Source organism: Enterococcus sp. BWB1-3 (assembly GCF_016745275.1).
GTDB lineage: Bacteria > Bacillota > Bacilli > Lactobacillales > Enterococcaceae > Enterococcus_L.
The window spans coordinates 57,672-106,707 of the sequence record NZ_JADOEP010000014.1; the positions used below are offsets into that span (position 1 = coordinate 57,672).

General features: G+C 38.2%; 43 protein-coding genes and 1 riboswitch (1 of these 44 running past the window's edge). Of the genes, 38 read left to right on the plus strand and 5 right to left on the minus strand.

Annotated features, from left to right (window positions below; translation table 11 throughout):
* The 17 genes from IW492_RS10775 to IW492_RS10855 all read left to right on the plus strand — a co-directional run.
* On the plus strand, positions 1-105 hold the 3' end of the coding sequence (locus IW492_RS10775; RefSeq protein ID WP_202067634.1) for a DUF998 domain-containing protein. 558 nt of this gene lie to the left of the window's left edge; 105 of the gene's 663 nt are visible here — the last part of the coding sequence; the start codon falls outside the window, past its left edge; its stop codon occupies positions 103-105.
* Between the two features lie 240 nt (positions 106-345).
* Positions 346-621 carry a hypothetical protein gene (locus IW492_RS10780; protein WP_202067635.1) on the plus strand — a complete coding sequence of 92 codons (276 nt, stop codon included), beginning with the start codon at positions 346-348 and terminating at the stop codon, positions 619-621.
* Between the two features lie 360 nt (positions 622-981).
* Positions 982-1,551 carry a glycerol-3-phosphate responsive antiterminator gene (locus tag IW492_RS10785; RefSeq protein WP_202067636.1) on the plus strand — a complete coding sequence of 190 codons (570 nt, stop codon included), beginning with the start codon at positions 982-984 and terminating at the stop codon, positions 1,549-1,551.
* Between the two features lie 292 nt (positions 1,552-1,843).
* Positions 1,844-3,301 carry an NAD(P)/FAD-dependent oxidoreductase gene (locus tag IW492_RS10790; RefSeq protein ID WP_202067637.1) on the plus strand — a complete coding sequence of 486 codons (1,458 nt, stop codon included), beginning with the start codon at positions 1,844-1,846 and terminating at the stop codon, positions 3,299-3,301.
* Positions 3,294-4,562 (plus strand): NAD(P)/FAD-dependent oxidoreductase, encoded by a 1,269-nt coding sequence (locus IW492_RS10795; RefSeq protein ID WP_202067638.1) that lies wholly within the window; start codon positions 3,294-3,296, stop codon positions 4,560-4,562. Before IW492_RS10790 ends, IW492_RS10795 begins: the two co-directional genes overlap by 8 nt.
* Positions 4,559-4,906: a DUF1667 domain-containing protein gene (locus IW492_RS10800; protein ID WP_229442360.1), complete on the plus strand. Its 348-nt coding sequence runs from the start codon at positions 4,559-4,561 to the stop codon at positions 4,904-4,906. The genes IW492_RS10795 and IW492_RS10800 overlap by 4 nt, the downstream gene beginning before the upstream one ends.
* Positions 4,907-5,041: 135 nt before the next feature.
* Positions 5,042-5,210: riboswitch (M-box (ykoK) riboswitch) on the plus strand.
* A 311-nt stretch (positions 5,211-5,521) separates the two neighbouring features.
* Complete coding sequence (locus tag IW492_RS10805; protein WP_202067639.1) at positions 5,522-6,235, plus strand: GntR family transcriptional regulator; 714 nt, start codon at positions 5,522-5,524, stop codon at positions 6,233-6,235.
* Positions 6,236-6,325: 90 nt separating this feature from the next.
* Entirely contained in the window at positions 6,326-6,826 is a 501-nt protein-coding gene (locus IW492_RS10810; protein WP_202067640.1) for a PTS system mannose/fructose/N-acetylgalactosamine-transporter subunit IIB, read from the plus strand.
* Between the two features lies 1 nt (position 6,827).
* Positions 6,828-7,643: a PTS mannose/fructose/sorbose/N-acetylgalactosamine transporter subunit IIC gene (locus IW492_RS10815; RefSeq protein ID WP_202067641.1), complete on the plus strand. Its 816-nt coding sequence runs from the start codon at positions 6,828-6,830 to the stop codon at positions 7,641-7,643.
* A gap of 2 nt (positions 7,644-7,645) precedes the next feature.
* Positions 7,646-8,464 carry a PTS system mannose/fructose/sorbose family transporter subunit IID gene (locus IW492_RS10820; protein ID WP_202067642.1) on the plus strand — a complete coding sequence of 273 codons (819 nt, stop codon included), beginning with the start codon at positions 7,646-7,648 and terminating at the stop codon, positions 8,462-8,464.
* A gap of 17 nt (positions 8,465-8,481) precedes the next feature.
* Positions 8,482-8,901, plus strand: a complete 420-nt coding sequence (locus tag IW492_RS10825; RefSeq protein ID WP_202067643.1) for a PTS sugar transporter subunit IIA — start codon at positions 8,482-8,484, stop codon at positions 8,899-8,901.
* The gene (locus IW492_RS10830) at positions 8,891-9,667 is read left to right on the plus strand and encodes a glucose-6-phosphate isomerase family protein (protein ID WP_202067644.1); all 777 of its coding nucleotides are present in this window, start codon (positions 8,891-8,893) and stop codon (positions 9,665-9,667) included. Before IW492_RS10825 ends, IW492_RS10830 begins: the two co-directional genes overlap by 11 nt.
* A gap of 14 nt (positions 9,668-9,681) precedes the next feature.
* Positions 9,682-10,236: a glucose-6-phosphate isomerase family protein gene (locus IW492_RS10835; protein ID WP_202067645.1), complete on the plus strand. Its 555-nt coding sequence runs from the start codon at positions 9,682-9,684 to the stop codon at positions 10,234-10,236.
* Entirely contained in the window at positions 10,196-11,938 is a 1,743-nt protein-coding gene (locus IW492_RS10840; protein WP_202067646.1) for a class I mannose-6-phosphate isomerase, read from the plus strand. The genes IW492_RS10835 and IW492_RS10840 overlap by 41 nt, the downstream gene beginning before the upstream one ends.
* A gap of 523 nt (positions 11,939-12,461) precedes the next feature.
* Entirely contained in the window at positions 12,462-15,143 is a 2,682-nt protein-coding gene (locus IW492_RS10845) for a hypothetical protein (protein WP_202067647.1), read from the plus strand.
* A 95-nt stretch (positions 15,144-15,238) separates the two neighbouring features.
* Complete coding sequence (locus IW492_RS10850) at positions 15,239-15,682, plus strand: hypothetical protein (RefSeq protein ID WP_229442368.1); 444 nt, start codon at positions 15,239-15,241, stop codon at positions 15,680-15,682.
* A 67-nt stretch (positions 15,683-15,749) separates the two neighbouring features.
* Entirely contained in the window at positions 15,750-16,400 is a 651-nt protein-coding gene (locus IW492_RS10855; protein ID WP_202067648.1) for a hypothetical protein, read from the plus strand.
* Here IW492_RS10855 and IW492_RS10860 read toward each other — a convergent pair.
* Positions 16,340-16,876, minus strand: coding sequence for a hypothetical protein (locus tag IW492_RS10860; RefSeq protein WP_202067649.1), 537 nt, complete (start codon positions 16,874-16,876; stop codon positions 16,340-16,342). The two genes, IW492_RS10855 and IW492_RS10860, sit on opposite strands and share 61 nt — an antisense overlap.
* A 398-nt stretch (positions 16,877-17,274) precedes the next feature.
* Between IW492_RS10860 and IW492_RS10865 the strand changes: the two genes are divergently transcribed.
* The 3 genes from IW492_RS10865 to IW492_RS10875 all read left to right on the plus strand — a co-directional run bounded on the left by IW492_RS10865 (position 17,275) and on the right by IW492_RS10875 (position 21,095).
* The gene (locus IW492_RS10865) at positions 17,275-18,792 is read left to right on the plus strand and encodes a flavocytochrome c (protein ID WP_202067673.1); all 1,518 of its coding nucleotides are present in this window, start codon (positions 17,275-17,277) and stop codon (positions 18,790-18,792) included.
* Between the two features lie 317 nt (positions 18,793-19,109).
* On the plus strand, positions 19,110-19,967 hold the full coding sequence (locus tag IW492_RS10870; RefSeq protein ID WP_202067650.1) for an AraC family transcriptional regulator: 858 nt from the start codon (positions 19,110-19,112) through the stop codon (positions 19,965-19,967).
* Between the two features lie 768 nt (positions 19,968-20,735).
* Positions 20,736-21,095, plus strand: a complete 360-nt coding sequence (locus IW492_RS10875) for a hypothetical protein (protein WP_202067651.1) — start codon at positions 20,736-20,738, stop codon at positions 21,093-21,095.
* A gap of 207 nt (positions 21,096-21,302) precedes the next feature.
* On the opposite strand, the gene IW492_RS10880 is transcribed toward IW492_RS10875, so the two are convergent.
* Positions 21,303-22,886: an ABC transporter gene (locus IW492_RS10880; protein ID WP_202067652.1), complete on the minus strand. Its 1,584-nt coding sequence runs from the start codon at positions 22,884-22,886 to the stop codon at positions 21,303-21,305.
* Positions 22,879-23,640 (minus strand): ABC transporter ATP-binding protein, encoded by a 762-nt coding sequence (locus tag IW492_RS10885; protein ID WP_202067653.1) that lies wholly within the window; start codon positions 23,638-23,640, stop codon positions 22,879-22,881. The genes IW492_RS10880 and IW492_RS10885 overlap by 8 nt, the downstream gene beginning before the upstream one ends.
* 206 nt (positions 23,641-23,846) lie before the next feature.
* Between IW492_RS10885 and IW492_RS10890 the strand changes: the two genes are divergently transcribed.
* The 6 genes from IW492_RS10890 (at position 23,847) to IW492_RS18675 (ending at position 28,009) form a co-directional block, all read left to right on the plus strand.
* The gene (locus IW492_RS10890) at positions 23,847-23,996 is read left to right on the plus strand and encodes a hypothetical protein (protein ID WP_202067654.1); all 150 of its coding nucleotides are present in this window, start codon (positions 23,847-23,849) and stop codon (positions 23,994-23,996) included.
* A 480-nt stretch (positions 23,997-24,476) separates the two neighbouring features.
* Positions 24,477-24,611, plus strand: coding sequence for a hypothetical protein (locus IW492_RS18400; protein WP_269160932.1), 135 nt, complete (start codon positions 24,477-24,479; stop codon positions 24,609-24,611).
* Positions 24,611-24,778 (plus strand): hypothetical protein, encoded by a 168-nt coding sequence (locus IW492_RS10895; protein ID WP_202067655.1) that lies wholly within the window; start codon positions 24,611-24,613, stop codon positions 24,776-24,778. Before IW492_RS18400 ends, IW492_RS10895 begins: the two co-directional genes overlap by 1 nt.
* Before the next feature lie 367 nt (positions 24,779-25,145).
* Positions 25,146-26,117: a sensor histidine kinase gene (locus IW492_RS10900; RefSeq protein ID WP_202067656.1), complete on the plus strand. Its 972-nt coding sequence runs from the start codon at positions 25,146-25,148 to the stop codon at positions 26,115-26,117.
* A 234-nt stretch (positions 26,118-26,351) separates the two neighbouring features.
* Positions 26,352-26,864, plus strand: coding sequence for a PTS transporter subunit EIIC (locus IW492_RS18670; protein ID WP_442896329.1), 513 nt, complete (start codon positions 26,352-26,354; stop codon positions 26,862-26,864).
* Positions 26,865-27,028: 164 nt separating this feature from the next.
* On the plus strand, positions 27,029-28,009 hold the full coding sequence (locus IW492_RS18675; RefSeq protein ID WP_442896330.1) for a PTS lactose transporter subunit IIBC: 981 nt from the start codon (positions 27,029-27,031) through the stop codon (positions 28,007-28,009).
* A gap of 69 nt (positions 28,010-28,078) precedes the next feature.
* On the opposite strand, the gene IW492_RS10910 is transcribed toward IW492_RS18675, so the two are convergent.
* Positions 28,079-29,101 (minus strand): LacI family DNA-binding transcriptional regulator, encoded by a 1,023-nt coding sequence (locus tag IW492_RS10910; protein ID WP_202067657.1) that lies wholly within the window; start codon positions 29,099-29,101, stop codon positions 28,079-28,081.
* A gap of 666 nt (positions 29,102-29,767) precedes the next feature.
* Here IW492_RS10910 and glgB point away from each other — a divergent pair.
* From glgB to IW492_RS10945, 7 genes are all read left to right on the plus strand, one after another.
* Positions 29,768-31,687, plus strand: a complete 1,920-nt coding sequence (gene glgB / locus IW492_RS10915; protein ID WP_202067658.1) for a 1,4-alpha-glucan branching protein GlgB — start codon at positions 29,768-29,770, stop codon at positions 31,685-31,687.
* A gap of 231 nt (positions 31,688-31,918) precedes the next feature.
* A complete protein-coding gene (locus tag IW492_RS10920; RefSeq protein WP_202067659.1) occupies positions 31,919-33,061 on the plus strand; it encodes a glucose-1-phosphate adenylyltransferase in 1,143 nt (380 codons plus the stop codon).
* Positions 33,051-34,208, plus strand: coding sequence for a glucose-1-phosphate adenylyltransferase subunit GlgD (glgD, locus tag IW492_RS10925; RefSeq protein ID WP_202067660.1), 1,158 nt, complete (start codon positions 33,051-33,053; stop codon positions 34,206-34,208). Before IW492_RS10920 ends, glgD begins: the two co-directional genes overlap by 11 nt.
* Positions 34,209-35,642, plus strand: a complete 1,434-nt coding sequence (gene glgA, locus IW492_RS10930; protein ID WP_202067661.1) for a glycogen synthase GlgA — start codon at positions 34,209-34,211, stop codon at positions 35,640-35,642.
* 164 nt (positions 35,643-35,806) lie between these two features.
* Positions 35,807-38,221, plus strand: coding sequence for a glycogen/starch/alpha-glucan phosphorylase (locus IW492_RS10935; protein WP_202067674.1), 2,415 nt, complete (start codon positions 35,807-35,809; stop codon positions 38,219-38,221).
* Between the two features lie 11 nt (positions 38,222-38,232).
* On the plus strand, positions 38,233-40,065 hold the full coding sequence (locus IW492_RS10940) for a glycoside hydrolase family 13 protein (protein WP_202067662.1): 1,833 nt from the start codon (positions 38,233-38,235) through the stop codon (positions 40,063-40,065).
* Positions 40,066-40,421: 356 nt separating this feature from the next.
* Positions 40,422-40,685 carry a hypothetical protein gene (locus tag IW492_RS10945; RefSeq protein ID WP_202067663.1) on the plus strand — a complete coding sequence of 88 codons (264 nt, stop codon included), beginning with the start codon at positions 40,422-40,424 and terminating at the stop codon, positions 40,683-40,685.
* 149 nt (positions 40,686-40,834) lie between these two features.
* Here IW492_RS10945 and IW492_RS10950 read toward each other — a convergent pair whose 3' ends face one another.
* Positions 40,835-41,245, minus strand: coding sequence for a hypothetical protein (locus IW492_RS10950; protein ID WP_202067664.1), 411 nt, complete (start codon positions 41,243-41,245; stop codon positions 40,835-40,837).
* 221 nt (positions 41,246-41,466) lie between these two features.
* On the opposite strand from IW492_RS10950, the gene IW492_RS10955 reads away from it, so the two are divergent.
* The 5 genes from IW492_RS10955 to IW492_RS10975 all read left to right on the plus strand — a co-directional run.
* The gene (locus IW492_RS10955; RefSeq protein ID WP_202067665.1) at positions 41,467-41,928 is read left to right on the plus strand and encodes a phage tail protein; all 462 of its coding nucleotides are present in this window, start codon (positions 41,467-41,469) and stop codon (positions 41,926-41,928) included.
* Positions 41,929-42,411: 483 nt separating this feature from the next.
* On the plus strand, positions 42,412-42,645 hold the full coding sequence (locus tag IW492_RS10960; RefSeq protein WP_202067666.1) for a hypothetical protein: 234 nt from the start codon (positions 42,412-42,414) through the stop codon (positions 42,643-42,645).
* A gap of 1,439 nt (positions 42,646-44,084) precedes the next feature.
* Positions 44,085-45,197, plus strand: coding sequence for a tyrosine-type recombinase/integrase (locus tag IW492_RS10965; RefSeq protein WP_202067667.1), 1,113 nt, complete (start codon positions 44,085-44,087; stop codon positions 45,195-45,197).
* A gap of 220 nt (positions 45,198-45,417) precedes the next feature.
* Positions 45,418-46,131: a winged helix-turn-helix domain-containing protein gene (locus tag IW492_RS10970; RefSeq protein WP_202067668.1), complete on the plus strand. Its 714-nt coding sequence runs from the start codon at positions 45,418-45,420 to the stop codon at positions 46,129-46,131.
* Positions 46,132-46,438: 307 nt separating this feature from the next.
* The coding region (locus IW492_RS10975) for a pectate lyase-like adhesive domain-containing protein (protein ID WP_330927891.1) at positions 46,439-49,036 on the plus strand (2,598 nt) is incomplete at its 3' end.

Sequence of the window (49,036 nt, forward strand, 5' to 3'; positions counted from 1 at the left end):
GGACTCTGTCAGCATGTTAGTTTTTTCTTTAATTATTTACCTATAGTTGTTTTTTCCTTTATGCAAATTAGACAGTCTAGAAGACCTTCAGGCAAATTTTCTTAAGTGGTAGGTCAGTTACAGTCTTAGGGGTAAAACCTATTTTAACAGTTGGAGAGCTCATCACCTAAAATCATTTATTTTGAAATTAAAAAAGGGGAATCAATATTCCGTATGTGATAGTTGCAACATCCTATTTTTTAGTCAGATAAAAAAATTTTTGAAAAACAGTTGTTGTCTATCCAACAATTGATTATAATTTTTATATAAGCAGATAGAAATAAAAACTGAAGGGGGTAGAAATACATGGGTAAGAAATATATGAATTACGTTGGAGAAATTTTAACAGATGCTGAATATCACGGATTGGGAAAACCTGAAAATTTTCTTGAAGTACGTATGGATAAGGAGCTGCCTTTTCGCCTTTATTGCAGAACTCATGAAAAGGACTGGGTAGAAGTAACAGAAGAGGAACGCCTGGATTTAATAAAAGATCTGAAAAACAAGAAATCAATGTATTCAAAGAGTGATTATCGCTATTATATGCTGGATTTCCATCTTGCAAGTTTGGGAGAACGATAGATCTATTTGTAAGCGTTTAAAAAATGAGAGTTTAAAGAATAAATGAAATAAAGGTATGAAGTTCGTTTGATAAATTTCATGCCTTTTTGGATTCTGAATTTCTCCTCTTTTATCTTCTGCAGTGTTCTTTGGAATGTGAGTGTTTTCAGCTATTCCTGGATTTGTAGTGTCAAATTTCCCATTTGCCAAAAGTCTTGAAAGGGTTCAAGAGGATTTCTGAAGCCTTTTCTTTATCGGTTTGTCTGTACATACTGTTTGCCTGTCTTCCAGCATGATAAAATAAAAAAGACTGAGAGGAATCGGCAGCTATCCACAGCTGAAATTCTCAGCACTCATTTAATAGATAAGGAGTTTCTCTAAATGAATGTCTGTGACTTATATAAAAAACTGGAGCTTTCCCCTGTGATTGCTGCGGTAAAAAATGAAGAAGAGCTGGCTGCGGCATTGATATCAGAGGTTGAGGTTGTTTTTATTCTGCAGTCCCATCTGATGCAGCTTAGTGAAATATCGGAAAGAATTAAGAAGAGTAAGAAAATTGCATTTTTGCATGCTGACTTGGTTAAGGGGCTGTCTTCGGATGAAGCAGCCATTGACTATGTAAAAAAATGCACAGTATTTGATGGAATTATTTCAACAAAATCAGTGATTGTCCGCTATGCCAAAAAACATCAGCTGCTGGCTATTCAACGTTTTTTTCTGTTGGACTCTTCGGCTCTGGAAAATATGGAAAGACAGCTTGCACATATTGATGCAGATATGGTTGAACTGCTGCCCAATGTTTCTCCGAAGATCATTAAAGAAATTGTGAAATCGTCAAAAAAACCATTAATTGTAGGCGGCCTGATTCGGGATAAGGAAGATATTATGGGTGCTTTGGGAGCAGGAAGCCTTGCTGTTTCAACGACAAATGTGCCGACTTGGTCTGTCTAGTTTGAATTCACTCGCTTTTTACTAAAAAACCTATTATATCAGTAGTTACAGAAGCTGTTTTCTAAACAAAGGAAATACTGTTGGTTTAATTATTTTTTGTATTAGCTTTAAAAATTTTGGGTAAATTCAAAAAACTGTCTAGTTATTGTCCAAGCTCTATATAGGTGGTATAATATAAACAATTAAATACTTGCTGGAGAAAAGAGAGTATAGCAACAGACACCAAAAAAAGTGGTGTTTGTTTCTGTATTCTCTTTTTTGTGCTTGAGAGATATAGACAGGGGGAAAAAAGATGTACGATGTGGTGATTATCGGTTGTGGGATTGTGGGTGCTGCAACAGCCTATGAATTAAGTAAGTATCGGCTGAAAGTTTTAATTCTGGAAGCGGAAAATGATGTGAGTATGGGAGCAACTAAGGCTAATAGTGCTATCCTGCATGCCGGTTTTGATCCGGAACCGGGAACTCTGATGGCAAAATTGAACGTGGAAGGTGCTGTACGAGCCAAAGAGCTTTGCCAAAAGCTTTCAGTTCATTATCATCAGATTGGTTCTCTGGTGGCAGCATTTTCTAAAGAAGAGTTAGCGGTTATTCAGGAGCTTTATGCGCGTGGTCTTAAAAATGGGGTTTCAGAGCTGCAGATGGTGGATAAGGAAGAGCTTCTGGAAATGGAACCTGGGTTATCTCACCGCGCCCTCGGGGCACTTTATGCGCCGACTGCTGCAGTCGTGAATCCATGGGAGCTTTGTCTTGCTCTTACTGAAACTGCAGTAGTTAATGGCGTGGAACTTTCGCTTAATAATAAAGTGAAGGAGATCAGCAGGAGAGAGTCCGGTTACCAAATCACAGCAGAAAAAGGAATTTATCAGACTAAATATGTTTTTAATGCAGCGGGTGTTTATTCAGATGCTGTTCATAATATGGTGGCAGAGCCTGATTTTGAGATCGTACCCAGCCGGGGGGAGTATTATTTACTGGATAAATCTGAAGGTTCAGTTGTTTCTCACATTATCTTTCAATGTCCTTCCAATGTAGGAAAAGGGGTGTTGGTCAGCCCAACTGTACATGGAAACTTGATTGTCGGACCAAATGCTGAAGAAGTTTCAAAAACAGAGCTGGGAAGCGGTATGGATACAGGAAATACAGTCAAAGGATTGAGACAGGTATCTGAACTGGCAAAAAAAACGGTCCCTGACCTTAATTTAAGACAGTCTATTCGTAATTTTTCAGGGATTCGTGCAAACAGTACAAAAAAGGACTTTATTATTCAAGAAGCTGCTCCTGGTTTTATCGATTTAGCGGGTATTAAATCTCCCGGACTGACCTCTGCTCCGGCAATTGCACTCTATGGAATTAGGTTACTGGAACAATCAATAGGACGTACGTTTCAATTGAAAGCCCAATCTACGGATACCCGGGAGAAAATTGTTTTTCAGGAGCTGACAATTGAGGAGAAAAACAAGCTGATCCAGAAAGATTCCAGCTATGGACGAGTGATCTGCCGCTGTGAAATGATTACAGAAGGAGAAATAAGAGCTGCAGTGCATTCAGCAGTTGTTCCTGCATCGGTGGATGGCATCAAGCGAAGATGCAATGCCGGAATGGGCCGCTGTCAGGGCGGTTTTTGTGGTCCAAGAGTTGTTGAGATTTTAGCAGATGAGCTGGGAAAGTCTCCGCTGGAAATCTTGCAGGATCACACGAGCAGTTATGTTTTAACAGAAGCAACCAAGGGAGGTCTGGAACATGTATGAGTTAATCATTATCGGCGGAGGACCAGCTGGATTGGCAGCAGCAATGGCTGCTTACGAAAAAGGGATCAGGGATATCTTAATCATTGAAAGAGACAGTGAACTGGGCGGGATTCTTAATCAGTGTATTCACAATGGTTTTGGTCTTCATTATTTTAAAGAGGAATTAACCGGGCCGGAATATGCGGGACGTTTTATTGAGATGCTGAAAGAAACAAGTATAAAGGTTTACTTGGACACGATGGTTCTGGAAGTAACCAAAGAAAAAACGATTCACATTGTTAATAAGAGAAAGGGCTATCAAATTTTACAGGGAAAAGCACTAATTTTTGCAATGGGTTGTCGGGAGCGGACAAGGGGAGCCATCGGAATTCCGGGGAGTCGACCAGCGGGTGTTTATACAGCGGGAGCTGCTCAACGATATGTCAATATGGAAGGTTATATTGTAGGGAAAAAAGTAATTATTTTGGGATCGGGAGATATTGGATTGATTATGGCTCGAAGAATGGTACTGGAAGGTGCGGAAGCATTGGCATGTATTGAAGTGATGCCTTATTCGGGCGGTCTAACAAGAAATATTGTGCAATGCTTGGACGATTTTGATATTCCCTTATTTCTTTCGCATACAATTACAGAGATTCGAGGGAAAAGCCGAGTAGAGGAAGTCGTCGTTTCAGAAGTAGATGAGAAGCGACAGCCGATTGCCGGGACAGAACAGATTTTTGCCTGTGATACGATTTTATTGTCTGTAGGATTGATTCCTGAAAATGAACTTAGCCGCAGTGCAGGAATTGTATTGGATAATCGAACAAACGGTGCACTTGTTTATGAAAATATGGAAACGTCGATTCCTGGAATTTTTGCCTGCGGAAACGTTGTCCACGTACATGATTTAGTAGATTTTGTAACGGCTGAGAGCATGAGAGCCGGAGCGGCGGCAGCAGAATTTATTTTGTCTCAGCACTTGATGGATGAGCTGACTGCAGATTACTTAACCATAAAAAATGGGGAGCATGTGACCTATGTGGTTCCTCAAAAAATTCGTGAAGACAAGGTTGATAAGAAGGTTGAGCTGTTTTTCCGAGTAAATAAAGTGTATGGCGACAGCCAAATCGTAGTAAAATCGCAAGGAGAAACACTGGTAAAACAGCGAAAGAGCTATATTGTCCCCGGCGAGATGGAGAAAATTAAATTATCCCGGAAAGCTATTGATAAAATCCAGAACGGTGAAATAGAAATTTGTGTGGAGGAGGTCGGCAGATGATGAAAGAGTTTATCTGTATTATGTGTCCCAAGGGCTGCCATTTAATGGTGGATACAGCAAATGAATATCAGGTTAGCGGTCACAGCTGCAGTAAAGGTGTGAAGTATGGCAAAGCAGAAGCGACTAATCCAATACGTGTAGTCACTTCTACTGTAATTGTTGAGGGTGGAAGACACCGCCGCTGTCCTGTAAAAACTACGGATGGGATTCCTAAAGAATATGTAATGGAGGCGATGAAGGTGATCAATGAAGTTCGATTGAACGCACCAGTGAATATCGGTGATATTGCAATAAAAAATCTGTTGAATACAGGGGTAGATGTGGTGGCTACAGGGAACATGTAGATAATAAAAAGAAAATTTTTTAATGGGGAAAGCTCAGCATTATCAAGGATTTTGGATATCTTGGAGAGAAGTTTTGAGGTACAGGATTACAGTCGATAAGGAAAAAATGCTCTGTTAAATTGTACGGGAAAATAAAGTATGATTTGTCAGGTGAAGCTCCTATACAAACACAGACTGATGTCCCAAATATCAAGAGACTCCAATGGGGAGAACAGGCATGGTTGAATATAAGTCTTTTCATAAGGCAGCTAAGCTGTTGTTCTTTAGGTTGTATAGTGCTAAAACTCAATGAATAGGTCAAATTCTCTTTCTTATCAGTTTTGTAGGATGCAATTTAGTATGACCTATCGCTGAGTTTGAAGCGGAAGCTCATTTGTTAGGGTACTCGGCAGAATAGATTTTTACTGACAGAGGTTGCTTTAAACAGTCTATGTTACTTCGCTGGACAACTCCAAGTACTCTATTTTCGAAAAAATTACAGTCAGTATAAGGTTGCGGTATGCTTTTATAAAATTTGAAATAAGCAATAATTTAGTTCTTATTAAAAAAACGCTTGCATGAAATTTATTCATGTGCTATTGTTATGACAAAGAGATGTAGAAAGATGGTGGAGGAATGAATGATAATAGATTGCCGCTGTACATTCAAATTGCCAGTGATTTAAAGTTTAAAATTAATTCTGGTGAGTGGAAAGTCGAAGATCAGATCCCGACAGAATATGAGCTTTGTACAATCTATGACGTCAGCCGCATCACGATTAGAAAAGCGATTGATCAGTTGGTCAATGAGGGGTTGCTGTATCGAAAACGTGCAGTAGGCACCTTTGTTCAGGCGAAGGAGCTGGAGGTCAAAGAAACTGTAGTCAAAAGCTTCACACAGGAGATGAATAATCTAGGCAGAAAAGTGCATACATTGGAAGCGAAAGTTAACATGGTGAAAGCGACAGCAAAAATTGCGAATTTTTTGAATATTAATGAAGGTGATCCAGTGCTGAATTTACAGCGGATATTTGGTACTGAAGAACTGGCCTTCGCATTTTTTGACACATATTTTACGTATGAAACATTCTTTTCAACAAGCAGTGAAGATTATTACGGCTCATTTTATGAATATTTAAAAACTTTTGATATCATAGTAGATTCAGTTAAGGAATATGTTGAGGCAGTCAATCCTAGTGAGTACTTAGTGGAAGTGCTCAAAATAGATACAAACACACCAATTTTAAAAAGGGTTAGAATTACACAGCAACTTGGGAAGCAATTTCACGAGTATTCAGAATGTTTTTATATTGGCAGTGAATACCGTTACTATGTCAACGACTTTACTTAAAATAGGTAAAAAATATATTTCTATATTTAGAAATATATTTTTATTACATCTTATTGTAATTACATTATATCAATTGGGAGGAAGGAAAAAATGGCAATTTCATTTATTAGGATCGATGACCGGATTATTCACGGTCAAGTAGTTACTCGTTGGATGAGTGAAAGAAAGTGTGACGGTGTTGTAGCAGTTGATGATCCGTCAGCAACAAATCCTGTATTGGCTAAAATGCTGAAATCGGCAGTTCCGCTGCCCCTAAAAGGGTTTGTGATGACCGAAGAGGAAATTATTCAAAAATGGTCGAAAATCGTTAAAAGTAAACGTCAGTATTTTTTGATCGCCCGTTCGCCAGCAACACTTGTCCGAATTTTTGAAAGCGGTGTTAACTTTATTTCGGAGATAAAAGAATTGAATGTGGGACCAATGAGTGTCCGTGAAGGTGCCAAGAAATATGGTAAAAATTTAAGTATAATTCCAGAAGAAGAAGAAGCGTTCGATGTACTGCAGCAAAATGGCATGACAATTTCATTTCAATTAGTTCCTGATTCAAAAAGAAGGACATGGGATGAACTGAAAGCTGAAGGAGGAGAGTAGTGTGGATATAACATTATTGATACAGGCAATCGCTATTTCTGTGATTTGTTATCTGGGTGCATTATCAACTCCTTGGTTATTAGGATTGACCGGAGGCTGGTATACGATTACCCGACCTTTAGTTTCAGGGATGATTGTTGGCCTGATTTTAGGTGATATGAAACAAGGAATCATGATGGGTGTTGCAATTCAAACAGTCTATATTGCAATGGTAACGCCAGGAGGGCAAATGCCTGCAGATCTAAATTTTGTTGCTTTTCCGGCAATTGCATTGGCAATGCTTTCTAATACCAGCACAGAAGTTGCTGTAACACTGGCGACAACTATTGGAATTCTTGGAACAATTGTTTTTAATATGTATCAGGTTATCAATTCATTTTGGAACCATCGTGCAGTTGCAGCAATTCGTGAAGGAGATTACAAAAAATTCCGAATGAATGCAATTTTTGGACCTCAGTTAGTCAATTTTATTTCAAGATTTGTTCCCTCTTTTTTAGTGCTCTATTTTGGTTCAGGATTTGCGAAAACAATGCTGGATTCTATGCCTCAATATTTAATTGATGTTATGAGTTATTTAGGCGGTGTTCTGCCGGCAATCGGGATTGCTATGTTGTTGACAGCAGTGGTTAAAGAAAATTCGTTGTTCTTATTCTTTTTATTAGGTTTTGTCTGCATTGTATTCTTAGAGTTGAATATGATTGCATTGACAATCGTTGCAGCTGTGATTGCATATCTTTATTTCAACGGATTGAATAAAAACAGCTCTGTCAGCTCAGCAGGTGTAGTTATTGATGAAGAAGATGAGGAGGAGTTTTAGCAATGACCGAAAAAATCTTAGATAAAAAAACATTGACAAAATCCTATCATAGATGGATGATGTACAATTTGGTTGCTATGAGTTTTGAATTTTTAGAAGCAATGGGCTTTGCACTTTCGATGGAGCCGGTAGCTGACAAACTTTACAAGGATGAACCCGAGAAGAAAAAAGAAATGTTGGAACGTCACACCGCTTTTTATAATACAGAACCTCAAGTCGGTGCATTAATCAATGGAATCGCAGTTGGACTTGAAGAACAAAAAGCAATGGGGAATGCTGGTATCACAGGTGAGCTGATTAACAGCTTAAAAATTGGCTTGATGGGTCCTCTAGCTGGAATTGGAGATTCGATGGTGCCTGGAATGCTGATTCCCATTTTATTATCAATCGGAATGGGGCTTTCCGCTAATGGTAGTAGTTTAGGTGTTTTTTTCTACGTCATTTCATTTAATAGTATTGTTTATTTTGGTTCACGCTATTTATTTTTTAAGGGGTATGAGCTTGGAGCAGAGTCAATAGATGTTTTTACTGGCGAAAAAGCACAACAAATAACAAAAGCAATTACAGTATTAGGAATGACAGTGATCGGCGGTGTAGCAGCCTCGTATGTAAATCTTGAAATACCAGCAAAATTTGCTTTGACGGGAGCGGAAATTGATATACAAGCAATATTAGATGGGATTTTTCCTAAATTAGCACCATTGGCAGTGATTTTTACTTCGTGGTATTTAATGGCTAAAAGAAAAGTTTCCCCAGTTAAGCTGATTTTTATCTATTTCATTGTCGCATTTGCTGCAGTTGGTCTGGCATATTTACTTTAATAAAGGAGCGGATAGAGATGAAAAATCGAATTGTACTTGTAAGTCACTTTGGTCTTGCTTCCGGTATGAAGAAAGCATCGGAATTTATTGTCGGTGAACAGCCAGAGCTTTATGCAGTAGAATTAGATGAGGAAGGTATCGAAGCTTTTAAGAAAAAGCTATCATTTTTACATGACCATGCTTTTGACGGACAGACTATCATTGTCAGTGATATCCCATCAGGTTCACCGGGAGCCGCTGCGTATAGTTTGCTGAACGAAATTAATAATGTTCATTTAATCAGCGGGATGAATCTGCCGCTGATTCTTGAGTTAGTTCTGTCTGGGGGAATAAAACCAATTGCTGAGCTAATTTCGGACGCAGTCCATTCTGCACGGGAAACGATTCAAGATTATACCATTGTTCCCGAAAAAGGAGAGGGTGAGGATGAGTTTTAATTCTGGATTAAATATTTGGTTGAATGAAGCAGAATTAAAGCTGGAATTTGGTGAAGGTCTATTTTATCCTGAACGAGCAGAGAAGCGCCATTTAAATGACATTCGCAGCAGTTTATTGAATAAACATGCTGAGGGACCGGAAGTATTATACACAATCGCAATGGATGTAGGGAAAGAAGGTCATTATAAAGACTTAAAGAAACGAAATCTGCTTTATGGTATCGTTGCCTATAATGACGGGTTAATTGGAAATGAGCTGGTTCGCAGCCAAGGACATATTCATGCCGTTTCTCCCTCATGTCAGTCATCTACACCGGAAGTATACGAAATTTTACAGGGTCAGGCATATATTTATATGCAGGAATTTGTAGGTGAAGTTCCTGGACATTGTATTGCTATTGCAGCAAAACAAGGAGATATCGTGATTGTTCCACCAAACTGGGCACATTATACAGTTAATGCCAGCATAGATGAAAAAATGCTTTTTGGAGCCTGGTGTATTCGTGATTATGCGTTTGAGTATAAAGAAATAAGAGAAAAACAAGGTCTGGCCTTTTATCCGGTGATGGAAAATAATCAAGTTAAATGGTTGAAAAACAACCATTACAGAGAAGCAAAATTGATAGAAAAAACAACAAGGCTATATCCTGAATTTGGTTTATCAAAAGAAAATATATATGTTCAGTATGAAAAACAACCATCACTTTTTGAGTTTGTTACAAAACCACTAAATTATCGACATTTATGGGAGAATTTTCAGCTATAAAAAGGAGTGAGGAAATGATTTGTTTTAATAAAGAGCAGGTTTGTTTAACTGGAAAAGACGTGATACGTAAACAAACAAAGCTTAAAAATTATGCAAATTATTATCAAATGGTTTCTGAATCGGAAGATTTTGAGAAAGTCATTTATGAAGTGGAATACCATGATAATGGTCTAATAGAAGGTGTAAATGGCGGTTTATTTTTTGGAATTTCACATATAATGTCGGGAAAAATTGGTAATGAATATCATATGACTAAAGGACATATCCATCAAAAAAAGGATACTGGAGAATATTACTGGGGACTAAAAGGGGAAGGGTTGCTTTTGTTAGTTTTTAAAGATAAGACCTATCGATTAGAAGAAGTCAAGGAAGGTTCTGTCCATTATATTCCTGGAAATACGAGTCATAGGCTGATTAATACAGGTACTGAGAAATTATCTGTCGGTGCATGCTGGTTAACGGAATCAGGACATGATTATCTGAATTGTGATTTTCCAATCAGAGTAATAAAGAATGGAGAGAAAGCTGTTGAAATCATCAATTGTACGTCCCAAGATAAAAATGAATAAAAAAGCATCTGTTTTAACAACATATGAGGATATTGTCTATTTTATAAAACAAAAATCAGAACATAAAAAGAATTTTACACTTGCGATTGAGTGTTATCCGGTAACTAACGAGCAATTATTGCTGGAAAAAATTATTACACCACTCCAACCATCGATGACGCTCCATGCGGATGAACTGTTTATAAAGGCAGAGGAGATCAACACGAGGATTCAGGAAAATTTAACAGATGATCGAATATTTGGTTTGATGAGTCATCATAAATTAACAGATTTCATTGATAAAGAAAACGTTAAAAATATCTCAAAACGCTTGGAAGAACAAACGAAGAAAGGCGGATTCACTGCCATTTATGGAATGGGTGCCTCACTTTTAGAGCAAGTGGATATGGTGATTTATGTAGATCTAGCCAGATGGGAAGTTCAAAAACGTTACCGTTCTGGGAATTATAGCAATTGGTTGGCGAATAATGCAGGCGAAGATTCTCTAAAAATGATTAAACGCGGCTATTTTTTTGAATGGCCTTTAGCAGATTGTTATAAACAAGAAATTGTGGATAGCATTGATTATTTACTAGATATTCATGATGAACAAAGTCCTAAATTGATTGCTTATGATGATTATTTGCAAGGATTGGAAGAAGTTGTTTCTCAGCCCTTTTCTTTAATACCATTTTTTGATCCAGGTGTTTGGGGTGGAACTTGGATGCAGAAGCAATTCGGCGTTGGTTTAACAGAGAAGAATTTGGCGTGGAGTTTTAATGGTGTCCCAGAGGAAAATAGTCTATTGTTGGATTTTTCAGGAACATGTGTTGAAGTTCCGGCAAATAATTTAGTTTTTAATTATGCAGAAAAATTGCTGGGAGAACGGGCTTTTGGTCGTTTTGGTCACGAGTTTCCAATTCGTTTTAATTTTTTGGATACGATGGATGGACAAAATCTCAGCTTGCAGGTACATCCAAAGGTTGACTATGCTCAAAAAGAATTTGGTGTCAATTATACACAGGACGAAAGTTACTATGTACTAGAAGCAAAGAATGATGCTGTTGTCTATTTAGGCGTGAATGAGGGTGTGAAAAAAGAAGAACTGATCCATGCTTTAAAGGAAGCCGAAAAAGGCGAAACAGGATTTGATGATGAAAAATACATTTATCGTCATACGATGGCTAAACATGACCATTATTCTATCCCAGCTGGAACGATTCATTCCAGCGGAAAAGATGCTGTTATTTTAGAAATCAGCGCTACTCCAAATCGTTTTACTTTTAAATTGTGGGACTGGGATCGTGTAGATTTTGATGGTTTGCCTCGACCTGTCAATATCGATCACGGTGAACCTAATATTGATATCTATAAGGATGAACAGTGGGTCAAACGAGAGTTGATCAATCCGTTTACAATTATAGATCAAGGAGAAGGCTGGGTTGAAGAAAAGACGGGGCTTCACGAAACGGAATTTATTGAAACAAGACGCCATACTTTTAGTAAAAAAGTGAGACATGAGAATCATGGCAGTGTTAACGTGTTGAATCTGATTGAAGGAGACGAAGCTTTAGTCACTAGTCCGGAAGGGAAATTTGAACCGTTTCTTATCCAATATGCTCAAACATTTATTATTCCGGCAACTATCGACAACTATGAAATAGAGCCTTGTGGTGCAAGTGCAGGTCAAACAATTAAAACAATCAAAGCATTTGTACGGTAAGATTACTGAGTAAGGAGGAGTTTGGGACAGAAATAAAGTTCCAAACTCTCTTCATATCTACACCCGAATAAACGGCGGTACAAAAACAACTCCTTCGGAATTAAGCCGAACTATCCTGAAAATATGAGGAGCTATTTTCGGATATTCCTTCTTAATTCTCGGAGCTGATCGTTTTTGTCCCGACCTCTCTTGTTTATTGAAAGTTGGTTGATTGTAAGGGTAAAATACGTTTGTTATTAATAAAAAACGAGTTTAATTTATTAATTATTTCAAAATTTTATTTTTTTTTACTGAAAATATGTTGAAAATGTTTGTGGAATATTGTATTTTTGTACGAGTGGAAGAATATTCTGCTGATAAATCTAAAAAAATACATAGTGAAATGAACAATTAATTATAATGAAAATGAAAATTAATTGACATTTATAGATATGGAAGCATCAATTATATAGTATCTAAAATAAAGTCACTTTTCTGAAAAAGACTTTTTGGAATAACACATATAGAAGAAAGGAGGACGTTTTTGAACAAGCTTACATTATTGATGTCGATTTTATTGCTTGGGAATGGAACAGGGGTTTCAGGATTAAGTGTTTTTCAACCAGTTGCTGAAGGAAGTCCAACAACCGAGGTAAACACGGAAGCTGCAAAACAGGCAGATGATGTAAATCAGGAAATAGAAACTTCGGAAGGCTTGGAAGAAACGACCGCGTCTTCATCGGAAGCAGATCCCGAATCTGAAATAGTAACAACAGAAGAAAATCAAATAGAAACAAGCTCGACAGAAACTTTCTCAGATAAGGAAGACGATGATCCTCCGAAAGAAAAAGCTTCAACCTTTGCGGATGGATTACAGGATGAAGATGGTTACTGGCTGGCTGGCGATTTGGCTACACTGAGAACATATATTGTGACGGACAAGAAAAAAGAAATTCGGCTGACAGCTGACATTGATATTGCTGCAACAGCATTACCTCTGTATGATGGATTTGTTTTAGATGGAGCGGGTCATACGATTACTTACAATAAAGGTATACTAGCTGCTGCAGGATTTTATCTACAGGTTACAGGAGCAACTGTTACGATGAAAAATATTAATTTTGGCAACCCAGACGGCTCAGGAGCTGTCGGCTACTATGGGATTATTACCTGCTACGATGCTAATCCAAACATAAACATGATTTTTGAAAATATCAATTACATAACTACAAACGGTCAGCCGTTATACAATATAAATGGGAAGATTATTTTTAGAGGAAACAATACATTTAATCAAACCGGCTCAGGATATTCTCAGGAATGGGCAGAGGCTAATTACATAGAAGTAGAGTCTGGAATAACCAATGTTTACCATAATACTACCGCTAGCTATGGCTTTATTTACGCTCATGGGACGAATTCCAATAGTCCCTATGCCAGTTCAATAAATGTTGTTGTACGTTCGGGAGCAGTATTTGACGTAGAAACCAGCCATGCTTTTTTTTACAGTGCAGCAGCGAGTTATGACCAATCAATTATTGTAGAAGATAATGGAACATTAAAAGTAAAGCAGACATCAACAAACTCGGTGAAAAGCCGGTTTATCTATCCGAATTTAGGAACGAGTGCAGCGACAGATTTTTGTTTTGGTAAAAATGCCAATGTTCAACTGGATTTAAAGGGATCAATTCCTTTGTATAGCTCCAGAGGCGGAATGACTGTTGGTGAAGGTGCAGTGTATGAAATGAATGTTGAAGAAGGTCAAATGTTTTCCTTAAGCACTTTGGGAACATTTTCAATGAATATCGATAATGTAAAAAGAGCTGCTTTTAATGGTACAGCAGATGGAACATTAGGTATTCGAAGCAGCAATACTGCAATCAGCAATCTTTCTTTTCGGGGAACGAACCGGATCAAAGTGGATGCGTATAGCAATGCCTCCACAGAGCTGCCAAGCACCACCTTTAATAAAGTGGACACAGCGTTATACGTCTCGAATACGACTTACCAAAATGTATCAGGAGATACACTGAGTGCGCCAGAATTAAGTGCGTTCGCAACCTCCAAACGATTGGTTTTTTCCAGTGTGTGGGTACCAGACGTTCTTTCTGTAAGCGTGTCAGATGAAAGCAGTCAGGGAGCGACACTGTCTGTCAACTCTGAAAATCACGGACTTCCTGCAACTAAAGTAATATATTATCTCTTTACAGAAGAGAAGGATATCGGTGTGCCGGAAAAAGCAAAATATATTTATACACTGACTGATTTATCTCAACAAGCAGATGGATTCTACAATTACGATGCAGATGATCTAAATCCTAATACGAAGTACTGGATGCAGGCAGTTGTTTCAAATACAAACGGTCAGGGTGACTGGTCAGGTCCGATTTCATTTGCCACAGATCCTGGTCTGAAGTCATTGGAAATAATAAATGATGAAGATCTGACGGAAACAACTGCGAAGATTTCTGGTGCTTTTGCCAACAACACTGGTTTATGGACAGATTTTAGCAATGGCGTAGACAATCCTGCTGGAAACCAGACTGCTGACTTCGGTGCCAGCTTTACGGATGCACTGATTCAACTGGAATACAGCAGAAACAGTGATTTTTCAAATGCAGAAAGTATTTCAGTAGAAAATAGATTTGGGGATAATGACAGTCAGTTTACTGAAGAATTAACCGGTTTGCGTCCGTCTGCAACGTATTATGTCAGAGTCAGAGCAACAGCGGTTTCCGGTAGAGAGATTGTACTTCCGCTGGTTTATGAATTTGAAACAAAGTATGGTGAATATATTGATGTGTCAATACCTGTAGAGATGTTGTTTGGTACAGATAATTCAGAAGCAGCAACTGAAAGTGCTGGAACAATTTATAGTAAAGGCGCCTCCTATGAAGTCGTTAATCAGGGGAATGTAGACACAGCTGTTCAGGTCACAGGTTTTACCCCCAAAAATAAAGCAGCAGAAAATCTTAAATTACTTCCGGACATGAATGGTCAAGTCGCCTCCAACCAATTAGCATTGAAGCTCTTAATGAGCGGTGCTTCCAGCAGTGAAATATTCCTAACACCGGAACTTCAGATAAGTCCGGTAATGATCGGGATAATGAATACAACCGATGAAAATAAACTGCAGTTGGATTTTGGCGGAAAGTTCTTTAATCCTGTAGGAGAAGTACTATTGCCATCTTATACAATGACGCTGAGGTTTGAAAAATCAGAATAGGAGAGATTATTATAGAAAAGCAGAACACAACAAGTAATAATAAGAAAAAATGGTTAGGGCTGGCTCTGTTATTATTTTTACTGATTGGCGGCGGTGTGTATTACTATTTCACACAGCAGGAAGAACCAGTTCGGATAGTATCCGGGGATTATCTGCCGGATGCAAAGGAAGCGCAGAAGATGACGGACAAACAGATAAAAGCAGCCGAGCAGAAAATGGTAGATGCCAGCAAGTTCAATATGGTCATCAAACCGGAAGCAACTTTTGCTTCTGGAAATGAAGAAGGAGATATCTATATTCAAAATCCTGAACATAATGCTTACCCAATCAACGTGGTTATTGCTTTGGATGAAGATGGTAAGGAAGTATATTCTTCCGGTGCTGTTGAACCGGGCTATGAGATAAAGAATGCTGTATTAGATGTAGCGCTGGCCAAAGGAGACTATCCGGCAACAGCAACATTTAATATTTATGATCCGGTAACAAAACAGAAGCAGGGGCAGGTTCAAGCAAGCATTATGATTAACGTCTTAGCATAAGAAATGAGTTTAGCAGAATATTCATTCTGTTGACATAAATAAAAAATTATAGAGGAGAAACACATTTATGAAATTAAATAAGAAATTAGTCGCAGCAGCAATGGTTTTAGGTACGGGATTTGCAGGAGTTTCTGCAGCAGGCTCAACTGCAAATGCAGAAACATTTGACGGAATTAATACAGGTGACATTGAAATTAATGGAACAATCGGAAAAATGGATAACACAGATCCGGAGACTGATTTGCCGGAAGGTTCAGATGACTGGATTAACATCACGGTTGATACAGCGACAGCATTCCATACAACAATTGCTTCAGATCATACAGAGATTGAATCAGCTGACTACAGCATTCAAAATAATTCAGGTCGCGGTGTCGCAGTTTATCTGTCTTCACTGACAGGAACACCAAACTATGTGACACAATTAACGGTTAATCCAGCAGCAGCTTCAACTGCTTTGGTTTCAACTCCGGCAGCTGTTAATTTGATTGATGGAGGAGCAGTTGCATCAATGCCGGCAATGCCATGGCTGACGCTGGCAAATAATGAAGGCCGTCTGAATCTTGTGAGTGACGCTGCAGATACATATGGAAGCGAAGCCACATTCCACTATACAGGAACAGTTGAAAATGCACCGGCAGTTGCAGAATCAGAAAACTATACATTAACATTGAAATTTGCTTCTGTACAAGCTGACGGTACAACAATCGGCAGATAATTAAGCATTATAGCAGCAATTCTGAGGGAGAGGTCACAATGAAAAAGCACTGGTCTAACAGAATACTCTTTATCATTCTCGTGATTTTTTCTCTTGGATTTTCCTGGTTCAACTAATGCCAACAGTGCTTCGGTTGAAATTAGTGGGAAAGTTGGAAGAGGAATAACTACTGAGAGCTCTGTGATTCCAGAAGAGTCTGATTCAACCGAACCTTCAGAGGAACCTGCTTCACCAAAAGAAGATACTATTTTTGGAGGGCGGCTACCAAATGCTGGTGAACATAGCCTATATTTATTAATGTTCATTAGAATTGTCGTACTTCTGCTGTTTGCTCGGGCAAGTAACAGAAAGAGCAAAGAAGATGAACGAAGAGGCAGGGGAATCTTCCTTTGTCTTTTTTTCGATTCTATCAAAAGCTGAGAAACAATTCTTGGAACCGTGAGTCTTATTTGTGCAGGAACATTTGCTTGTTGCATGTTCGAAGATCATACAAGATGTGCTATATATTTAGTTTATATAAAATATAAAAGCTATACAGCATTTGAAACACATCGCAGTGATTCTGAATGGCTGACCTAATTGTATAATGATTGGCTGAGAGAGAACTGAAAATATCCTCATTTATTTCAGTATGTGCAGTAAATCACTTGTCTAATCTTGAATAAACAAATATACTTTATTATGTATAACTGAATAGCGAATGACTGCCTAGCTCCATTCAAACGAATAGTTGAAACAGGAGTATAAAGGCGACCTTATTTAAAAAAAGGAAATATTTATTTTTTGGACATACATTTGTGAATCTGATCACGAATTTGTCATTTATAGTATTGTATGAAAAAAAGTTTTAGGGGGAATCAACGTGAAAAAAGGAATGGTAAAAAACTGCATTTTGGGGTTCTCGGCAGTGCTGCTTTTGGGTGCTTGCGGAGGCGGCAACACAACAAAAGAAAGCAGCGGGAGTTCTTCAAGTTCAACTGGAAGCTCAGCTGAAACGGTCTCAGGTGCATCTCAGCAGGAGTACACAGATCCAAGCAAGCTGGAAGATGAGTATGATATTGTTATTGTGGGTGCAGGCGGAGCTGGAATGGCGGCAGCTTTATCAGCAAAAGAAGCTGGAATGAATCCGGTAATTTTTGAGAAGATGCCTTTTGCCGGAGGGAATACACTGAAATCCTCTGGTGGGATGAACGCTTCTGAAACAAAATTTCAGAAAGAACAGGGGATTGAAGACAGCAATGATCTTTTCTATGAAGATACGCTGACTGGTGGAAAAGGAACCAACGATAAAGAATTGCTGCGTTATCTTGTAGATAACTCTGCAGCTGGTATTGAGTGGCTGGATTCAATGGGGATTACACTTGATAATATCAGTTACAGCGGCGGAGCGAGTGTGAAACGAATTCACCGCCCGACAGACGGTTCAGCAGTAGGCACGTATCTGGTTGCCGGCTTGATTAGAAATATTCATGAACAGGAAATTCCGATATTTGTCAATTCAACAGTTACTAAGATAAATGAAAAAGACGGAAAAGTAACGGGAGTGGAAGTTGATGTTGAGGGTGAAACAAAAATAGTTTCTGGAGATGCTCTGATTATAACTACTGGAGGATATGGTTCAAACAAAGAAATGATTGAAAAATATCGTCCGGATTTGAAAGGATATGTGAGTACAACATCTGAAGGCAGTACCGGTGACGGTATCACAATGATTGAAAAGCTGGGTGGAGCAACCGTGGATATGGATCAGATTCAGGTTCACCCAACAGTTGTTCAGGAAACAGGAATGCTGATCAGTGAAACCGTTCGTGGAGAAGGTGCCATCCTTGTGAATCAGCAGGGAGAACGTTTCTATAATGAGCTTGAAACAAGAGATAATGTATCTGCGGCAATTACTGATTTACCTGAAGGTTATGCTTATTTGATTTTTGATGATGCTTTGGCAAATCGGGCGAAACAGCTGGAGTATTATAAAGAGCAAGGCGTAGTTATAGAGGCAGATACGATTGAAGCATTGGCAGAAAAAATTGATGCAGAACCTGAGATATTGAAAGCTTCGTTGGACACATGGAACAAAGCAGTGAAAGATCAGAAGGACCCGGACTTTGGCCGAGAAACTGCGATGGATTATGACTTAACAGAAGCACCTTACTATGCGATTCAAATAGCTCCCGGTATTCACCATACAATGGGCGGCGTGAAAATTAATAAGGACACACAGGTCTTAAAAGAAGATGGCTCAGCAATTGAAGGTTTGTATGCTGCCGGCGAACTGACGGGTGGAATTCATGGTCAGAATCGAATTGGCGGAAATGCTGTTGCAGATATTATTGTATTCGGACGTCAGGCGGGAACAAAATCTGCTGAATTTGCTGGAAAAGCAGCTGAATAATTTATCTTCATGAATGCGTGAATAACTGTAAGTAGCTCTGCTTGGCAGATGTCTATTTACAGTTTTTTGATTATCATATCCCTTTCTATCTGTTCCTTCCTGCTTGGTAACTGGATAGAAAGTTTCTGATAGTCTAAACTGTTTTTTTATTCATTAGTAACTTTATTGATTTTCCGCATAGCATTGACTATAATTTTGAGGAATCACTTAGAAGATAGGTACAGAAAGGAATGAAATCGATAAAACTTGTTCAGCAATCATCAAGTACACCATTGATTTATTTATTAAGATAAATATAGGAGAAAGGGGGGAAGAACATGCTGCAGCAGTTAAATCAGTTGATGGACTACATCGAACAGCATCTGACAGAAGAACTTTTTATTGAAGATGAAGCTAAACGTATTGGGCTGTCAGAGTATCATCTCAGGAGAACCTTTTCTTTTATTGCGGGTATGCCCTTGAGTGAATATATTAAAAATCGAAAGCTGGCATCTGCAAATCTCGATTTGGTAAAAGGGGAGAAAGTCACCGCTGTAGCTTTCAAATACGGATATCAGTCAATCGAAGGATTTTCAAGAGCGTTTCGTGACTGGACGGGATATCTGCCGTCGGAAGTCAGCAAAAGCGGTCTGCAGAAGACTTTTCCCAAACGCTCCTTTTTTATTACAGTTCAAGGAGGAGAATCAATGCATGTAAAACTTGAGAAAAAAGAAGCTTTTAATCTAGTGGGGGTTACTAAGAAGGCTCCAATTCAATTTGAAGGGGAAAATAATGTAATTGTTGAACTGGCGCAGTCAATTACGGAGAAACAACGGAAAGAGATGCATGAGTTGGGAGATCTCTATCCTCATCAGGTTATGAATGCTTCTTATGGCTTTAGTGAGGGGCGGATGGAAGAGAAGGGGGAGCTCATTCATTTAATAGGATTCTTAACTACTAGTGAAAAGAAGCCGGAAACATTGGAATTGATACGAGTACCGGCGAATTTGTGGGCTATATTTCCAAATGAGGGACCATTTCCAGCAACCTTACAGGAGACATGGGGAAAAATCTATTCAGAATGGCTGCCGTCTTCTGATTATGAGCTTGTCGAAGCACCGGAGATTTCATTCACGAAGTTTGAAGATAAAAAAGAGTTATACAGTGAACTATGGATTGCTGTAAAGAGAAAATAAAAATAGTGTAAATCGCAGTGAAGATAAGCGATTCATACTTTTCAGAAATACTTCTCACTTAATGAACATTAAAAGGAAAATTACTACGGAAATACGAATCAGTACATGGGCAGTTCCCCTAAATCTGATTCGTGTTTTTCTGTTTTCTAATGTACTGCAAACTTGTATCGTAGCAAGAATGATGTGTAAAAGTATAAAGAGGAAGCTGTTTCTGATTCACTTGAGTTCAGACTTAAGTCGTATTCACACGTCATTATTTCTGCGGTATAGTTCAGGGTAAGAGGTGTTGTGCATGAGAAAATTATTCGGTGCAGCCATTGAAGTGCTGTCTGAGCTCATCTTACATTTATTTTTTAGACTTCCTGAATAGGGAAGTTTTTTGTTGCAGCTCATTAATAAATTATGATGCATGTTTCGTCCTTTAAAATTGCGTGGCAGTAATTAATAAAAGCAGTGTAAACACAATTATTATATAACGATTATGAAAGGTGGAAAGGAATAGATAATCATAAAAAGAGTAGGATTTCTCTTGTTTGTCCACATTATTTGATAAATAACAGAACAAAATTTCAACTGTAAGGTTGACTAACAGGACTTTGATGGTGTAGTTTTAATAAGCAAGTGTTTTTCGTATAAGAAAAATCATTCCAGGTTATTGAGATAGTCATCTTTTAAGCTGATTCAGGTCAGAGAAAATAGATTTTCGCAGAGCAGTATAGAGATAGAGTTGGCTGCCGATTTAAAGTATAGAAAGAGGGAGGGATAGGAATGTTTAGGGTTTACAAATATTTTTTGGCTCAACCGTTGGATTGGATTTTTTGTTTTATGACAGTGGAAGAGTACAAAGCGTCTTTGAGAAAGAAATATGGTGAAAATAAGAAAGCGAACGATCGGATTTTTGGAACGGTTACAGGATTTATTGAAGAGATTGATGATCTTGTGGATTTTGCGCTCGATGATTTTGATCAGATGTTTGGAGAATATACACGGCTGAGAGTAGCACCGTTGGTATTTCCTCTTCCGACAGGAGAGATGGACGGCTCTGCTTCTTTTGCTGTTATTTTGAAAAGAGCAGAGGATGGCGATACGTTTATCTATTCATCTGTAAAACTTGCATATTTAGAATAAACATGGCAGCAGGGAAAAAAAATAAGCACTGGTTTTTAGATATAAAAATCTGAAAACCAGTGCTTATTTATGCTATTCAGTTAAAGAATCGTAGTGTACTTAATTATAAAATGCGTATGGATATTATACAGAGGATGAAGAAAAAAACAGCCAAAGTCCGGAATCGGATGAAAAATCCGAGAAAGAGCTTTGACTGTCCATTCCTGTTTATTTAAACTGATGCCAGAATTTTTTACGATAGTGGCGAATCCATAGAAAGATAAAAAGGAAAAGTACAGCAAGAACAAACAGGTTCAGCGGCCAGAAAGGCAGAAATGCTGTGGCAAATCCATAAGCTGTAAGAACCAGAATACTGCCGAATATAGTTCCCAGCATAGTAACAACAAGGCCGATACTGCCGGAACCCCTGTTAAACAGCTGAGTGATACTTGTCCAGTCCAGCAAAAGAAATTGATAATCCCTAGAAAAAAAACGCAGACAGAACAAGAAGCATCCCAAGAGTGCACCGGCTAAAAGAGCGATAATTAAAGCTGGCGGTAGTTTGAAAACAAAACCTGCAATTAATGAAATCGCTCCGGTTAGAATGCTTTGAATAATCAAACCAACTAAAAATTTCTGTTTCATATAATAATGTATGGAGATTGGTAGGGATTGTAAAAACGTAAAATTTTCCTGATCCAATGAAATCAGATTACTGATAAAGGAAGTCTGATTAACTGTCATCGCAGCTATGGCTGCGCCCGCAAGAAAAACGACACCAATAAAACGAATGTCTAGTGCACTTAAATTCAGCATTCCGCCGATTGCAAATGTAACAATGAAGATAATCGGCATCAGCAGAGAATTGGAAAGTACCTGCATGATCAAATTTGGTTCTTTTAACAACTGGAGATTGTAGCTGATATACAATTGGGATAAGCTTTGGTTGGCTTTATACGTACGTCGAATGTTTCCTTTTGCGGCAGATGCCTCAGTCAGCTGTTCGTAAAGTCTTGGTAAAATCAGTAATTTGATTCCTTCAAACAACACCAGAAGAAGCCCTAAAAGCCCTGCAAAACTAATTAATCCAGCTGTTGAAAATGGTGTTGCACTGATATGGAAAATCAGCATAAAAAATATAATTGGATTGCGGTCCATCTGCTCTATCCCTGTTGAAGAGCTTTCCATATTCATCCAGATAATCCCGATGACTGCAATAGTCATGGACAGCCCCAATAATAAACTGGTTACCACTTTTTTATGCTTTTTGAAAAAGCTGGTTCTAGTTAAACCAAAAACAATGAGAGAACAAAAAGTAAAAACGATAGCCAGAATAAGGAGGAACAGCAAAAGTGATAGTAGGATAGTCAGCGGCATAAAAATTCCTGAACGCCAGCCGGTCATCATAAAGACAATGAACATGGGAAATACAAAGGGTGAAACGGTCATTGTCACTACTAAAATTTTTGATAGAAAAATCGTACCCTGACTAAATGGCAGGGGAAGATAAGCAGGAAGGTCCCGGCTTTCAAAAAAGATATTATAAATCACAGAAATTCCCTGTGAAAATGCTAAGATGGTGAATAATGCCACGTAATAAGTAAAGAATCCCGGCAGTTTGCTGAAATCCAGCATAAACATCGTAGTACCGTAGATGAATAAAAATGCAACGCCGGAAAACAGATACTGATTAATCAGAGAACGTGTCAGTTCTTTTCCGCTTTTTCCTTTTCTGCGGAGCTTGTCAGTAATCTGAGGATTGGCATAACGTAAATTTGTGCGCACCAATTCTGAAAGCTGCAGCTTATTCATGTTCGTTATCCTCAATGCTTTCCAGCAGCGTATCTGACTGACGTCCAGCCATCTTCAGATAAATTGCTTCTAGGGATTCATTCGGAGATTGTTCCAAAAGCTGTTTGACAGAACCGTTATAAATCAGCGCACCCTTTTTCAAAATAGCTAATTCATCACACAACTGCTGTGCTGTATCAAGAGCGTGTGTAGAAAAAATGACAGTTTTTCCCTTTTGTGCATGAGCTTTCATCAATTCTTTTAAATCAAACGCAGCTTGAGGATCCAATCCCTGCATCGGTTCATCTAAAATCCAAATATCAGGATCAGGCAGCAGGGCACCGATAACAATTGTCTTTTGACGCATCCCATGGGAAAAGCTTGCCAGGGTTTCGTCCTGATGACTCAGCATATCGAACAAAGTTGCCAGCTCATTTAACCGCTGCTGTTTCTGTCCTATCTCAATTTCGTAAGCTGCTGCAATTAAATCCCAATATTCACCTGCTGTTAACTGCAGGAAGATATCCGGTGTATCTGCAACATAGGCTATTTTCTTTTTAATGGCTGTTCTGTTTGCTTTCAGTTCCAGCCCATCAATTGTGATTGTGCCTGTTGTGGGCTCAATGACACTGACCAAGCTCTTAATGGTCGTTGATTTACCGGCACCGTTGTGTCCAAGAAAGCCAAAAATTTCCCCCGGTCTGATTGTTAAAGTTAAATCTTTCAGTGCTTGCTTTGTGCCATAGCTTTTACTGACATTTACTAATTCGATCATATCCATCCCACCTTTTCTTATTAAATACTTCCTCTTTCATTATACGTGTAGATTGGTATTTTTGGAAAGCGAATATGTGTTAAATTTTTTTCAAATAGTATTGTCGCAAAGATATAAGTAAATTTGAAGCAAAAGGATTTAAAAGACAATCTGACTGTCTGGCTAAAACAGATATTGGCACGGAAAATTCCAAAGAACAGCTTAAGGTGCTGATTCGTACAGCTCTGCTTCATTGCAACCAAGGCTTGGACAAAGACAAACTAAATGAGGAACTTGGATTAATTGACTCGGGATATCTGGGAGATGTCGGCATTATGATAGAAAGTCTGCATGTAGGGATTGCTGGATTTCGTTAAATGATAGGATTTATGTTTGAATTAGTGGAAATGAAAAGATTGGATGATCAAGAATTTTTGCAGTGTCAAAGGAAATTTGGGAATCAACAGCTGTTTTACACGGATAGTTCCAGTTGGTTTGATTCCAGTTAGGGATGAAATCGGCGTTCTTTGCTAAGTTGCTCCCGTGTTGGCTGTACGTTTCTTAGATTAGATTTAATTCGGGCGATATACTAGGTGATGTGAGAGGGGTGGAAAGTTATTCAACTTTCCCCTATACTCAATTTCATTTTTCAGAAGAAATATTATATTTATTGGTTTTAAAATAAACTTAACATGAATTTTGCTTTAATATTCACTAGGATATACGAATAGTTCAAAAAAATACTATTCCTTTTCTTGTTTTTTTCGCTTTCTTCCTTTTGTTTTGTTAAAATCTAATATGAGAGGCAGGAGTAGGGAATTGTTATACTGAAATGGAGGGGATGAATAAGAGTTCATTTGATTGAGGATGATGCGGCATTGCCCCGCTTGCTTCAGACTGCTATTGAAAAATACGCCTTTGAAGTGGTTCCGGCAAATGAGTTTGAACATTTGAAAAATGAATTTCAACAGCAGCAGCCTGATTTTGGTTGATGGACATCAATCCGCCAGATTTTGACAGTTTTTACTGGATCAGAGAAACTCGTAAACAGTCAAATGTGCCGATTATTATTTTGTCTGCTCGGGATTATTCAATGGATCAGGTTATGGCAATGGAGTATGGCAGGGATGATTATTTGGGGAAACCAGCGGATACATAAGTACTGATTGCCCAAATTAAAAGCCAGCTGCAACTGGTTTATGGAGAATATTTGGTAGTGGGGGAACGGATTTTTATCTATCATGAGCTGAAGTATTTTTCAGAACGGCTGGAGGTTCACTAGCATGGAAAACACGAGTCTTTGATGAAAAAGAAGATGTGCTTCTGGAACTGCTGATTCAGCATGCCCCAATGTTGTTAAGCAGGAAAACTTATTAATGAAACTGTGGGATGGTCAGCGTTTTATTGATGACAGTACGCTGCCTGCCAATAGGAAAGGTCTTCAAAAAAATGGAGGATATGGGACTGCCGAATAAAATAAAAGCGATACGAAATAAAGGATATCAAATGGATTGGAAAGGTGAATAATGAAACTATATATCAAAAACTACTGGATTAAATTTTTGCTGTGTTGTGGAATTTTTCTATTTGTTTTTTTCATCTCTGGTTTGACAGAGACATTCAACTGGCAACTAACCGCCTATCTAATGGGGGTGGGGAGCTTTCTTTTTCTAGTGTATTTCGCAGTTGATTATTACATGAAACGCCAGCTTTATGCATTTTTAAGCGGTCAGACAAACAGAATAGAATCTGGAGATACGAATCCGGAAAGTTTAGCTATTCAGAGAAAGGTCAGCAAGGTATTGAAGGACCAGGAGATCGATCTGATGATTCAGAGTGAAAAGCGGGAGCAGCAAGTAACGTTTATGAATCTTTGGGTCCATCAGATGAAGACACCGCTCACTGCACTGGAAATGCTGGCACAGGAAAATCAGCTGGACAGTGATGCTGTATTGGCAGAAACACAGCGACTGAAAAGCGGCTTGGATCTGGCTTTAAATGAAGCCAGATTGGTGGAGGGGATAGAAAAAGATTTTGTGTTGAAGCAGGTCTCACTTTCAGAGATAGTGAATAAAGTGATCAATGCACAGAAGAATTATTTTATTCAGTATGAGACGTATCCTGTAGTGCGTTTGGATGAAGATATAATAGTAATTACTGATGAAAAATGGTTGTTTTTTATTATTGAACAACTGTTGATTAATGCGATTAAATATTCTCATCCAAAAGGAAATATTTTGATTGAGACTAAGCTTTTAGATGAGAAACCAAACGTGATAATTAATGATTTTGGCATAGGAATTCCAAGAGAAGATTTGTTTCGTGTCTGGCAGCCGTTTTTCACTGGTGAAAACGGACGAAATTCAGGAGAAGCTGCAGGAATGGGCCTGTACCTTGTTGAACTGGCTGCTAATCCCTTGGGAATTATGGTTGAAATTGACTCATCTGAAGGACAAGGAACGACTGCCTCAGTAGAGTTTCCAAAACAGCAGTCTTAGATATAGAATAATCGCTCTTTTCAGTCTAGCTCGGGATAAAAGCAATCAGCTCCAAGAATTAAGAAAGAATATCCGAAAATTGTCAAGGAACACGATTCATAAAATGAATAGCTATGAATTGATACACTACGCTGTGTTTCGATCACATCAATTTCTACGTAGGGAACATACGAGAGTTGACAGGCTTCACTAGGACTGCTTTAGCAGGGTAGATGAAGTCCTGTTATCTACTCGGTGAAGAACCTGGAGCTGCTCCTGCGGTTACTCGTCGCAAAAAGAATTTTTGCTTTTGTACCGCCGTTTATTCGGGGGATATACAAAGATCGTTTGGAACTTTATTTCTGTCCCACTCTCAATGAATTTGCTGCTGTTCCGGAGGTCTTTAATATTGCGCTGCCTGAAAAATTCTCAAACTGGCTGTGGAAGGTTTACGGATATTCCATGGGCTTTGTCGGATTGCTTGTTACAGCTACAACAGCTCGCTGTCTGGCTAATTCAATGAATCGTCGGCTGAGTGATTCAGATAAACAGATGAATGAGATTTCTGTTATGCTGGCTTCTATCTGCGGTTTTCTGATGCTGGGAGCGAACCAGATAGACGGAGGAGTTTCTACTGATTACATGGGGACAAAAGGACTGATTGCTTCTTTTATTGCAGCTTTTCTGACGGTAAATATCTATAAGTTTTGTGTGAGACGAGATCTTATCATTCGTATGCCAAAAGAAGTGCCTGGTACGATTACCTAAATGTTTCGCGATATTATCCCTTTTTCTCTTGCTGTATTTTCAGCGGTAATCATAGACACAGTAATTCGAATATTTACAAACGGCTCTTTTGCCGAAGTAGTGATTACCTTTCTTCAGCCGTTATTTGGTATGTTGGGATTGCGATTATCTGGGGAGCTATGGCTATGTTTTGGTTTGTCGGTGTCCATGGTCCGTCGATCGTTGAACCGGCAATTGCTGCAATTATTTATGCGAATGTAGAAACAAACTTTGAACTTTTTAAAAATGGTGAGCAGACTTCCAAGGTTTTGACAGTTGGACTGGGTAATTTTGTCGGAACGATGGGCGGAACAGGAGCCACGCTGGTTGTACCGTTTCTGTTTATGCTGTTTGCCAAGTCAAAACAATTAAAGGCAGTCGGAAAAGCTTCATTTATTCCAGTTTCGTTTGCTGTAAATGAACCGCTGCTGTTTGCGACACCAATAATTTTAAATCCATATTTTCTGATTCCGTTTTTACTGACTCCCATTGCCAATGTCTGGGTTTTTAAATTTTTTGTGGATATTTTGAAAATGAACAGCTTTATTTCTGTTCTATCTTGGGCGACACCGGCACCCATTGGACTTATTATGGGGACGGGTTTCAGTCTGCTGGCAATTGTACTGATGCTTGTATTGATTTTTGTAGATGCAGTGATTTACCTGCCGTTTATTAAAGCCTATGATGCGGTGCTGCTTGAAGAAGAAGCTGTGAACAGTGGGATTGCTGAAGTTGAGGAAGAAATTGCAGAGGAGCAAAAGCAGGTTGGGGATATAATTACTGCTGTTACAGAAGCTGAAAAGGAAAAAATCAGGGATGGGAAAAAAGTACTGGTGTTATGTGCCGGAGCTGGAACGAGTACCATGCTGGCGAAGGCACTGGAAGAAGGGGCAAAAGAAACCGGAATTGCTATCTCAGCTCAAGCGGGAGCATACGGCTCTCATTACGATATTATGAAAAATTTTGATTTAATAGTTTTGGCGCCTCAGATAAATTCTTACCTGGAAGACATTAAAAAGGATGCTGACAAGTTAGGTGTGAAGGTGATTGCGACGAAAGGAGTAGAATACATCAATCTTACACGTGATCCGAAAGGTGCAGTAGATTTTGTTTTAAGAGTCATTTAGTTCGGTATTAAGTAAAAAATCCAGGCTTTCAGATGTTTACATTCACATTTGAAAGTCAGGATTATTTTTTTATTCTACCAGATTTTTATTTGTTTCAATCGGAATGAAACTTTTACGAACAGTCAATTCAGCATCAAGCAAAACTTTTTTTGTGATAGTGCGGGGATAAACCAGCTGATCTGAAAGCTGATCAATTGTTGTTTTAGCCATTTCCTTCACATTTATATGGAATGTTGTCAAAGGTGGTGAAACGTATTTGGCAATTTCGTAATCATTGATACTGATAATGGCTATCTGCTCAGGCAGCAAGATTCCTTTTTCATGAAATCCCTGTAAAACACCGACAGCAATCGTATCAGAAGCAACAAAGCAGGCTTCAGGCAAGTCAGAACTCAGGTTATCAGCCATCTGTTTTGCAAGTTCGTAGCCTTGCTCAACAGAAAACTCACCTCCGCTGAACACATAGTCCTCATTGAACAGCCCTTTCTGTGTCAGATATTCTCTGAATACATATTCACGGCTGTCCATCTCATCAATCATTGTATCGGGATTCTGGAATGCTCCGCCGATAAAGCCTATTTTGGTCAGCCCTGCTTCAAGAAAGTAATCAATGGCTTCACGGGTCATCGACTGGATATCTGACTCTACGGTATCAAAATATTTCGGCAGCGGATTAATTCCTCTGACAACTCCCTTGTATCCTTTTTTATGAAGAGCAAGCAATTCTTTTTTCGTAATCGGTCCAATTGCAATAAATCCTGTAACATCCTGTGGGATCGCTTCGATCCCATCACTTTTTGAGACAAATTCAAGTGCCATGTTGGCTGCCTTGCTGTATGAGAATAATTCCTCCTTCAAATAGTTGAAATAAATATCCTCCATCATTTTCGTTTCAGACAACCAAAACAGTACAGCAATTTTATGAAGAGTCGTCTTTATTTTTGAACGGTCATAACCCAGTGCCAGTGCAGTTGCAATAATTTTATTTTTTGCTTTACTGGTAATGGCTAATGTTTCATCACCTTTAAATAATCTGGAAATAGTCGCTTGTGAATAACCGGATTCTTTTGCAACATCCTTTATTGTAACCATAGCCTGCCTCCCACAATAATATCTTAAGAATACTATACCTGAACAACAGGTTATAAAACAATAAATTTACCAATTTAAGTAAAAATTGAATGAGTGAAGAAGATGAATCATCTGTTTTAACAAAATATACAGATTTAAAATAGAAGGAAGTAAGTTAGAAGATAATATCGCTTAGATTTTATCATAAATGAATTTAGCTCTGAATAATGAATCGACTCAGTTATTGACCTTAATTTTATTGTTTGATGATTTAATAACAAGATAAAAATATTAGCTGCATTTTTCAAGTCATAGAAACTAATTATTGTCATTTTGTTAGCAAACAGTAAAATATATTATTGAATTCTAATTTTTTACTTTGTTATAGTATTGTCATTGTTTTGATCGGTTGTTTTTTTATTACAAAATACAACAAAAACATTTATAACTAGAGCTGTTTTTTGAGAAAAAAGAACTAAAACACTTTTCAATGAAAGCATAAGTATACTAATGAATGAAAGCGTTTTTATGTTAAAATAAAGTGTGGAGTGTATATATTTTTTATTTTGTTCCATTTCTTTTATACTTAAGTGGAACAAAAATGAAAATTTGATTATAAGGACTCCCAAAATAGTCCTGAAACAGAGAGCAGTTCCCGAAAAATAATTTCAGCAGAGGAGGTTGAGAATGGACGAAACAAGTCAGTCAGGGAATACACCGGAAAAAGATCAGCTTCAACGATTTCTTTCAGGTGAAAATTTCTATAGTCATCATTATTTTGGTTTTCACAGAGAGACAAAAAACGGTTTGGATGGATATGTTTTTCGAGTCTGGGCTCCAAATGCTGAACAGATTTGGCTGGTTGGCGATTTTAATGGATGGACAGATTCTTTGGCTATGAATAAATTGGAAACATATGGGATCTGGGAGCTGTTTACTGAATTGCCGTCGGAAGGGGATTATTATAAATATAAGGTTCGACAGGCAGGAGGAAGGGAAATCTACAAGATTGATCCGTTTGCAGTACATTTTGAAAAGCGCCCCAATGATGCAGCAGTGATCCACACTATTCTTGAGAGAAAGTGGAAGGACGGATTATGGCTGGGCAGAAAGAAACGATCGGACTATTTTAAACGCCCGATGAATATCTATGAAGTTCATGCGAGTTCATGGAAGCAGAACGAAGACGGTACTCCTTACAGCTTTAGTCAGCTGACAGAAGAACTGATCCCTTATGTTAAAGAGATGGGCTATACCCATATTGAATTCATGCCATTGATGGAGCACCCTTTAGGCATGTCATGGGGCTATCAGCTGATTGGCTATTTTGCTTTAAGCTCTTATTATGGAACACCGGAAGAGTTTCAGGAATTTGTAGAGACCTGTCATTTGAATAATATTGGTGTTCTTGTGGATTGGGTACCGGGACATTTTTGTATCAATGATGATACATTGCCTTATTATGACGGAACTCCGCAGTTTGAATACGAAGATCCTGACCGTGCTAAAAATATCCGCTGGGGCTCTCTGAATTTCGATTTAGGGAAACCTCAGGTGCAAAGCTTTTTAATTTCAAGTGCGTTGTTTTGGCTGGAAATGTATCACTTGGATGGTATCAGAGTAGATGCTGTTTCAAACATGTTGTATAGAGACTATGATGAAGGACCTTGGACGCTGAATCATGAGGGCGGTAATCGAAATCTGGAAGGGTATTATTTTCTGCAGAAAATGAACGCAGTCATCAAACTGGCCTATCCTGAAACGATAATGATAGCTGAAGAGAGCTCTTCGGAGACGCAGGTTACCGGACTGATTGAAACCGGCGCGCTGGGCTTTGACTACAAATGGAACATGGGGTGGATGAATGACACGCTGCGATTCTACGAAATGAATCCAGTATTTAGAAAGGATCACTTCAATTTACTGACCTTTTCTTTTATGTACATGATGGATGAAAACTTTATTTTACCGCTGTCTCATGATGAAGTCGTTCATGGGAAGAAGAGTTTGATGCATAAAATGTGGGGAGATCGTTATAAACAGTTTTCGCAGCTTAGAAATCTTTATGTGTATCTGATGACGCATCCTGGGAAGAAATTATTGTTCATGGGCAGTGAGTGGGGGCAGTTTCTGGAATGGAAGTATGATGAAGGACTTGAGTGGCGCGATCTTACTGATGAAATGAATGCCAAAATGCAGCAGTTTACCAAATATTTGAATCAATTTTATAAGGAAAATCGGGCACTGTGGGAGCTGGATCACAGCTATGACACCATCGAGATTATTGATGCAGATAACAGCCAGGAAACAATTCTGAGCTATATCCGTAAAGGAAAGGCTAAAAAGGATTTTTTAATTATTGTGTTGAATATGACACCGGTTGAACGGCAGGATTTTCCGATTGGTGTTCCTTATGAAGGAATCTATGAGGAGGTTCTGAATACTGAAATGAAGGAATTCGGCGGGACCTGGACTCAATCTAATGCGCCTGCTGAAACCTATGCAGAGTCCTTTAAGCAGCTAGGGTATCAGATCAGAACGATTGTTCCTGCACTCGGCGCCATCATTTTAAAGCCAAAGGATATTAATACACGGAAAAAAAGGTAATAGCTAGGGGTAGTCTGAAAATTATAAAAAGGATTTAAAAGTGCTCGTTATTGGTCTGTTCAGCAAAATCCTGCTTAGTTCAGGTGAAGACAAAACTTTTATCAGCACTGGAATATCTTATGATGCATAGAATTTTTGAGGATGAAAGGAGGCAAAGGGGATCTAGGACGTATTTGAAAAATTCAGATTTCAGCTGTAGGTTTCAGATTCGCCCAGTGACCTGTAAAAAAGATGAATAATGAAATGCTAGCAATGATCTTAGCCGGAGGACAAGGAACAAGATTAGGGAAATTAACCAAAAATATCGCAAAGCCTGCTGTACCATTTGGAGGCAGATATCGCATTATTGACTTTACCTTAAGTAATTGTGTCAACTCGGGGATTACTGATGTTGCTGTGGTAACTCAATATCAACCTCTGGCTTTAAATAGTCACATAGGTAACGGAGCCAGCTGGGGATTGGATGGCATCAACTCCGGATTGACAATTTTACAGCCATACTCAAGCTCAGATGGAGAAAAATGGTTTCAGGGAACAGCTCATGCGATTTATCAAAATGTTGCCTATATCAGCCAAATGAGTCCTCAATATGTACTGGTGCTCTCCGGAGACCATATTTATAAAATGAATTATGAAGCAATGCTGGAAGAACACAAGAAACATAATGCTTCTCTGACTGTTGCGGTGATTGAGGTACCGATTAAAGAAGCTTCCCGCTTTGGGATCATGAATACTGATGAGAATGATCGAATTATAGAATTTGAAGAAAAACCGGAGGAGCCTAAAAGCAATCTGGCTTCAATGGGTATTTACATTTTTAACTGGGCCCGTTTAAAAGAATTGTTGACCAACAGCTATTCAAAAGACAGCCAAATGCTGGACTTCGGAAAAAATGTTATTCCTGCTTATCTGGATGCCGGGGACAATGTTTATGCCCATCGTTTCAGCGGTTATTGGAAAGATGTGGGGACAATTGATTCACTATGGGAAGCGAATATGGAATTTATTGATCCTGAAAATGAGCTGAATATTCGAGATCGGACCTGGAAAATATTCTCTAAAAATACCAGTTCGCCGCCGCACTTTTTAACGGAGACAGCTTCTGTGAAAAATTCTCTGATTGTAGACGGCTGTTATGTTGCCGGAGAAATCAAGGACAGTATTCTTTCGACGGATGTTCAGGTGAAGGAAGGAACGACAATAGAAAAAAGTATTGTTATGCCTGGTGCAAAAATAGGTGAGAATGTGACCATCAAAAATGCGATTATCGGTGAAGACGCTGTAATTGGTGATAATGCTGTAGTTTATGATGAAGAAGAAATTGTTGTAGTAGGGTATTCTGAAGTAATTGGGGTGAAAAGCGATGAAGACTAATAGAATGTGCGCAATTATTGGAAATGTGGAACGATTTGACAATTTAATGCCGTTGATTGAAAAACGGCCACTGGCCATGCTTCCGTTTGACTGTAAGTACCGACTGATTGATTTCCAGCTGTCTAGTGTGGTAAATGCTAATATCGACAGCCTATTTATGATTTTTAATGATGGAGAAACCCAGTCTGTATTTGACCACATTGGTGGTGGAAAAGAATGGAATTTGGCTTCGTTGAAGAATCGCTTTTTCACTTACTTTTATCAGGACTTTATTAAAAGAAAGAACGAAGGAAAGCCTTACTTCAGCTCAGTAATTGATTATCTGAATAAATCTGAATCTGAGTACACAGTGATTATGAGCAGCCGAATGCTCTGCAATCTGGATCTTAGAGCGATATTGAAAATCCATCAGGCTCAGCAAAATACAATGACACTTGTCTATAAACGAGTGAATAAGGAAAGTGTCTGCTCGAAAGACACGTTACTGGATATTGATGAAAACGGACAAGTCAGCAGCTGTCATACATTGAAGGATTGCAGCTCTGAAACTGAGACTGGAAATCTTAGTATGGATGCGTTTATTGTTCAAACGGCTTGGCTGATCCAGTCACTGGAAGAAGCTCAGAAACATGGTGTATCGCCAAATCTGGTAGATTTTCTGAAAAGTCAGCTTGGTGCTGTAAAAAATTCAGTCTATAAATATACCGGCTATCTAAAAAATATTCACAGTCTGCAGTCTTATTATAAAGCCAACATGGATATGCTTGAGCCGGCTAAGTTTAACGCTTTAATGTATACGAATCAAAAAATCTATACCAAACTGAAAAATGAAGTGCCAACCTATTACTCTGAAAATTCTAAGGTGAACAGCAGTCAGTTTGCGACTGGCTGTGTGATTCAGGGAACGGTGGAGCATTCGCTGGTTTCCCGCCGAAGCAGAATTGACAAAGGTGCCTCAGTGAAGCATTCCATTATCAACGGGAGCGCCAAAATCGCCTCTAATGCCCAAATTGAATATGCTATACTTGATAAAAATGTTATTGTTGATCCCGGTGTGCAGATTATAGGAACGCCGGAGAAGCCGGTAGTGATCCGAAAAGGAGAACATGTCACCGCAAATGTGAATGTGTCTGAAGGAGAGATCTGAATGAAAGTTTTATTTACTGCAGCTGAATGTGCACCATTTTTCAAAACCGGCGGACTGGGTGATGTTGCTGGAGCGCTGCCGAAACAATTGAAGGATAAAGGGGCGGATATACGTATTGTTTTGCCTTATTATAAGCAAATGCCGACGAAATATCAGGAGCTCTGTGAAGATGTTTTTTACTTTTATGTGAATGTCGGCTGGCGCCGCCAGTATTGCGGTATAAAAAAAATGGTACTTGATGGACTCACCTATTATTTTATTGACAATCAGTATTATTTTGATCGTGACGGATTGTACGGTTATTATGATGATGGAGAACGGTTTGCCTATTTCCAGCTTGCTGTGATTGAGATGATGGAGAAAATTGATTTTATTCCAGATATCATTCATGTAAATGATTACCACACAGCGATGATTCCGTTTCTCATCAGAGAAAAGTATTATTGGATTCAGGCCTACCAAGCGATTGAAACAGTCCTGACGATTCATAATATTGAATTTCAGGGTGTTTTTGGTGAAAATATTTTGTCGGACCTCTTTGGAATGGGAAAAGAGCGTTACTATGACGGAACTGTTCGTTTTGACGATAATATCAATTTTCTCAAAACAGGAATCTTGTATGCTGGACGGGTTAATACGGTTAGTCCTTCTTATGCCGAAGAAATTCAGACACCGGAATTTGGCTCAGGACTTGATGGTGTACTGCGGATGGCAAAAGATAAATTAAGCGGCATTCTAAATGGAATTAACTATGAGATCAATGATCCGGAGACAGACCCGTTAATCCCTGCCAATTTTTCAAAAGAAGATTTAACAGGAAAAGCAACAAATAAAGCAGCTCTCCAACAGAAAATGGGATTGCCGATTCGGGATGTTCCGTTGATGGCGATTGTCAGTCGTCTGACACACCAAAAAGGCTTTCAGCTGCTGATGGATGAGATGGAATATATGATGCAGGATGATGTGCAGCTGGTTGTTTTAGGAACAGGAGAAGCCGAATTTGAACAAGGCTTTAAAGCGTTCGTTCATCGTTTTCCAGAAAAATGTGCTGTCAGTATTTCTTTTGATGTCAAGCTGGCTCAGCTGTTCTATGCTGGAGCAGATTTATTTTTGATGCCTTCTGCGTTTGAACCTTGCGGACTTTCGCAAATGATCTCCATGAGATATGGAACACTACCTGTAGTTCATGAAATTGGCGGGTTGAAGGATAGCGTGATTCCTTACAACCCAATAACAAAAGAAGGAACCGGCTTCGGTTTTTCTGAGTTTCGTTCTGTTTATCTGATGGAAACGATTCGAATGGCAGCAGCTGTTTACAGAGAGGAACCGGAAGTCTGGCAGCAGCTGATTCAAACAGCTATGGCAAAAGATTTCAGTTGGGATTCTCCTGCTAAAGAATATATAGGGCTCTATCAACTGTTAACAGAACGTTAAGAATTAAATAGTTGTTCGTACTTGTTCTAGAAAACGGGGTATACTTAAAAGAAGTATTGTTACAATCAACTTTGGCGTTAAATGATAACAGAGGTTGAGACAGCAATTCGGTTGTCCCGACCTCTTGTTTTACAAATAATCAAGGGAGTAAGTGACTAATGAACATTACAAAAGAACAGTTTAAAAAAGATTTTAAGCGACGCGTACGGGAAAAATTTGCCAATGAGGTTGAGGAGTCCTCCAACGATGAATTGTTCGCCTCGTTGGGATCAGTGATTCAAGCATACTATTCAAATGCCTGGAAGGATACACGAAAGGAAGTACGTGCTTCGCAATGTAAGCAGGCCTACTATTTTTCGATAGAGTTTCTACCAGGTAAAATGCTGAAAAGCAATTTACTGAACATGGGGCTGCTGGATACTGTTCGTGACAGCTTAAAGGAAATGAGTATTGATCTGGAAGAGCTTTGCAAAGTGGAGAAGGATATGGCGTTGGGAAATGGCGGACTGGGACGTTTGGCTTCCTGTTTTATGGACTCCATTGCTTCTTGCGGATTACCGGGAAATGGGAATGGTATCCGTTACGATTATGGCTTGTTTAAACAAAAATTTGTTGATGGTAATCAAGTAGAGCTGCCGGATGAATGGCTTCGTGAAGGTAATGCCTGGGAAGTCCGTAAAGCCAGCAAGGCTGTTAATGTAAATTATGGCGGGCATGTTTATTTAAAAGAGGATGAGGATGGGAAACTGAAACCGGTCTATGAAAACCAGCAGGTTCTGAGAGCCGTTCCATACGATACTGGAATGTTGGGTTATCATAACAATATAGTTAATACCTTGAGACTTTGGTCAGCGGAAATTCCTGAATCTGAAGAGAACAGATATCAGAGTATTGAAGAACGCCGGGATTTTCGGGATTTGACCTCTGTCCTTTATCCAGATGATTCCAATTATGAAGGACGTCTGATGCGTTTAGTTCAGGAATACTTTTTTGTTTCAGCAGGGATTCAAAGTATCATTCTTTCGCAGAAAAAAACTGGAGTTGCCATGCTTGATCTGCCAAATTATGTGTCTATCCATATCAATGACACCCATCCGGCACTGTGTGTAGCGGAAATGATGCGTATTCTGGTTGATGAAGAAGAATTAAGCTGGGAAAAGGCCTGGAATGTCACAGTCAAAACGATGAGCTATACAAATCATACAATTATGGCGGAAGCTTTGGAAAAATGGCCGATATCGATGTTGAAGGAAGTTGTACCGAGACTGTATCAGATTATTGAAGAAATTGATCGTCGATTTGTGGAGGAAATGACACTGTTAGTTGATTCTGAGCTGGTTGAACGGACAAGGATCATTAAAGACGGCCATGTACATATGGCACATTTGGCAATTATCGGCAGTCACAGTACAAATGGAGTGGCGAAGCTTCATTCGGACTTGCTGAAAGGGGTCGTACTGCATGACTTCTATTTGCTATATCCGGAACGATTTAACAATAAAACAAATGGCATTGCTCAAAGACGCTGGCTGCAGCTGGCGAATGAACCCTTGGCAAATGTGCTGGATCAGACGATCGGAACTTCATGGCGTAAAGAAGCCAACGATCTGCATTTACTGATGAATTATAAAGATGATCCGAAAGTCTTGCAGAAGTTGGCAGATACTAAGCATACGAATAAAGTACGACTGGCGAATTATATTATGCAAACAACGGGAATTGAGGTTTCGGCAGATGCAATTTTTGATGTTCAGATTAAGCGTCTCCATGCATATAAGCGTCAGTTATTAAATTTGCTGCATATTCTAAAGTTGTATTTTGAACTGAAGGACAATCCAGAAGCGGATATTTACCCACGAGTCTTTATTTTTGGTGCAAAAGCAGCACCCAGCTATACGTATGCGAAATACATTATTAAGTGTATCAATGAAGCAGCCTGCCTGATTAACAACGATGAAATAATACAGGGAAAATTAAAAGTGGTCTTTTTGGAAAATTACAATGTTTCTCTGGCAGAACTGATTATTCCGGCAGCTGATGTGAGTGAACAGATATCGCTGGCTTCCAAAGAAGCATCCGGGACCAGCAATATGAAACTGATGCTGGACGGGGCAGTAACGATTGCAACACTTGACGGTGCCAATATTGAGATTCGAGACATCGTTGGGGATGATAATATAGCAATTTTTGGCTTAACTGAAGAGGAAGTGTACCGTTACTATGAGACACAGGACTATTCAGCATTGAAAATTTATGAAAACGACCCGGTTATTCAACGCATATTAAATGCATTTATAGATGGAACGATTCCAAATATAAAAGTGGAAGGACAGGAAATCTTCGATTCTCTGATTCGATACAATGATGAATACTTCGTTTTACGTGATTTTCAGTCTTATGTGGATGCACAGAAATCGATTGAAACTCTTTATCGGGACAAACCTCGCTGGCAGAAAGTCAGTTTGATTAATACAGCACATGCCGGGCATTTTTCTTCGGACTATACCGTGCAGCGCTATGCAGAGGATATTTGGCAGATTGAACCGATAAGAAAAGCGGGAAATGAATCTGGACAATAAGGGAGACAGTAATGACGGCAATTTATTTTAATTCCTGGCTGGAAGAATATAAGCAGCCTTTCGGAGCAATTGAAAAAGGAGCAGCAGTAACTTTTTCAATTGCTGTTCAGGAATCAATCGTTGAACAGGTTTTGCTGGTGGTGCGCAAAGAGGGTGGAGAACGAGGATTTGAAAAAATCAACATGTCTCCAGAAGAGCATCATCATTATATTTGCACCTATACTTTAGAGCAGGGAGCAGGACTTTACTTCTACTATTTTGAAATCATAAAAAAGGAATCAGATCAAGACGTGAAAACTATATACTGCGGATCAGATCAGGGAAAAGGCGGAGAAGGCGTCCTGACTTATGATTCAGGAAATCTGCATCCTTATCAGCTGACTTGCTATGAGAAGGCAGACCCGGCACCAGACTGGTATCGAAAGGGAATCGTATATCAAATTTTTCCTGACAGGTTTTATAATGGTAATCCTCACAAAGAAATCTCTCAGCCTAAAAAGAATACATTCATTTACGGCACTTGGAAAGATGAACCGATGTATATCAAAGATGCAGAAGGAGAGATCATACGCTGGGATTTTTATGGCGGCAATCTGCAGGGAATCATAGAAAAAATTCCTTATTTGAAAGAGCTGGGTGTCACTGCACTCTATTTGAATCCTATATTTGAATCCGCAAGCAATCATCGATATGATATCGGTGATTATCTGGCGATTGATGGAATGCTGGGAGATGAGAAAACCTTTCTGCATTTACTTGACTGTCTTCATGAGAATGATATGCAGCTTATTTTGGATGGGGTTTTCAGTCATGTAGGAAGAAACAGCCGCTACTTTAATTATGATGGCCGCTATGGTGAAGGAGTGGGAGCTTATCGTAATCCAAAAAGCAGATATCGGCAATGGTTCAAATTTTCTGACTATCCGGAAGATTATAAATCATGGTGGGGTGTGAGGGATTTGCCGGAAGCGGATAAGGAGAATTCCAATTTTCAACAGTTTATTTATGGAGAAAAAGAGAGTGTACTTGAAAAGTGGACAGCTATGGGAGTGGATGGCTGGCGTTTGGATGTAGCAGATGAATTGCCGGATTTCTTTATAGAAGGGATTAGACAGGCGGTGAATCGGTATCCGGAAAAGGTATTGCTTGGTGAAGTTTGGGAGGATGCATCCAATAAGATATCTTATGGACATCGGCGTCAGTATATCTTCGGAAACAGCCTTCATGGTGTGATGAACTACCCGTTTCGTGATATTATTCTGAGCCTTCTTTTAGGAAAACATTCAGCACAAGAGGCAGCAGAAAAGCTGACTGTCCTTCAGGAAAATTATCCTGCAGATATTTTTGCCAATAACTTGAATAACATTGGCACACACGACAGTGAAAGGATTGCGACCTTGCTGGACAATCATTTTTCCAAACTGACTTTAGCAGTCGGATTAATGTTTGTTTTACCAGGAGTTCCCACGATCTACTATGGGGATGAAGCTGGAGTGACTGGCGGAAAAGATCCAGAGAACCGTAAATTTTTCCCTTGGGATGCTATTGATCCAGATGCTTATACCTGTTATCAGGAATGGACACAGAAACGTAAAGCAACGGAAGCGCTGGTTTATGGAGAGTTTTATCCGTTTTATTCAAATGGTCTCTTGGGGGTTTTGCGTTACAGTGAACAGTCTCAATTTGCTCTTTATCTTGTCAATGCGCAGAATCAGACTGCTTCTGCCGAAGAGCTGATCTTTACCCGGAAGGCACCGGTTTCAACGGCTATTCTGGAGGAGATGCTGGCAGATGCAGTGATCTCTGAATGGGGCGATTATTTTGTAGTGAAAGAGTTGAGTTAAATTAAAAGCAAGAAGTTGTGATAAAGCTTCTCCATGCGACGAGTATTCGAAGAAGCGCAGAAGCAAGCTTTTAATACAGGAATGAATTAGTACTAATTCATAAGATTGTCGGTTCGCATACCATCCTATTAGATGTTCCTGCAACAGTGAGACCGGCAATTCTGCTAACTGACTTTCTACTACGGAAAAGTCTTGTATCTGCGAGTCTCACTACACTACACTTCGTTTCGATCTCATCAATTTCTAAATGGCAAAGCCACTAAGAATTGAAGGACTTCGTTTCGATCCTCGAAGTATGGAGGGGCTTTGTAACGCCGTTTATTCGGTTTTAGGGGACTCAGTGAATAGGCTACACTTTGTTTGACAATTTTTCTGTGGAAAATAGAGCGTTAAAAAACACGATCTACGGTGGTTCGTTGGCGAAGCGAACCATTGACAATGAGTTGGGGGATGTTATTCGGAGGGAATCGTCTGTGCCGTTTCTAGGCTCAGGCGACAAGACGAAAACACATACCTTAGAAGGCTCATTGTCAATGGCAACCGTAACAGAACAAACGGATGTGCCTCAATTATTTATAGAAACTGTCAAAAAATTGTTGTCATTCCTCAGACATACTTAATGTCACAGACTCTGATAGAATAGAGGCTATGAAATAGGAAGCTATCTTTAAAGTAATTAACTTAATGGCTATGGCTTTAAGAAAGATACTGAAGTAAACAGGGGATAAAGAAAGACCGGGATAGAAATCACATTCTATTCCGGCTTATTTTATTCGTTAATTTTTTTTGAAGAAAGCGACATAATTCCTGTAATAAACAGAAGTGCAGCTCCTGCAAAGAGGACATAAATACCTGTTGAGGCTGCATAGCTCAGCTTATTGATACCAAACATAATCACTGCATTCATTCCTGCAGCTCCAAGTGCTACAAGAATGCTGATAACTCCAGTGATCTTGGACAACCAGTTTTTCTTGGTAAGGATTGTTATTAGAGCCAATCCCCCTGCAATTCCTGCGCCTGCAATGACTATTCTGCCAATCTCTCCACCACTATCAGTAATATAGGAAGAATAACTCATGGAACCATAGGAATACAACGGCAAAAAGACACTGATAATACTTGCAACAGCAGCAATAAGAACACCAATTAATGCACCAACCCTGATTTTTTTTGTTTTCATTATTTTCTCCTTTAAAAAAAATTTTTACTAAAAAAGCATAGCATAAAAGGCTCAATTAAACCATGTTACTCAGGAAAAGTAATGTGAATGTAGTGAGGAATAAGTATTTGTATGAAAAATTTCTTTCTTTTCTTAATAAAAATATCTTGGGCAGAATGTTTGGTGAGAAGCCTGGACAGTTTTATAATAGCAGTAGAAATAAATAGAAAAGAGGAATTGAGATGGCTTATAAAGTAGAGTTCAAAGAGGTTGCCGCCACTGGGCTTGAAAGTTCGCCGGCTGCAGAAGCATTGGCCGGCTTGCGGGCAAATGAAGCACGCTATCTATGGAATAAATACAAGATTGAATTTACCACTGTTCCTGCAGAAGAAGACCCGGAAACATTAAAATGGATTGAAAAAATTTTGGAAGAACGGGAGATTCATTTTCCCTATAAACCTTTGGAAGTGGCACATTTTGAAGCAGAAGGAACAAAATTTGCCTATGTCTTCTATGAAAATGGGTTGGAAGTGAATGTAATGTATGCAACAGATGATGCAGGAAAACGAGCAGTTGGTTTTAAATTATCAGAAGGAATTACAGTTCCAGCAGAATTGGAAGGAAAGTTCAAATTTGCTCGACAGAAATCAAAACTTGCAGGTGAGATTCGTGGTTCTTACTTTGTTATTAAAGGAAAATATTAAGGAAGAGCTGTAGAACAAAATCAGTTATTTATAATAATGGAGACTTGAGAAAACAGGTCTCTATTTTTTTTAGTTCCAAATTGAAGATTATCGGTGTTTTTTCAGCAGTTTAATAGTTCTGAAAACTTACTTTGAAAAATAATTGAGAAGAGGTGTTGATGAAGAAGCAGGTTGAAGGTACTAGATAAATATAAACAGACAGGCCGTCGGTCGTCAAATGATGAAGGGAAGGGCGGCAGTTAATGTTAGTTTAGTAAGATCATAACGTGCGAAAAAATGAAATTTTTAGCACTTAGTAAGTGCTTTTTGTATAAAAAGGTTATAATGAAATAACCATCAATAATATTTTAAAAGTCATCGGAATTGTCAAAGGGATATTTTAAATCAAAAGAAGAAATAATGGATGCAGTAATCATGAGAATCATTGAGAAAGATATGGATATTGTAAAAATGACTGTACAGTAAAGCAGCGAGTTAAGTGTATTGAATAAAATCGTTCAGTTTCTGATCACACAGTCGTCAGGAAGTGATGAGCAGAAAATTGAGATGCTGGAGCAGTCTCTCAAAGTAGAAAATGTATTGCTGAAACAGTGGATGTTGGAGGCAACTATTTTTGCTGAAGTCATTGAAGAAGGCAATGAAAACAAGGAATTTAACATATCCGTATCCATTGAAAGCCATTCAGTTTTTTTGAGGCACGCAGTATTTATTGTATGAAGGAATGACGTAAGGAGATGCTTACTATTGTTCATTAACATCATTTTTTGTATCAAGGGAGTTAATGAAGTAAAAACAAGCAAAGCAGAAGCTATCGAAAGACTTACGTTAATTTTTAAATTCAGCTGGGGTATTCGTTGAGTTTAAAAATTAAAACGGCTGACGGTCGGCCTGCTAAAAAAAGAGGAGATTATTATGAATAATACAAAAATAATTTGAATAATTACAGAAAGAATATTAGTAGATGAAAAAATATGGAGAAAAGAATATTATTAGAATGTTAAGTAAGTATATGGCTGAAACTGCTGAAGTTATTTCTGTTCAATAGAGGTTGATACAGAAATTTTCGGGAAGAAGCCAATTTTTTGATTTAGTGTCAAAGGAGATAAAAAAGAAAACTTCGTTCATAAAGTAGGCTGATTTCAATCAAAAAAATACTAAAAAAGAGGAGAAATTTAATATGAAAACCAAAATAATTATGGAGGCCGGTACACTGGTGTGCTTGGGACTAGCTCTCAGGTGATAGAAAAAAGTATTGAGAAAGAAACTGTAAAAAGTTATACGACAGAAAATTTTAAAGAGCAGGATGAATAAGATACAATACTTGAAAAAATAGATTTTAGTTAATATACAATAGAAGGGAGCATGATTTCAATCTAAGAACCAACCTTTGTTTTGGTATGCTGTTATTTCAACCGAATAAAAAATCTAGGGAGGGATTTTTCCTTCTAGATTCGATATTATTTTATGGAATTCTTTTCATCAACATCATTTGACAATAAACCTAAATTTACTAAAAAAGAAATTTTTAATAGAATTGATGGATAAAAACTAGAAAAAAATTTGAGTTACGCTTACACTTTAGTAGGGGAAAAATCAGAAATCAAGGAGGTTTTTTTTAATTAAAAATGAAAATTCGGCAAAAAAGTGAAGAATATTTAATCTGATTAAATAGGAAAGGAGACAATTACGAGCAGTAAAAAAATAGGAATGATAAGATGATATAACCAGTATTTTTCAACTGTATTCTGGTGAAATACTTATCTTATTTTCAGGAAGACACAACTAAAAAACCGATGTAAGTTCAGTTTTTTAGAGAACTTATACCAGTTTTAATTTAAAAAAATAAATAGCACTATCAGTCAATTAATTAAAAAGTTAATTGATAAATATTCTTGTATCTAGTTCTTCCAAGAAATAAAAAATAGAATAAAAATATATATCTTTTGAAAAATAAATGTGATTTTTATAAATTTAACTATACTCTAAATTTTAGTCATAGTAAATCTTAAAATCAATCAATTTTTTTCAATTTTTTTGATAAAACATGAAAAAAATGAGAATCTTTTTTGTTTTCATAATATATTTTTATTGTGGTTGTACTTTTCCAATACTTTTTGAGCCGTCAAAAAATCAGTCAATATTAGGAGTGAAGGAGCTTGTCAAGAAAAGGTGAAAATATTTATAAAAGAAAAGATGGACGATGGGAAGGCAGGTATAAAAAATCAAGAAATAAAGAAAATCGTCTCATATATGGGTATATCTATGGTAAACGATACAGTGAAGTAAAAGAAAAATTAATTAAATATCAATCGGAATTTATTGACAGTAATAAAACTATTTATTCAGGAACTACTTCTGAATGGTTCACTTACTGGCTTCATAAAGTGGTTAAAAATAGAGTAAAGCCTTCAACCTGGTCAAGTTATGAATCAAAAATTAGAAATCATATTATTCCTTTTCTGGGCAGAAAAAAATTGAACCAGCTGGAAAGAACCGATGTTATGGCACTTATTGAATTTTTACTATCCCAGGGCTACTCCATTAATATGGTTAAAACTATTTTGACTATCTTAAAGAACAGTTTGAACTATGCAGCTGTTAACGGACATCTAAATAAATATCCTTATAAAAATATTGTACTTCCTTCTATTAAAAGAAAGGGGATTCGGTCCTTGTCTGTAGAAGAACAAAAGGCACTTGAAGAAGCCGCCTTTAGAAATACCTATTATTCAGCTGTAATCATCAGTCTGGCAACCGGGATGAGGATTGGAGAGATAAGCGGGTTAAGGTGGGAGGATATTGATTTTACAAGAGAAATTATTTCTGTGAATCGAACTCTTCAGCGAATTCCAGACCCGGATAATCAGAATACAACGATGATTATTATGGGAGAGCCAAAAACAAAAAGTTCACTACGTAAAATTCCACTGGCTGTAAACCTCAAAAATTACTTGGTAAAACTAAAAAAGAGCAGTTATTCAGAGTATGTTGTTTCCTGCTCGGAAGGCTTTACTGAGCCCAGGGTGATTAATTATCACTTCAAAAAACTTCTAAAGTATACCGGTATCAGAAATATCAACTTCCATTGTCTTCGTCATACATTTGCTACCAGATGTGTAGAAAATGGAGCAGATATTGCATCATTAAGTAAAATACTTGGACACACGTCCATTAAATTAACACTGGATACCTATACGGATTCATTTTGGGAAAAACGAAAAGAAGCAATGAATTTGATCGACTTGGAGCAATTTAACAGAAGCAAATAAAACTGATTTTAAAGCCGTCACTGTTTTGGTCATATCTGACAGGAACTCCTGTCAGATATGCAGAAGCAGTGATTTTTCTTGGAAGAACTAGTTCCAGGACATAATTATACTATCTAAACGTAAAAAAGTATTGCAGGAAATCCTGGATGTTATGGTGTATTGCTAGATAACTTTAAAAAAAAATATACATCAAACAGAAATGAAGTGAGGAGGAATCAGTATGTACAACATAGGGATAACCCAACCGGTAGAGGAATTTGAGCGTACATATGTCGAGAAGCTTGGCAGAAATCAGTACAAATTAGTTACAGTAGATGTGAACAACATGGATACGATTCTTTCAGATCTGGATGGTGTTCTTTTGAAAGAAAATGAAAAGAATTTAAGTGAAACGTGCGGCATCATAATGAAAATTAGAGAACGATCAAATTCATTTATTTGGGTATTGTCAGAAAAACCAACAGCCGTTCAAAAAGTTATCTATCTTCATTTAGGTGCGGATGGAACTTTTAGCAATGAAAATGAACCGGAGGAGATGACTCTGACAATAAAAAATCTGCTGAATCGTCAAAAAAAAGCAAGCGGAACAGAGAATGATAAACCACTGGATTCAAAAGAGGAAGTACAATCGGAGGCAGTTAGTCATTTCAAATTGTTGCCGAATAACTTGAGTGTCCAAATCGGTAAAGAGAGGACAGAAGTTACGTTAACCCGCCTCGAATTTAAACTATTGTCCCTTCTGTATGAGCATCAGTCTCAAGGGCTTTCTTATAAAGAAATTTATGAGAATATTTGGGACGATGCTTATAAAGGGTCCAAATATCGGGTGGCAAATTTGATTTTCCATTTAAGAGAAAAACTGGAATTGCAGAATGTTAATTCCAACATTATCAAAACTGTTCGATCAAAGGGCTATATGCTGAGCCTGAATTAAAAAGAATTATCTTTTAAAAATAATTCGTAGTTTCTGGGTAATTCAGCTGTAAATTAATAGTTGTTTTATGAAAAATTTGGTTTCACTTTTTCTGCTATCACAAATTTAGATCATCTTACTATAAGACTGGGACAGAGAAATAATCACGGATACCAATATCAAATCGGATTTATTCTGGTAAAGAATAAGATATATGAGAGGAAGTTGTTCCAGTTGGTTAGAAGGATAGGATTGGATAGTCAGAAAAATGAAATATAGTGTGCCGTCCGACACACAAAAAATAGAAAAGGGGAGGAGTTGAAAAAATATGAAAATCGGAAAAAAAAGTTTGACAGCTGTTTTGTCTATTGCACTTACAGGTTTAGTATTCCAGTGGACCTTGAGTACTCCGATTAAGGCGAATGAAGAGGCTGTTAAAACTGAAATAGGCTCCAATGGAACAGATTTACTGCAGCAGGATATGTTACCTGCAGCAGACAGCAGCATGCTGAGAAATGAGGTGGAGAAAGAGCGGACAGAGACTTCTCAAACTCAGGAAGAAGCTGAAAACGAGACAGAAGAAAGTGCTGTTTTTCCGGTGGAGAAGAGAGGAGTAAATCTGTTTGCAGCCGGTACGGCAGAAGTCACGGACTGGCAAACATTTGTTGAAGCCTTAGCTGATTCAAGTGTCACAACGATTTCATTAGCAAATGATATCCAGCTTACAGGCACACTCAATAACTATGAGGGTCTGTTTGATAAAGATTCTGTGAATCTTGATACTGGTTACCAGTATCTGTTTGTCAGTAAGCCTGCGATTTCCAGATCACTGGTTATTGACGGAAATGGACATACCTTTGATTTTGGAAATCTAGCAATCGGTTTTATGAATGCAGCGACGAATACTTCTAGTTATTGGGATATTACGTTGCAAAATATCAATGTGAAATCTAATAATTATTACGCTCCGTTTTTCTATCCAGTTTTAGCTGAATCAAAAGGGATGACAAGTTATCTAAGTAATTCAAAACTGACTTATGGTGAAAAATACAAACATACTCGTTTTGTTGATACTTACGAAAAATTAAATGTCGCTTTAGCAACCATTAGTGTAACCAATATTCAATTTGTTGATGATATCGTTGTTCCTTTAGGTAGTAATGACACATCCAGACAAGTAGCGAATATAAATAATGAGGCAGAGCGGTTTGCAAATGGTAACTCGTCAAGCAATATTAATGGTGGTACCACCTTTATTTATTTTAATGCTTTAGGTATTGCAAGAGATGTTGTAATTGAAGGCGATGGTTACACATGGGATCAAGGATCAATAACCTGGTGTTTCACAAATAGAACGATGACTACTACGTCCAAAGCTTGGGGTATCACTTTACAAAATATGAATACTTTCCATGGTAATTATTGGGGAATAATGGAGTTTTGGGATTTATCCAATGATTATCAGTCAAGAACGACAGTTAATTACATTGACTTTACCAATTTTGGTTCACAGCTAATTGAGTCTCAACGTTCAACAGTGTCTTTTGGTGGAGATGTACATGTGCAGCAAGTTGCTGCATATACTTCAGTTAGAAAAGATGGTTCTGTTATAAGAGATTTTAATGTCAATTATACTCATAATCAGACGATCAGTGTTGCTGCAGCAACTATTGCACCCAATTCTAATGCATATTTCTCTGCTTTAAGTGGAGTGCCAATCCATTTAAGAGAAAGTGGTAATTTTGAAATTGGTGAAAATGCTGTCGTAACAGCTGTTAGAGAAAGTGAAACAGGAAACCCTGAGAATGACTCACAAGGGTACCCATCTGTAATAGATATCAGCTCGGGTAATTTTATTATAAGAAGTGGAGCAAAAGTAACAGCTGTCTCACATCATACTGTTCAACCTACTGTCGTTTATATGGAAAATAGCAATTCCAATTTACTTGTTGAAGAAGGGGCTGTTTTATCGGTGATTACTGATAGATACAGTAATTCTAATAATGGTGCCCGATATAATCCTTTTTATATGGCAGGCGGTAAAGTTTCAATTTCAGGAACGTTAAATATTACTGGTGAAAATATGGTGGGATCAGGTACACATTTATTTTATGCTAATGCAGCAGTAGATTTTGAAATTGCATCAAAAGGGATACTAAATATCATTAGTGACAGTACTTCTACAAGTCAAAATTTGATGTATTTAAATAATGCCTCATCAAGTTTTAAATTTACTGATGCCGAAAGAGTTAATTTACAAAAAACAAAATCAATAAGCGGTTCTAATGGATTGATTTATATGGGGAATGGCGGTGTACTAAATGTTTCCGTTCAGAATGTATATCAATGGGTTGATGGAAACATGGCAACAGGAGTAGATGGTGACGAAGGTTATACTTACTCTTATATACCAATGTCAAGCATGCTTTTAACCTATAATGGCTATATTCCAACGATTACTTCTGCCAACTCTATGACAAATGCTACACTGAACAGCTTTAGGGCAAACTTTACAACTCAAGGACAACAGCGTGTGCTGTTTACCCGAATTCCAGATCCAAATGTCTCCATTCATAGTATCTCGAATGATAATCCGGATGATCCGGGCTCGTATACAGTGTATGGGTATGCAGTTCCGGGCACCTACATTCGACTTTGGGAAGAAGCACTGAACGGGACGACTTCCGCAAAAGAAAAAGGGGTCAATGATACGATTGAATCACCCGTTGAAGATACCGGAATGGCGCAGGAAACGCGTGATAACTTTACTGTTCAGGCGGACAGTGACGGCAACTGGTCGTACACAATCAGCTCTGGAAATTATTTCACTGCTGGAAATGTCATCCATGCGTATGGGTTCGCCAATCTGAAATCAGAAGAACCGACACAGGTTGTTTTGGATAAGACGCCGCCTACAGCCACACCG

What these genes read in the sequence shown, in the direction of transcription:
- IW492_RS10780 (WP_202067635.1), top strand. Translation starts at nt 346, where the DNA reads ATGGGTAAGAAATATATGAATTACGTTGGAGAAATTTTAACAGATGCT.
- IW492_RS10785 (WP_202067636.1), top strand. Translation starts at nt 982, where the DNA reads ATGAATGTCTGTGACTTATATAAAAAACTGGAGCTTTCCCCTGTGATT.
- IW492_RS10790 (WP_202067637.1), top strand. Translation starts at nt 1,844, where the DNA reads ATGTACGATGTGGTGATTATCGGTTGTGGGATTGTGGGTGCTGCAACA.
- IW492_RS10795 (WP_202067638.1), top strand. Translation starts at nt 3,294, where the DNA reads ATGTATGAGTTAATCATTATCGGCGGAGGACCAGCTGGATTGGCAGCA.
- IW492_RS10800 (WP_229442360.1), top strand. Translation starts at nt 4,559, where the DNA reads ATGATGAAAGAGTTTATCTGTATTATGTGTCCCAAGGGCTGCCATTTA.
- IW492_RS10805 (WP_202067639.1), top strand. Translation starts at nt 5,522, where the DNA reads ATGAATGATAATAGATTGCCGCTGTACATTCAAATTGCCAGTGATTTA.
- IW492_RS10810 (WP_202067640.1), top strand. Translation starts at nt 6,326, where the DNA reads ATGGCAATTTCATTTATTAGGATCGATGACCGGATTATTCACGGTCAA.
- IW492_RS10820 (WP_202067642.1), top strand. Translation starts at nt 7,646, where the DNA reads ATGACCGAAAAAATCTTAGATAAAAAAACATTGACAAAATCCTATCAT.
- IW492_RS10825 (WP_202067643.1), top strand. Translation starts at nt 8,482, where the DNA reads ATGAAAAATCGAATTGTACTTGTAAGTCACTTTGGTCTTGCTTCCGGT.
- IW492_RS10830 (WP_202067644.1), top strand. Translation starts at nt 8,891, where the DNA reads ATGAGTTTTAATTCTGGATTAAATATTTGGTTGAATGAAGCAGAATTA.
- IW492_RS10835 (WP_202067645.1), top strand. Translation starts at nt 9,682, where the DNA reads ATGATTTGTTTTAATAAAGAGCAGGTTTGTTTAACTGGAAAAGACGTG.
- IW492_RS10855 (WP_202067648.1), top strand. Translation starts at nt 15,750, where the DNA reads ATGAAATTAAATAAGAAATTAGTCGCAGCAGCAATGGTTTTAGGTACG.
- IW492_RS10860 (WP_202067649.1), bottom strand. Translation starts at nt 16,876, where the DNA reads ATGCAACAAGCAAATGTTCCTGCACAAATAAGACTCACGGTTCCAAGA.
- IW492_RS10865 (WP_202067673.1), top strand. Translation starts at nt 17,275, where the DNA reads ATGGTAAAAAACTGCATTTTGGGGTTCTCGGCAGTGCTGCTTTTGGGT.
- IW492_RS10870 (WP_202067650.1), top strand. Translation starts at nt 19,110, where the DNA reads ATGCTGCAGCAGTTAAATCAGTTGATGGACTACATCGAACAGCATCTG.
- IW492_RS10875 (WP_202067651.1), top strand. Translation starts at nt 20,736, where the DNA reads ATGTTTAGGGTTTACAAATATTTTTTGGCTCAACCGTTGGATTGGATT.
- IW492_RS10880 (WP_202067652.1), bottom strand. Translation starts at nt 22,886, where the DNA reads ATGAATAAGCTGCAGCTTTCAGAATTGGTGCGCACAAATTTACGTTAT.
- IW492_RS10885 (WP_202067653.1), bottom strand. Translation starts at nt 23,640, where the DNA reads ATGATCGAATTAGTAAATGTCAGTAAAAGCTATGGCACAAAGCAAGCA.
- IW492_RS10895 (WP_202067655.1), top strand. Translation starts at nt 24,611, where the DNA reads ATGGACATCAATCCGCCAGATTTTGACAGTTTTTACTGGATCAGAGAA.
- IW492_RS10900 (WP_202067656.1), top strand. Translation starts at nt 25,146, where the DNA reads ATGAAACTATATATCAAAAACTACTGGATTAAATTTTTGCTGTGTTGT.
- IW492_RS18675 (WP_442896330.1), top strand. Translation starts at nt 27,029, where the DNA reads ATGTTTTGGTTTGTCGGTGTCCATGGTCCGTCGATCGTTGAACCGGCA.
- IW492_RS10910 (WP_202067657.1), bottom strand. Translation starts at nt 29,101, where the DNA reads ATGGTTACAATAAAGGATGTTGCAAAAGAATCCGGTTATTCACAAGCG.
- glgB (WP_202067658.1), top strand. Translation starts at nt 29,768, where the DNA reads ATGGACGAAACAAGTCAGTCAGGGAATACACCGGAAAAAGATCAGCTT.
- IW492_RS10920 (WP_202067659.1), top strand. Translation starts at nt 31,919, where the DNA reads ATGAATAATGAAATGCTAGCAATGATCTTAGCCGGAGGACAAGGAACA.
- glgD (WP_202067660.1), top strand. Translation starts at nt 33,051, where the DNA reads ATGAAGACTAATAGAATGTGCGCAATTATTGGAAATGTGGAACGATTT.
- glgA (WP_202067661.1), top strand. Translation starts at nt 34,209, where the DNA reads ATGAAAGTTTTATTTACTGCAGCTGAATGTGCACCATTTTTCAAAACC.
- IW492_RS10940 (WP_202067662.1), top strand. Translation starts at nt 38,233, where the DNA reads ATGACGGCAATTTATTTTAATTCCTGGCTGGAAGAATATAAGCAGCCT.
- IW492_RS10950 (WP_202067664.1), bottom strand. Translation starts at nt 41,245, where the DNA reads ATGAAAACAAAAAAAATCAGGGTTGGTGCATTAATTGGTGTTCTTATT.
- IW492_RS10955 (WP_202067665.1), top strand. Translation starts at nt 41,467, where the DNA reads ATGGCTTATAAAGTAGAGTTCAAAGAGGTTGCCGCCACTGGGCTTGAA.
- IW492_RS10970 (WP_202067668.1), top strand. Translation starts at nt 45,418, where the DNA reads ATGTACAACATAGGGATAACCCAACCGGTAGAGGAATTTGAGCGTACA.